We start from the raw sequence: 54,293 nt of genomic DNA, 5'->3' as shown, positions 1-54,293 counted from the left end.
TAGGATGAAATTATTTTAATTTTATCCTAAACTCTTTTTTTTGTTATCTCTATAATTTTTTAAATTATTACATTATAAAGCGATTTGCCATAATGAATATATAATAATCAGGCAAAAAATAATTATAAAAATATATGGGATTATTATTTGATGTTTGGTAACTCGCTTTGGTGCTTTATTATATTTTAAATCTTCAAGAATTGTGGTAACAAAAGGTCTGCTATACTTCTTTTCTAAATCAATTATTATTTTATCGAGGCTTTGTAAATAAAATAACGTATGTTTTAAATTTAATGCCCAGGTAATTGCTAGCATTAAACCGATTAAAGCTAAAATAGCTAATGATAATTTTGTTATATAATTATTGTGACAATTAGTTATGCTGCTTGTTATTTTTTCAATAAAAGGCATGGAAGCAATTAAAGCAGCGAATAAAGAAATATAATAATTATTTATTTCATCTCGCCTATCTTCGCAATGATGTTTATTATTCATAGCGATTTCGTACAATTTTATATCGGATATAAATGGCTCTTTCATAAATAATGCGGGGTCTTTTATAAATCGTAACATAGGCTTGCAGGAAGTTTTTGCGTGGATTAGAAGGTCTAAATGGGAGGCCACGCCTGCGAATGCGAAAATCTAAAATCCTTTAAATAAATCAATAAGAGAATTTTATTATATATAATTTTGCTCGTTATAAAATTTTTTCTGGATTTTCATTTTCACGGAAATGAACCGGGTACCATTTAACTTATCCACGTAATAGTATCAATATGTCTTTGTATGAGTGTAAATTACTTATTACCAAAGGAAGATAATAACTTATTTATTAACGATTCAACATTAATTGCTGATTGAGTATATTTTATTTGATCATTTGCAGCAAGATTTTCATCCTCGCTTCCTGGAATAATAGCAATATATTTTCCTCCGAGTAATCCGTTAGTAACCACTGCGGCCCTTGAATCTTTAGGTAATTTTACCTCATCATTTATATTTAAATGTACTGTAGCAAAAAAACTATTAGGGTCTAAAGTAATTTCTTTTACAACACCTATTTTTATACCGGCCACCATTACATCGCTTCCAATAAGTATTCCTTCAGCGCTTTGAAAATTAGCCGTTAGTTGATATCCTTTTTCATACCCTCTAGAGCTGCCGGTTTTATATGCGAACATTAAAAATAGAGTTGCAATAATGAGCACTGCAAAACCGATAATCGTTTCTATAATATTTGGTTTCATTGTTTTAATTTATTATTTTATAAAATTTGTTAAGGTTTCCATCTAGTATATCCAGGCTCTACTGTTTTACTTTCAGGTTTAGTACTAACAATATGAGTTTGCTGCCATGGAAAGTTATTAATATCAAGCGGTACTTCATCGATCATATAATGTAACCATGCGTGCCACATGGGAGGAATTTTTGTAGGCTCGCTTGCCTCTTTATAGATAATAAATCTTTTATAGCGCCCTAGATAATTAAGTTTTTTACTTTCATAATAATTATTAAAAAGTGCATCTTCGCCGACTTTTTTATAAAAAAAAGAGATAAAAAAGCTATTTATATCTGAGAGATTTATTTTGAACATTTAAGCATCTTTATAGCGAGTTCTTTTCCTTTCACGGCTAGTTTATCGGCGATAATATTACCTTGATTATCGGCATGTCCTTTTACCCATTTCCAGATAATAGTATGCTTATCGAGTTCCGCGTATAAATTTTGCCATAAATCAGCATTTTTAACTAGTTCATTGTTGTTTTTGTACCAGTTATTTTTTATCCATTTATAAATCCAGTCAGTAATTCCCTGCTGCAAATATTTACTATCGGTATGGATCTCAACAAAACAGGATTTTTTTAGCGTTTTTAATGCTTCAATAGCAGCTTTCATTTCCATACGGTTATTGGTCGTATGTAATTCATAACCAGTTATTTCTTTATCAAACTCATTAAATTGTAGTAAAGCCCCCCAGCCTCCAGGCCCTGGATTTCCTGAACAGGCGCCGTCGGTATATATAATTACTTGTGGTTTATCTTCTTTCAAAGTGTTAATTAATTTGGTTTAGAAGGCTTGAGCTTTGAAGAGTTCCGAAATTTATCTAAAACTATCACCTTAGGTAATGAATTAGTTTCTTCAGGTTCTTCTTTATTTATATCTTCTACAAGCTGTTTCTTTATCTTTAATATTTCGCTTTGAGAATTATTATAAAAATTTTGTTGCTGATTAAATGTTAAACTATAATTATTGCTAGAATCAACAAAGCTAATAAGCGAATTAAACGGTATATAAATTGTCTCCTTTATTCCGTCAAAACTAACCGTTAAAGAAAATCCTTCGTCTTTTACTATTAAATTTTCAAATTGATGCTGCAATACTATAGTTATTTCCCTAGGGTAAGCTTGTCTTACTCCAAGCGGTATCACTGCTAACGGATTATCTGTTCTATATGAAATATATATTAGCTGATCCCAATACAAATTTTCATTTTGGATTTTTGTAAGAATTTTTTTTACGAATTCTAACATAACTTCATTAAGAAATTTTTGATATTGAATATTCATATTTCAAATTAAGAATTTAAATTAGCTAAGTATATTGCTATGAAATAAAAAATGGATATACGAAGATCAACTTCAAAAAGAGCAAGGAGTCTATAAGCCGAGGAGCGCAGCGTATACTTAATACGTGAGCACCGCAGGTTTTATAAAGACGACGTAGCCAATTTTTGAAGTTCATCGAGTATAAGGGTTTTTCTGTTGCCCGGTAAACCCCCAAACCGCGCAGATTTAAGCTACAGCTAAAGCTGGGCTACCTGCGAAACGTTGATTATCATTTGCGTTTCTTTTATGTGATCCATAGACTTTAAAGTCCGGCGGAATCATCCCGAGTAAAAGCAATTTTTTTATTAAGCACGTCGATCCTATTTCGCCCCCTCAACACACTACTTGTAAATGGTGAGTTGTCATTCCGTGGCTTGACCACGGAATCCAGTACTTATTTTTCTGGACCCCGTGATCGAGTCACGGGGTGACGCTTTCCAATTTTTAAAATACAAGCAGTATTTGCCTCACATATTATTTCTGGTGGAAGCGCCGGGTACCGCCCCCGGGTCCGCAACTTCTATTCTAAATTACGTTTATTACTATAGCTATTACTAGCTCTTCCATTATGCCTTAATTTGTATAACATGTAAAGTTTAATAAAATCTATTTTGTACTAATTAACTAAGCCGGTTTACTTTGTATTTTTAATATTATATTATATGTTAATATTATAGGGGAGTTTTTATTATGAAAAATAATGGTAATGCTAGCGATTTTCTTGAGGCAGCAAAAAAATTAAAGAGTCAAGTTATGGGGGATGATGTCGCTTTTACTGCGAGTGATTTTCGTGATGCAGCAGAAGAATTAAAAACTAAAACATTTGCTGAAAATATTTCCACAGACATAGATAATTTTGTAGAACAACATTTCAATAAACCCATTGAAAAAAATGAGCTTGAAAATTTTTTTAATACCCTGTTAGATAAATGTGTAGAAAATAATTTGGTTACTGCAAAAGCTCGTGAAGAATATAAAAAGCCCAAAGATAATATAGGAAATAAAGTAAAAGGGTTTTTTGGAATGGAAAAGGAGGTGTCAAAATTTGAAGAAATAGTACAAATTGCTTCAGGCTTACTTAAAGATACCGCGCCAAATTTATCTCTCAAGGATAAGTTATTTTATAATGTAGCTCAATTCTGCGAAGATTTAGGTCTAAAATCATTGGGCAAAATTTGTAAGAATCAAATTAGTAGCGATAATTAGGTAAAATTAGATAAAATATATGCCGTTCTTGCCGGCGGTGTTGAAAAGACAACTAGCGAAGCCGGTCAGCAGGCAGTTGGTAAACATACGGCAGCTATAATTGAAAAACGTAAACATTCTTCTAAATCTGAAAAAGTCAGATAATCGATCCAAGTAAAATTGCAGGATTTAATTAAAAATAATATTTATGCTACCAAGAATCGGAATTATAGCCGGCAAAGGGTTATTGCCTTTTTCAATAGCTGATGGCTACATAAAACGAGGCGGGGATTGTTATATAGCGTTGCTACAGGATGAAGCTGATTTAAAACTAAATGAAAACTTCAAATGTAAAGTTTTTAAAATTGGTATGGTGGGCGCAGTAATTGAATATTTCAAAGAAAATGATGTGCAACATTTAGTTTTTGCCGGCGGTATTAATAGGCCTAACATACGATCTATAGGAGTAGATAAAGTGGGAGGGGTATTACTTGGTAAAATATTAAAACAAAAATTTTTAGGAGATGATACAATTTTGCGAGTAATCGCAAATTTTTTTGAAGAACAGGGATTTAAGGTAATTGCTAGTAGTGAAATATTAAAGAATAACTATTTTAAAAATGAAGTTATAACAGCTTTACATCCTTCCGCTGCCGATATGATTGATATCGAACTTGGTATAAAAGTGTTAAAAAGTTTGAGTGATGTGGATGTTGGACAATCAGTTATTACGCAAAATAAATACGTATTAGGTATTGAAGCTGCAGAAGGAACAGATAATTTAATAATTAGATGCTCTTCTTTACGTCAAACAGCTTCTGGTGGAGTGTTAATCAAAATCATGAAATTAAATCAGGATAGTAGAATGGATATTCCGACTATTGGTCCTGATACTATATTAAACCTTGCTAAATATAATTATAACGGTATAGCAATCGGAGATACGGTCATTATTATTGATCAGGAGCTTACTGTGGAACTCGCTAATAAATATAAAATTTTTATAGTTAAGGCAAAATGTTAGCGATAGGTATCACGGGTAGTTACGCCTCAGGAAAAACATTTGTTTTGGATTATTTAGCAAGTAAAGGATATAAAACTTTTTCCGCTGATGAATTTGTAAAAAATTTGTATAAAAATATAGAAATACAAAACCAGATTTTACAACTATTACCTAGTTTAAAAATATTTGATCGAACAGAAATTAGTGAATTAATTTATAATGACGATAACGCACGCCAAAAATTACAGGATTTTATTTATCCCCTTCTAATAAAAGAACTAATCTTTTTTAAACAACAAAATAAAACTGCCAAATTCATATTTGCTGAAATCCCTTTGCTTTTTGAAGCTAATTTTGAAATATATTTTGATTTCAACGTCACGATATTTTGTTCCGAAAAAACTAGAATAAAGCGTGCCGCAAGCCGTTCTTCCTTCAATCTACAGATTTATACGAAAATAGAAAAAATCCAATTATCCCAGAGAGAAAAAATAGCAAGAGCAGATTTTGCTATAAATAGTGACCGTGATATGTTAGACTTGGAAAAACAAATAATTCAATTGATAAAGAAGTTAGAGTGTCATCACAACTAAGAGAAATAATTTTAGATACCGAAACTACAGGGTTAGAACCGCGCGACGGTCATCGCATCGTAGAAATCGGTGCTATTGAAATGATCAATAAAGTATTAACTGGTAAGCATTTCCATTTTTATATTAATCCTGAACGTAATATGCCGACAGAAGCTTATAGAATACACGGCATATCGGGGGAATTTCTTAAAGATAAACCAATCTTTCAAGATATTGCTGATGATTTTTTAGGATTTATAGCAGATAGCAAACTTGTTATTCATAATGCGCCTTTTGATATCAAATTTATTAACCATGAATTATCTTTCCTTAAAAATCCGCCTATTAAATCTTTAGAACTTTCGAATACCATCGATACTGTCGTTATGGCTAGGAATATGTTCCCGGGTTCAAGAGTTAATCTTGACGCTTTATGTAAAAGATATAAAGTTGATAATTCTTCCCGTCAATTCCATGGCGCTCTTAAAGATGCCGCTTTACTTGCTGAAGTATATGTTGAATTAACAGGCGGTCGGCAAGCTGCATTTAGTCTTACTAAACCAATCTCTACAATCAGTACCTCAATAGTTAATCCTCTTAATGCTTCAACACAACGTACCAAAATAGTTATGCCTACTCAAGAAGAATTAAAAATACATAAAGATTTTTTGGCTAAGATTCTCTCGCCTGCCTTGTAATTATTATGAATATTTGAAATTTTTAGAAAGTTAAAAACTCATATTTTATAAAATTTTATATATTATTTAAATCTGGAGAATATAAGAATTGGTCATTATAAATATTTTTATCTCAGGCCTCACCTATAACATCAAATATTGCTTTATTAACCCTTTGCATAAAATCTTTATTGAATTTTGTAAAAGGTCCTTGTCTTAAACGTTTGTTATCAATAGCACGTATTTGATCTATTAGGAGATCGGAATCTTTTTCTAATTGATCAACGGCTTTAATTCGTATCCTTAGCGGTTCAGTATTGTCTATTAGGTTGGTTGTTTTAGGGGGATGATTAGAGTAGAGGGGTGGAATATATCTAAAAGAACTTGATTTTGAATTATTAAAACTGGTCTTACCTTACCCGGTTCAGTACCAATCTTAGGACTTAAATCAGCTAGCCAAATTTCTCCAAAATTAATTTTCTGAGTCATATTCTACTTTAGAAAATTCAGAATTTATACGCATACTTTCTTTTCTAACTCGCATACTTGCAGCGATGAGCTTAGCTTTTCTTTCTTTCTAATATATTCACTACGTGAAATATGAAGTTTTTGTGCCATAATATTTACCTCCTCAATTATTTTCTCCGGTAATCTAATTGTAAGTGCAGACATATGTAACTCTTTTTGTCATAATACTAGTACTACATAATATAATAATATGGAGATGACATTTTTGTGTCAAGGTAATTAATACTATGTCGTTTTCACTTTAAAACTTCTTCGGTGGTATGGTGATTGACCATGTAAATTTATTGCATTTATATGTTCTTTAGTGCCGTAGCCAAAATTTTTATACCAATTATATTCAGGAAATTCTTTACTATATTCAAGCATTAAGCGGTCTCTGGTTACTTTTGCGATAATGGAAGCGGCAGAAATTGACAAAGATAGATTATCGCCGTCAATAATACTAATAAATCGCTCATCATAAAATTTCATGTTGCCGTCTATTAATACTATATCCGGTTTTGTTACAAGTTTTGCGACTGCCTCAATGCAAGCTTTTTTAGTAGCTTCAAGTATATTAATCTTGTCTATTTCCAGATGAGAAATTATAGCAACTGCCCAAATATAATTTTTGGTGATTTGTTTATATAAAAACGCTCTTTTATTAAAGCTAAGTTTTTTGGAATCTTTGATATCAGCAATGATATTAGTTTGATCAATTATTACTGCTGCGGCTACTACAGGGCCTGCTAGGGGCCCCCTGCCTGCTTCGTCTACTCCTGCTATAATGAGCGGATTATATTTTTTTTCTAATTGAAGCGTATCTTTTTCCATAATTGTTTTTTTTAAGTTTCTAATATATACTATACAAACAAAAATAAAGTGATAAAAAATGCAAAATTATTTTGAATTGCTAGACATTGAGAAAGCTTATGATATTGATTTAAAAATATTAGAAAAGCAGTATTTTGCCATGCAAGCGAAATACCATCCGGATAGAGCGAGGGAAGCGCAAGAGAAACAACAAAATCTTGTTATTTCTACGGAATTAAATAAGGCTTACTTAACACTTAAAGATGAATTGAAGCGTGCGGAATATATGCTTACCTTAAACGGTATAGATTTAAATGACGAAGCAGTGCGTAGAAGTTTAGGTGCTAAAGAGCTAAGCATTTTTTGGGATGAGATGGAGCTGATAGAAAATACAAGAAATTTTACTGATTTAGAAAAAATATATGATAAATATAAATTAATGTACCATACTGAAGTTAATAAGCTAATTAATGCTTTTCAAAAACAAAATTTAACGGAAGCAAGCAATATAACTATTAAGCTTAAATATTGTAAAACGCTACTTACCAATCTTCAGGAAAAAATGAAATTATGCAAATAATAGAGATCCAGGAGCCAGGTTTACCGATTGACGGGAATGATCAACAAATCGCTATTGGTATTGATTTTGGCACGACTAATTCATTAATTGCTATTTCGACTAAAGGAATAACTAAAATTATCAAATCCTCTAATAATCAGGAATTAATACCTTCCACTATAGAATTTAAAGATAAAAATTTTGCTATAGGAAATAATAAAGGAATTCGCTCAATTAAAAGATTATTCGGCAAATCATTTAGAGAAATATTAAATAATGCGGTGCTTTATTCACTGATTAAAGATTATATTGATAGCACAGAGCTTAAATTAGACTTTGCAGGCAAGTTAATAAGTGTTACGGAACTTGCTGCCAAAATTTTCATGTATTTAAAACAGCAAGCAGAAAAAGAGTTAAAGACTGAAATAACTAAGGCCGTAGTAACCGTACCAGCGCATTTTAATGATGCCGCCAGAGGGGAGGTTATGCTTGCGGCTAAAATAGCAGGTTTAGAGGTTCTCCGATTAATTGCTGAGCCAACTGCTGCAGCTTATGCTTACGGGCTCAATAAAAAACAAACAGGCTGCTATCTTATATATGATTTGGGCGGGGGGACTTTTGACGTATCAATCCTTAATATGCAGGAGGGTATTTTTCAGGTTGTTGCTACCGGCGGTGATAATATGCTTGGGGGTGATGATATTGATCAGATAATTGCGGAATATTTTTGTGATAAATTTAAAGTACCGTACTCGGAGCAAATCCTGCAAACGGCAAAAAAAGCCAAGGAAGTATTATCGTCTCAGAATGATTTTAAAGAGGGATATTTATCATTAAATAGAAAAATTTTTGAGCAGCTAATTTTTTCGTTAATAGACAAAACAATTACTATAGTAAAAGATACTTTATTAGAAGCGGACAACCCCAAAATTGACGGGATTATTTTAGTAGGCGGGGCAACTCGTATTCCATTGATTACTACTATGTTAAAAAAGTCGTTTTCAGTAGAGATTTTATCTGATATCGACCCTGATAAAGCAGTGGTATTCGGCGCTGCTTTGCAAGCTGAAAATTTAACTTCATCTAATATTAATTCTTTATTAATTGATGTCGTGCCTTTATCTCTTGGTATGGAGTTATATGGCGGTCTGGTTGAAAAAATTATCTTACGAAACAGCCCATTACCTATCTCGGTAACTAAAGAATTCACAACCTATGCCGATAATCAAACCGGCATTCAATTCCATATTCTTCAAGGAGAGCGGGAAATGGCAAAAGATTGCCGATCGCTTGCCAGATTCGAGTTAGCTAATTTACCGCTAATAAAAGCCGGAGGTGCTCGTGTGGAGGTAACATTTGCTATCGATGCCGACGGAATATTGTCAGTTTCGGCTCTTGAAAAAATTACTGGTAAATCGCATGCGATAGATATAAAGCCGGCTCATGGATTAAATAAAGAAGAGATTACTAAGTCGTTAGAGAATGCTTATAAAAATGCTGCAAGCGATTATGCTGCTAAATTATTACAGGAAACGATAATTAATACGGAGTCTTTGATTTTTAGCGTAGAAAATGCTATGAAGGACTTACCTAATTTACTTTCAGAAGGCGAAAGGCAAAAAATATACGAAGCAATAAAGGATTTAAAGGAAGCGATAACATTAGAAAATCGTGAGTTAATTATAAAATTAACTAAAAATTTTGAAGTTATGGCAAAAGATTTTATTGCACAGAAAGTTAGGTTTCGTTAAAAAATCATCATTAAAAGGAATAATAAATAATGCCAAAAGTAATTTTTATTACAGATACTACCGGAACAGAGAAAATAGTAGAAGCGCCTCTTGGGCTTTCAATTTTAGAGATTGCCCATAGTAATAATATTGACCTTGAAGGAGCTTGTGAAGGGTCTTTAGCCTGCGCTACCTGTCATGTTATTCTTGATGAGGAATTTTATCACAAATTAAAAAAACCTTCTGAAGCAGAAGAGGATATGCTTGACTTAGCATTTGGTCTTACAGATACTTCTAGGCTGGGTTGTCAGATTATTATAACTGAGGAATTAGACGGGATAAAAATTCGTCTTCCTTCTGCTACCCGTAATATAAAATTATAATGGATTAAACTCGTGATACGTAAAATTTTTCTATTTGTGTTTCTAACTTTTACTATAATATGGTTTGCGATTGCTTATACCGTAAAGGATAACGTAGTAAATTTAATTAAAAATTCTGAGTCGGATAATATTAAAATTTCTTATGAGAACATCAAAATTTCCGGCTACCCTATTAACTGGAAAATTATTATAACGCAGCCGAAAGTAAAATTTATTGATCATGTGAATTCAAAAGAATTTTTAAGTGAAAATATTACTTTATCTCTGGATTTTAGTCTTAAAAAAGTTAATCTAGATACCGGTAATTATATAAAGGAAATTGAAAATTTTGGCGATAAATCTTTAGAATATTTTGTGCGTTCAGATGAAGCTATAAAGGGGATAGTCAAATTAAATAAACCTTTATATAAAATAGCCAAGGATGATAATCTAAAGTCTATTACCAAGTCTATTCAGTTAAATAATAAATCATTATCAGTACTTAATGAAGATAAAGAAATTTTTAATCTTAAAAATTTGAATTTTTCGTTAGGTAAGAAAAATAGTCAGGAAAGCGAAAATATTTCTATATTACTTGGGTTAGATTATGCCTCTCTCGAAAATTATCTTAATTTTAAAAACGCTACTTTAGATTTAGTTACTTCCTTAAATTTTGTTCAGGGTAATAATGAATCTAATACTTTAAAAGATTTTACTATAGAGCGCTTTATTTTTATTTGTGATAATGATGCAAAAGTTGATTTAAAAGGAGGAATGGAATTTTTTACTAGTAAATTACCACAAGGTAAATTATCTTTTGAGCTTGAAAATTATCACGCTATTATTGATAAGTTAGTGCCAAATAATATCATTCTTTCCAAAAAAATTATTAAGGCGATTATAGCAAAAGCAGTTAGTGCAAACCAACCAGAATTATTACCTCTAGCTTTACCTGCTATAAATACTGATGCAGTAACTACCATTGAAAAAGTAAATTTTGATATAGAATTTTCTGATAAAGGAATAAATATCGGTTCAATTAACTTACTTGAACTACAATTTGGAGAAAATAAAGGAGAGAACCCAGAAGCTAATTAGAGGATGTTATCAGGCTCACCATTACGAGCACGAGTCTAATATACTTCAAACGTCATTGCGAGCAAAGCGAAGCCAATCACCTGTTGTTTTTTTAGATTGCTGCGCCTTCTTTCAGTCGCTCGCAATGACGGTATTTTTGCTGGCGTTTCCGCTCCCATGGGGGGTATTGTTGTGTGGATCAGCCAAACGGATGTCATCCCGTGATTTATTCACGGGACCCAGGAAAAATAGACAAATATGCGCATTATTAAGTTGTATTTCTGGATGCCGTGGTCAAGCCACGGCATGACAAATTTGGAATTTTCTGATCCTCGCAGAAATGACACATTTATTTTCCAGCTCTTTTGCGATCATTTGGGTCGAGGAAAGCTTTTCTAAGGCGAATAGATTTCGGTGTTACTTCAACTCTTTCATCATTTTCAATATAACTAATTGCCTGCTCAAGAGTTAAAATTACTGGTGGTGTTAGTCTCATTGCTTCATCCTTACCAGAAGCTCTGACGTTACTTAACTGTTTGGCTTTTAAAGGATTCACTTCAAGGTCGTTATCACGATTATGCTCGCCGATAATCATCCCCCTATATAATGGCTCACCAGGATTTATAAACATCTTTCCTCGATCTTCAAGATTCCATAAAGCGTATGCTACTGCTGCACCATCGCCATTAGAAATTAATACACCGTTACGTCTTCCTTCTATGGGACCTTTATAAGGGGCGTAACCATGAAAAATACGGTTCATAATTCCCGTCCCGCGGGTTTCAGTTAAAAACTGACTATGATAGCCGATTAATCCTCTGGAAGGCGCAAGGAATGTGACCCTGCTTTTACCGCCACCGGAAGGACGCATATCAATCATTTCTCCTTTCCTGACGGCCAAAGATTTAACTACTTCTCCAACAAAATCATCATCAACGTCAACCTGAATTTCTTCTATAGGTTCCTCTTTTTTACCGTCCTTATCAGTTTGAAACAATACTTCCGGTCTACTAATTGACAACTCAAACCCTTCTCGGCGCATAGTTTCAATTAATATACCAAGTTGTAGCTCTCCTCGTCCGGCAACCTGAAAAGCATTTTTTTCCGCAGCTTCGGTGACACGAATCGAAACATTACTTTCCAGTTCACGCATTAACCGGTCACTTATTAACCTTGAAGTAAGTTTTGAGCCTTCACGGCCAGCAAGCGGTGAATCGTTAATACTGAAAGTCATCGACAAAGTTGGGGGGTCGATTGGTAGTGATGGCAAAGCTATCGATACTTCAGGTGCGCAAATAGTGTCGGCAACTGTCGCATTTTCTATACCAGCGATAGCTATGATATCGCCAGCTTCTGCAGAGTCTATGGAAATTCTTTCCAATCCACGAAATGCCAGTATTTTACTTATACGACCATTTTCCAGAATATTATTTTCACGATTTAATACTTTAACGCTTTGGTTTACTTTTACGACCCCACTCTGCACTCTGCCGGTTAAAATTCTGCCAAAATAAGTATTATATTCACGAGTAGTTACCAGCATGGAAAACGGTGCTTCCTTGTCTGCAACTGGTGCAGGTACATATTCAGTAATAAGATCAAAAAGAGCTGAAAGATTATCAGGCTGCTCATCTAAAGTAAGAGATGCCCACCCTGCGCGACCAGATGCGTATACAATTGGAAAATCAGTTTGCTCGTCATTTGCTTCCAATGCTACAAATAAATCAAATATTTCCTCGATGACTTCATCAACCCGTCTATCAGGACGATCAACCTTATTAATAACCACTATAGGCTTTAAACCTAATTTCAAGGCTTTCGATAATACAAATTTTGTTTGCGGCATTGGTCCTTCTGATGCGTCGACCAATACAACAACTCCATCCACCATACTTAATATTCGCTCTACTTCGCCGCCAAAATCAGCGTGTCCAGGTGTGTCAACGATATTAATACAAACATCCTTCCACATAACTGAGGTGCATTTGGCAAGAATGGTAATACCGCGCTCACGCTCAAGATCGTTGGAATCCATGGCACGTTCGGCTACTGCCTGATTAGCTCTAAACGTACCGCTTTGTTTAAGCATGTTATCAACAAGCGTAGTTTTTCCGTGATCAACGTGAGCAATAATGGCAATATTACGAATAGAGGACATCTTTAAAATTCTCATAAATTAGTTATAATTACACGCATGATAACATAAAATGCTTTCAATTGGAACAAAGTTCTTGAAAAACTAATCAATTCAATTAAAAAATAAAACTATAACAAGTTTTACAATCCAAGCACAGAGAGATTTATGAATAACGAAAATACATTATTATTTTTATTTGATTTTGATGGGACTTTAGTTAAAAAAAGTTTACATAGTTATATTGGGGAGCGATTATGGCACCAAGTATATTCCCCTATACAGCAACGTATGTTTTCTTCAGTAAGTGAACGTGATAAAGAGATATTAAGGCTCACTGAACATCATTCTATAAAGTGCACCAAACAATTTTTAGCAGATGATAATTTCAATTGGAAAAATGAAGAGCAACTAGTACGTTTAATGAAAAATATTATATCATCCGGGCATAAAATAGGTATAGTGTCGTTTAATGATTATCCTGAAGCCATAAAATATTCAATTGAGCAGTTATTGGGAGAGAAAGAGGCAGAAAATATTTATATAAAATCAGGTTTACCTTCCTTAAATTATGAAGAGATACAACGTTGTAATAAGGTGCCATATATATTTGATGGAATGAGAAAAAACGAAATAGCTAATAAAGCACACGTATTTTTCATGGATGATGATATAAAGAATATAATAGCGGCAGAAAAGGAAGGAATTAAAGCTGTCTTGGTTGAAGAATTTGGAACAGAATATATTCATAAAGCGTTTAATTTTTTGCAGGAATTTAATGAAAGTCATGGAATTAATGTCGACTTGGTTGAGCCGCGTACTGAGCCGCTTATGGACAATGAGAGTTCAGAAGAAAATAATATGGAAGTTGAGTTTAATTTATTAAAGATAGGGTATACGCCTTTGGAGAAAGAGGATATGCTATTAGGAGATAGTCACACTCTCTAATCTTTTCGCGGTGGACAAATCATTATATGTTAGTTATTCTTATTTGATAAATTATGGAATTATATTGTGAAATACTGTAAACGGATGTTATTTATTTGCTTCTTAATAGCAAGTTTGCCTGTTTTTGCCAAGCGGGGAAATATTCAAAATAAGGAAGATAATTTTAGCGTTAGAGTAGCAGTGGTAGATATCCAATCTATTTTAGAAGGTTCTGTTGCGATACAAAATTTACGCGAAACCGTAAGCCGCTTAAATCAAAAGATTCAACAGGATATTTCAAAAAAAGAAATAGAATTTAAACCGTTAGAGGAAAATTTAATAAAAGAACGTCAATCGCTAAGTGAAGTTGATTTTGAAAAACGAGTAAACGAATTTAATGTAAAAGTTAGTGAAGTCAAAAAAGAAATTCAGGCGAGAAAAACAAAGCTTGAACAGGCACATGCGGAAGCTATGGGGATGATTCATGAAATGACTATTACTATCATTACTGAGTTAGCAGAAAAATATGATCTTAACTTAGTGATACCAAATACTCAAATTTTATATGCCAGGAACAATTTAAATATAACTGCTGAGGTAACTTTTATTTTGAATGAAAGGCTAAAGAATGTTACGGTTAATTATTAGAAATAAGTAATGATATTGTTATACCGTGTTCCTCTATGTCATTCTCGCGCAGGCGGGGCGTTGTTGCCTGGCTCTTAAAAGCGCTCGATGTCATTCCTGCGAAAGCGGGAATCCAGAAAAAGGTAAAATAATTTAAGCTTTTAGTTATAAAATTTATAGTGTTTACGCCTTTTAGTTTCTAGATTCCCGCTTTCGCGGGAATGACATCGGAGAAGTTGGTATAATTTCCGATCCATGCAACAACGCCCCGCCTGCGCGGGAATGACATAAAGTAATGAAAAACTATAAGAGTATATATATGAAAGAATTTACGCCGATTACGGTTGCTTACGGGGACGGGATAGGTCCTGAAATAATGGGTGCGGTGCTATATATCTTACAAAAAGCGGAAGCTCGTATTCGTTTAGAGACTATAGAAGTTGGTGAAAAATTATATATAAAGCATTATACTTCTGGTATAAGTGAGGAAAGTTGGGAATCTTTGCAGCGTACTCGTATATTACTAAAAGCGCCGATTACTACTCCGCAGGGTGGAGGGTATAAAAGTTTAAACGTAACAATTAGAAAAGCTTTATCTCTCTACGCTAATATTCGTCCTTCCGTTTCTTATCATCCATTTACTACCACCCTTCATCCTGACTTGAATTTAACAATAATTCGTGAAAATGAAGAAGATTTATACGCAGGTATTGAATATCGCCAAACACATAATATGTATGAGTCGCTAAAGCTAATTAGCCGCATCGGTTGTGAGAAAATTATTAGATTTGCCTTTGAATATGCCGTAAAAAATAATCGTAAAAAAGTAACCGCTTTAAGCAAAGATAACATTATGAAATTTTCTGATGGAATTTTTCATAAAGTTTTTGATGAAATAGCAGCCGAGTATTCACAAATTAATCATGAACATTATATTATAGATATAGGCACGGCGAGGCTAGCAACCAAGCCAGAAATATTTGACGTAATAGTAACTTCAAATTTATATGGTGATATTATTTCCGATGTGGCAGCTGAAATTTCTGGTTCAGTGGGTTTAGCAGGGTCGGCAAATATCGGCGAAGATTATGCAATGTTTGAAGCAGTGCACGGCAGCGCCCCTGATATTGCTGGTAAAAATATCGCTAACCCATCAGGTCTGCTAAATGCGGCAATAATGATGTTAGTGCATATAGGGCAGGGTGATGTTGCTAATCTAATAGAAAATGCTTGGAAGAAAACTATTGAGGACGGTGTTCATACTGCGGATATTTATAATACGCAAACCTCAAGTAAAAAAGTTGGTACTAAGGAGTTTGGTGAGGAAATAGTGAAAAGACTAGGAGAATATCCAAGCGTGCTTACTAAAGCTACATATCCTTTATCAAAAGTAAAGCAAGCGAGTAATATAACTTATTCGATAAATACTAAAGAGATTAAAAAGCTGGTTGGTGCTGATGTGTTTATTAATATTAATGTTCCATCTGCTCACGATATAGCTGAAAAAATTGCTAAGCTTGAATTAGGTAATTTGGAGCTAAAAACTATATCCTCTAAAGGTTTGAAATTATGGCCGAGAGATGTTAGGTTTGAGACTATCTCCGATCATTGGTGTTGTCGTTTTATGGCAAAAAATAATGCAGATTTAGATCATCTAGCGATAGTAAAATTACTGGAAGCTTTGAGTAAAGCAAATATTGATTTTATTAAGGTTGAAAATTTATTTGAATTTGATGGCAAACCTGGATTCTCTCTTGCACAAGGGGAGTAGGGATAAAGCGTTCAGTGTCATACCGCGGCCCCTCCCACGGTATCCAGAAAAAACCTTAAAACGGTATGACACCCTACTTGCCATAATATTGAAACGCAACCATATAAGGGATACTAATGATATTATATTACATGGGCGCATCATTAATTATTTTCGGATTATTTGCCATATTATCTGGTATTATTGGACTTTTTCGTTTGCCTGATTTTTATACAAAACTGCATGCGGCAAGCGTTATTGAATGTGCAGGTGTACCGCTTTGTTTAATCGGTCTTGCATGCACACAGGCAAGTTTAGCTAGTAGTCTTAAATTAATTTTAGCAGCTTTTTTGATTTTTCTATTAAATCCGGTTTCAACTCATGCCTTAGGTAAAGCATCCCTGTTGATGAAAGTAAGAGCATACTATACTGATAAGAAAAATGATTAATAATTTTTTTAACATCCCGATAATTATAGGTTTTGAGTCAGGTAACTATTTACTTAATCTAACTGGTTTTTTGTTGGTTATTATTTCCATAAAACTTGTAATTGCTAAAAGTCTATTAGAGGCAGTAGTTACTATGTCGGTATTTAGTTTACTAATCGGTCTATCTTATTTACTCATGGACGGGCCAGATGTCGCCATGACCGAAACGGCATTAGGTGCCTGTTTGTCAACATGCGTATATTTAAGTTTATTAAAAAAGCTACCGATAACAGCAACAACTAATATAAAAAAAGTAAACATTATTCCTGCAGCTATTATATGCTTAGCCTTTATAATAACAATGATTTATGTAGGGATGGAGTTACCGCATTACGGCAATGTTAATGCACCACTGCACACACATTTAAGTAAATATTATATTGACAATACTAGTAAGGATATTGGTATAGACTCGTTTGTTGCGGCTCTGCTTGGCAGCTATAGAGGCTTTGACACTTTAGGCGAAACCAGCGTAATTTTAATTGCCGGAATTTCGGTATTATTATTATTATCGAGAAAAAATAACGATGCTTAAAGATTATCCAATTATCAAAAACATTACTATTTTCTCTTCGCCTTATATATTGTTGTATAGTTTATATATTCAAATTAACGGTGAAGTTTCTCCTGGGGGCGGATTTCAGGCAGGTGTTATATTTGCTTCCGCTCTTATTGGGCTTGATTTAATTTATGGCGATAGTAAAAAACGATATTTCTCTACTGATTCCCTGCTTTTTATTGCTGTGTTAGGGATAATAATATATGCTTTGGTTGGGGTAATATCCTTGATATTTAACGATAACTATTTAAATTATTATTCTCTGGCAAATTTTACAAAAGATAAATTATCGGCTCAGCATAATGGCATATTTATAATAGAAATAGGCATCGGCCTTAGTGTTGCTTCAGTTATGTATTTGATTTATATGTTGATAACATATGAGAGCTAAAGCGTATTGTATGTCATTCCTGCATGATATTGGCGTTGTTGTATAGCTCGTTTTACGTCCATTCCCGCGGAAGCAGGAATCCATGCCTTTCTTTGTCATGCTGAACTTGTTTCAGCATCTATAAAAGAGATCCTGAAAAAATTCAGGATGACTGTTATTTTTCTAGATTCTCGCCTGCGCAGGAATGACATTGAGCAATATATTAAAATTAATCATGAGAAATTTGTTTTTATTAATTAAATGGGAATTACTAGTACAAAACCGGGTTAATAATATTATTAAATATCTTATTATATTTTTTCTATTTTGTACTATCAGTACTAGTTTAATTAATAGCCAAGAGGATATAAAAAAATTTGGTTTAGTTTTTTCGGTGATTTGTTTATTAATTTCATTAATTGGTTTTGCATCGCTGATATTTAAATCGGATTTACAAGACGGTAGTTTAGAGCTATTACTATCAAATTTTAATTCTGAAAAGATTATATTAGCTAAATTTTTTGCTTTATTAATAAGTAGTTTAACAGGCATAATTTTAGTTATGCCTGTTATTTATATTTTTTTTAGTCTTAAATTATTGGAAATTATTTATCTGTTCATTAGCTTGTGTCTTTTATTTATTTTAGCTAGCAGTTTAGTTGTTTTATCAAGCAGTATGCAAAGCTATTTTAGAGCTAATACTAATTTTCTTGGGACATTTATTATGCCTTTGCTAATACCAAGCGTAATAATTACCGGATTAATTTTGCAAAATAATAATATAAATGATAATTTAAAATTAGTTTTTATCATGATAGGAATAAATTTAATATTTTTACCAATTTTATTTTTTCTATCTAGCTATTTAATTAAAAATATTTACAGTATTTAGAGCGTATTAATTTATTTTTTCTTTGTTTTATTGGAGCGATAGTATAAAATAAATAATTTATAAGTTGTTGAGAAAAATTTATGTGGCAAGCTTTAAGAAGGCTAATTGCGGCTAACCCTATGGGATTATTTCTGTGGGGAATTATTAGCAAATGGTATTTAATGATAGCGGTCGCTTCATTAATTGTGTTATTTTATGTAGCAAAGGGCTTAGAGCAAATCGGCTTTATAGATTATTTTACTAAAAGTACGATTGAAGTTCTAGATACTACCAAAGCCGTTGCACAAAATTGTACTACGAAATTGGGGATAAAGGATGGGTTTGTTAGTTTCTGGAATTGTTTAAGTAATCCTGGAAAATATGAAGTAAGAGAAGGTACGGGTGAACAACAATTACAAGAAAATGTAAATAGGCTTATAAATAACCAGCCTGATAATACAATCCCGGAGCCTGTTATGCCGGTTAACCCTTATGATTCAACGGATAATATTAATAAAAATTAAATAATATTAAAAGTCTATTTCTAAATCTATGGCAAACACTAAAAAAACTTTGAATATATGGAGAGTATTTCAAGAATTGAATTTTATTTTAAGGGGTGGGCAAGCGCAGCTTATATTTAATAAATGCTAAAATCTAATAACTTTAATGAGCAAATCCCTAATAAAATGAAAGAACAATTTTTAAAAAACGAACCAAATAAGCAGACGCGTCGAGACTTTATGGTACTCTCAGCTACTAGTATAGCAGCAGTTGGAGCAGTTTGTACTGCATGGCCGTTAATTGATTCTTTAAATCCTTCTGCTGATGTGCTGGCTTTATCATCAATTGAAGTGGATCTATCTAACATTGCAGTTGGCCAGACCGTTACGGTAAAATGGCAAGGAAAACCTGTTTTTATTACTAATCGTACTACGGAAAAAATTACCGAAGCAAGGAATGTTAAAATGTCGGAGTTAATTGACCCTGAAGAAGATCAAGCTCGTGTTAAACCTGGGCATGATAATTGGCTTATAACTATCGGTATTTGTACGCATTTGGGCTGCGTGCCTTTAGCCAATCAAGGCGAATATGATGGTTGGTTTTGTCCATGCCACGGTTCGCAATATGATTCTTCGGGTAGGGTTCGTAGAGGTCCTGCTCCTCTAAATTTAGCAGTCCCGCCTTATAGCTTCATCAATGATAAAAAAATTAGAATCGGATAATTATTTATGAGTGAGAATAATATTCCGGAAAAGCCTTCAAATTCGATTATAGAATGGATCGACTATAGATTGCCTATTTTTTCCTCCTTAAAACATTTTAGTCAGTATCAAACTCCTAAAAATTTAAGCTATTTATGGAATTTAGGTTCGATAGCCGGCATTGCACTTGTGATTCAAATAATTACCGGTGTGGTTTTGGCAATGCATTATACGCCTCATGTCGATTATGCTTTTGATAGTGTTGAGAAAATAATGCGTAACGTTAATTACGGCTGGCTAATACGTTATGCGCATGCGGTCGGGGCTTCGATGTTTTTTGCTGCCGTATATTTACATATTTGTCGAGGGTTATATTACGGTTCATACAAAGCACCGCGTGAGTTGCTTTGGCATATCGGAATTATTATTTTTCTAACAATGATGGCAACCGCTTTTATGGGTTATGTCCTGCCTTGGGGGCAAATGAGCTACTGGGGAGCGACAGTAATTACTAATTTATTTTCTGCTATTCCTTTAGTCGGTAAATCAATAGTTACATGGTTGTGGGGCGGCTTCTCGGTTGATAATCCAACGTTAAATAGGTTCTTCGCTTTGCATTATCTATTGCCGTTTATCATCGTTGCGCTTGTCTTATTGCATATCGTTGCTTTGCATCAGCATGGCTCAAATAATCCCAAAGGAATTGACGTTAAAACCCCTAAAGATACTATTCCTTTTCATCCATATTATACTGTTAAGGATTTTGTTGGATTCGGCGTTTATTTTATAATATTTGCCTATTTTATCTTTTATCAGCCAAATTATCTAGGGCATCCTGATAATTACATACCGGCAAATCCATTAGTAACGCCGGCGCATATCGTTCCGGAATGGTATTTTTTGCCGTTCTATGCGATTCTTAGAGCAGTGCCTTCAAAGCTTGGTGGCGTGTTATTGATGTTTTCAAGCATATTAGTGTTATTTGTTTTGCCCTGGCTTGATAGCTCAAAGGTAAGGAGTAGTAATTATAGGCCGATATACCGCATTGCTTTCTGGATATTTATTGCAGATTGTTTATTGCTTGGTTATTTAGGTGGGCAACCGGCAGAAGAGCCGTATATTACTTTAAGCCGCTTTGCTGCAAGTTATTATTTTTTCCATTTTTTAGTAGCGCTACCGTTAATTAGTAAATATGAAAAACCTTTACCGTTACCGGAAGAGATATAATTTATAAAATTAAAAGGATAAATAAATGCAAACAAATATCATAAAGATTATTATCGGTATAGGTTTAGCAATAGGAGTAATTTCTTTATATTTGTTATTATCAATAGAAATGCCTAAAAAACCTCTTGCAGGGCAGGGAGATATGTATAATGACGATGTGCAAATCGGTGGAGATTTTAAGTTAACAGATCAGGATGGGAAAATATTTAACAGCGATAGCTTAAAAGGTAACTTAAGATTAATTTACTTCGGTTTTACTTATTGTCCAGATATTTGCCCCGCTTCTCTGCAAAAAATAGCAGAGGTTGTAAATACTTTAAGTAAATATGGGATAGAAATTACACCGGTATTTATTACTATTGATCCAGAGCGTGACACTTCTACGGTGCTTAAAGAGTATTTAAAACAGTTTCATTCTAAATTTATCGGTCTTACTGGCAGCAAAGAAAAAATTAGAGAAGTAGCTGATGAATTTAAAGTGTATTATGCCATAGCAAATCCTGGGAGTGACAAGGCAGGTTATATGATTGATCATTCATCTTTTGTTTATTTAATGAGTGAAAACGGTAAATATCTTAAGCATTTTTACCTAGATTCTTCTTCGAGTGAGATAATAGAGTTTCTAAGAGTGATGAATTCCCAAAATAGAAAAAATTAGATGGATAATTATTTACTATTAGCATATTTATTTACTTTTTTAGTGCTAACTGCCCTATTAATAAAGGCTTGCCTTAATTATAAACTACGAAACCACAAAAGAGATGAACATAATGATTAAATTGTATGTGAAGTCTTTCAAGAATTGGATTTCATTTTGAAGGGTGAACGCACGCAGCCTATACTTAATAGGTGAGTACGTGAATCCTAGGATCAAAATGAAAAAACAATTTTTTGAAAGACAAGCGGTATATGCAAAAAGGAGTAAAAAATAGATTAGTAACAATAATAATTTGTTTGCTCTTAATAGTGTCAGGTATATGTATTATATTATATAATTTAGAGCAGAATATAACATTTTTTTTGCCACCGTCTAAAATTAACGAAATTGATAACAGTAAAGAATTTAGAGTAGGAGGGCTTGTTAAAATATCCTCGATAAACAAAATTGCTGCGGATAAAATCAGTTTTATTATTACCGATAATATTAAAGATTTAGAAATACTATATCAAGGAGTACTGCCCGGATTATTTCGTGAAGGGCAGGGTGTAATTGCCACAGGAATATTGTCAAATAATAAGTTTATAGCTCGACAGTTATTAACCAAACATGACGAGAATTACTATCCACCAAAATCAAAAAAATAATTACAAAAATGCAACGCTGCGGATGGGCTAAAAGTGAATTAGATATTTTATATCATGATTTAGAATGGGGAAATCCTGTTTATGATGATCAAAAATTATTTGAATTTGTTACCCTAGAAAGTGCCCAAGCCGGTCTTAGCTGGACAACTATCTTAAAAAAGCGAGAAAATTATCGTAAAGCTTACGATAATTTTGACTTTATTAAAATCGCTCAATATGACGATCAAAAAAAACACTTATTGCTAGAAGATGTCGGTATTGTAAGAAATAAGCTAAAGATTGAAGCTTCAATTACTAATGCACAGGTTTTTTTGCAAATTAGAAACGAATTTAAAAGCTTTAGTAATTATATTTGGCATTTTACAAAAGGTGAAATTATTTATAATAATTTTAGTATGCTATCAGAAATTCTACCTCAAACAGAATTATCTTTAATAATTAGTAAAGACTTGAAAGCTAGAGGCTTTAAGTTTTTTGGTCCTGTTACCTGTTATGCATTTTTGCAGGCCATTGGCGTAGTTAATGATCATGTTACTGCTTGTTTTCGTTTTTACAAATTAACAGGAGAAAAGAATGACAAATAAATCACCGTTTAAGGAATGGAAGTTTTTAAAAGCTAAAGAAGGAGGAGCTAATGAAGCCGGAGAGTATGGTGGTGTATATCAAAGTTTAGACGGTCAAACTACAGCTATGATAAAAAAAGAAGCGTCTCCTGCAAAAAATATATCAGAATTTTTAGGATCACAAATTTTTGAAGTAATGAGCCCAGGGAATGGTGCTAAAGTTTCTTTGATTGCGCCGAATAATTTACAGACGGGGAAATCTCCAAATACTGATTCTGAAATATATGTAAAATCTGAATTTTTTAAAAATTATAGTAGTGACATGTATGTTGATATGGATGCGCACATGTCAGCAGCCACTAAACCAAATTCTAAATTTAAAAAAGATGGAGGTAGACCTCTTTTCATGGGAACAAGAAATTTAATATCTAAAACCTTTGAAAAAGCTTTTAAAGAAGTTAAATATCAAAATTTTGAAAATATTATGCCAGCAAGTCTATTGATCGGCGACTTTGATATTCACATCGGTAATATAGGAGTTATTAGAGATCCTAAAGCTACAAATCTTTTACCTAAAATGGTACGTATAGATTTTGCCGGTAGCCTTGATAAATTAACAAATAATATTCACCCTAATTCTAGGCTTAGACATTTACCCGGTTTTGGTCCTACCAATCATTTTAGAGAATTTCCTTCGTTTCTTCGCAGAAAAAGTCCCGAATTTGCCGATAGCTTATTAGTTTCATCTAAAATTGATTTAGATAGTATTATTGACAAAAGCTTTGAAGAAATGGCTAAATATTATAGCAATACAGCTCTGGCTGCTTGGGCAAAGCAAGCAATGCCAAAAATATTTGATAAAAGAAAAGCTCAAGAGATTACACCTGAGGAGATTAAAAATTCTTTTAAGGATACTATGAAAAAAAGGCAAAAATCATTAAAAGAATATGGCCTAGAAGTAAAGTTAGGTACTTTAATAACTAAAAAACTTACTTCTCCTCATCAGGTAGATGAAAAACAATTAAAAATATTAATGCAGGAATATCCCGAGCACTTTGAGAAAATTATTAATTACGAAAAAGGTAAAAAGGGAGGTGAGAAACTTAAATTAAGCGATAAATCCTTGCGTGGTATTTTCTTTAAAAAAATCGGTGTAGAAAAACAATTAATAAAAAGTATAGCAAAGTTAGTTGAAGAAATTAAAATTCCAGAGCAGCAAAACGAGAAAAGATCACTAGCATTTAAAGGTACTTTAAAAGGTGCAGCTGTAGGTATTAAAGATTTATCAGAAAAAACAGAATTAAAGCCAATCAGTAAGGAGTATCCAGCCAGGGTTAAAGATTATACTACACAATCTTTGTTAGATAGAGATAACTTTCAAGAGCAGAAAGAAAGAAAGCTCCTTAATAAGGTTGCTCCTCCTATTACTCCAACGAGGATTGCAGACAATACTACAATAAAAGCAGATAACGAAGAATTGAGAAAAAAGATTTCTTCTAAAGATTTTAAAATTTTAAAAGAGTTAAGAAATGTTATCGCAAATGTCCTGACAACAACCTCTAAATCTATATCACCGTCAGTAGGGAAAAAAACATCAAAGCCTATGAAAAGAGAAAGGGGGTAAATTTTTTATATCTTCTCCCATCATTGCTTTGAAAATTCTACGTCTCAGTCCAAAAAAACTGTAAGTCTTGATCAAGCAAGCTAGGCTCTGGGCACAAAATTTAAATTAAACTAGTTTAGCTCTTTTTATATTTCCAATTATAAGGTTATTTTAAAATAATTTAAATCTCGTTTTGTGCAGAACCTAGCCAAAAATATAATGTATAGCATTTTTATCATTTTTTATGATTGCCCCACGATCTCGATTGCTTGCAATGACGATATTTATATTTAGTAAGCAATGCCCATAATGTGCTTATCATCCGAAAAGCCACCAATTCTTCAAGCCAGCAGTATATATATAAATAAGTATGAATTGAATGATTGCTAAATGAATACAATAAATACTAATAGTATGGCGGCTTAACCATTTTAGGTTTATTGTAGTTTTTTGAGTAAAATCTCTTGTTATCATCAATATATAGATAGTGATTGATAAAATAATCGTCAAGATAGTATAGCTATCTGAAAGGTTAAAGCCGGTGATCGTATGTAGTAACGAGATCACTAGCGAGATAAAAATACAAAGTCGTAAATTCAGTGGATCATGCCTGGCAATATGTCCCAACACCATAATAGCAATTACGACAGTACCGTAATCAATAAGAAACCAGCTAACGCACCATAACATTGCTAGCACTACAACATGACAATAGCCACTATAAAAAAAGTTATTTAAATTATTACGAAAATAGTAAAGATACCACTGACCTAAATAGATAGGAATTAAAATATTAGTGGTAAGAAATTGCTTAAATAATATATCGGTATATATTTGGAGTAAAACACCGAGTATTATTATTTTATGTTTTGGCTTATTATGAAAATTATAACCGGCAAAAAAGCAGAAAATCGGCATACTTATTCGCCCGATAACTCTCATAACAGGCATTTCAGGATATAAATACAAACCTATATGGTCGATAATCATAGCTATAATAGCCAAAACTTTTAGCAAATCCTGATAATTAGATTTATTTTTACTAGTTATAATCATTCAATTATTTCATTAATTAGTATTTGAAAAGTAATAAAAGTTGCGGTATGTCATACCAAGGCCCCGCCCCGGTGTTCAGGAAAATTTGAATAAAGTGGCTAAATCTAGTTCACCAGTCACGAAGTGACCACGTTTTTGTTATTTCTGCCGATTTATTTTAATTAGCTTTAAAATTAAGTTTGTTAATGGTCCACAATTTTAATAAAAAAGCTAAGCCAAAAAAAACGGCTATACCGACTAAAATAGTTCCTCCTAAAGCAAAAATTTTAACCAATAAATATTCGGAATAAAAATATTCTTGATAATGGTGTTTTATTAACCAAATTACTAAGGTCATTATAAAACAATTTGCTAAAGCTTTACAGCAAAAAATTTTTACTTCAGAGTTTATATAAAGTTTATTCTGTTTTTTACTATAGCTATATAATAACCATAAATTATACCAAGCTGCAATGGAAGAGCCAACAGCAATCCCGATATGCTTTAAAGGAATCATTAAAATAATATTGAGCAAAGTGTTAACGATAAGAGAATATAAAGTTATCTTAAGCGGGGTTTTAGTATCACCATTAGCATAAAAGATTGGCATTAGAATTTTTGCTAAAATAAAAGCCGGCAAACCGAAAGCAAAAGCTGAAATCGCCTCTGCCGTATGAGTAGTATTTTGAGCGGTAAAAAGCCCTCTCTCATAAATTATATGAATTATAGGATGCGATAAAATAATAATGCCAAAAGTAGCGGGCAAAGATAATAATAACCCCACTTTAATCGCATTATTTTGTATTTCGCCCGCACGTTTTAAATCATTCGATTTATAAATTTTGGATAATTCCGGTAATAATATAGTAGCAAAGCTAGTACCTATTATAGATAAAGGAAATTGATATATCCTATCGGCATATGATAATATAGAAATTGCCCCATCGATAAAACTAGCAAGTGATTGCGAAATAAAAAGGTTTAACTGTTGAACACCAGAGCTGATGGCTGCCGGTCCCATATTAATTAAAAATTTCTTTACATCCTTATCTTTAGGTTTAAAAACTATTGGGAAAGTTAGACCGGCTCTTTTTACACAGATAAACATAAAGGCAACTTGTGATATACCGGCAATTACTAAAGCAATGCTTATTGATATTACGGATTCCAGATAGTTATCTAACCATAAAGTAAAAATTATTACGCAGATACTTAGAATGCTAGGGACAAAAGCAAAAGCAGCAAATTTCTTTACCGAGTTTAAAATTCCACCGAATAAAGCAGTTATAGAGATAAATATTAGATACGGCATGGTAATACGGCATAGCAGAACCGTCAGAGCAAATTTATCGCTGTTACCGTGAAAACCTGGTGCTATAATAAACATTAAAGAAGGCATAAAAACCTGCATTAATACTATCAAAATTATTAAAGTTAATAATAAAATAGTAAAAATCTCGCCGGTAAAATAGCGAGCAGTCTTTTTTGATATTAGCATTTTCTCGTTAAAGATAGGAACAAATACGTTTGAGAGCGCCCCTTCAGCAAAAATTCGTCTAAATAAGCTGGGCAGTTTAAAGGCAACATTAACACCGTCGGCAATATTTGTTGCACCGAATAACGAAGCGATAAATAGTTCTCTTACCAAACCGAATATGCGAGAAATTAGCGTAAAAAAAGCTACTGTAATTCCTGAACGAAATAAGCTCACTATTTGTGTTTAGCTCTTATTATCCCTTCTTCAATCAATTCTTTTGCTTTTGCAGAATTTTCAAAGCCGGTAACTTTCACCCATTTGCCTTTTTCCAGGTCTTTATAATGTTCAAAAAAATGCACTATACGTTTTTTTAGCATGTCAGAGATATCGTCTAATTCTTTAATATTATCAAAGGTAATATCAAGTTTGGAAGTCGGCACGGCAATAATTTTCTCATCTAAACCGGACTCATCTTCCATCATTAACACCCCGATAGGACGACATTTAATAACACAAGCCGGTATTACTGGATAATGAGCAATAACAAGTACGTCTACCGGATCGCCGTCATTAGAAAGAGTATGCGGAATAAAGCCATAATTACAGGGGTAGCTCATTGAGCTTTGCATGAATCTATCAACAAAAATTGCTCCCGATTCTTTATCAAATTCATATTTAATAGGCTTGTCATTCATCGGAATTTCGATAATTACGTTTATTTCATTATCGGTCGGTTTTGCTTTAATTTTATCGATTAGCATAGTTTTCCTTTTATTGTTTTGTAGTGTTTACTTCCGCTTCTGCTCTCTATGTCATTCCCGCGAAGGCGGGAATCCAAGGGGAAAATAGTCATCCTGAATTTATTTCAGGATCTACTAAAAATGCTGAAACAAGTTCGGCATGACAAAGAAAAGTCTGGATTCCCGCCTTCGCGGGAATGACATAAAATGTGCTTTAATTATCCAAACAACAATGCCTTCACGGGAATGACATAATGCTTTTGTTGACTATGAAACAACACCCGAAAGGTCCTTATCACAACCCTAGTTTTTTAGGCTTATAATATTTAACCCAAATGTCTACTAATAATTTAGTGATAACAATCGCCGAGAACATTGAAGAAATAATACCTATTGTTAGGGTAACTGCAAAGCCTTTTATTGCACCGACTCCGAATATATAAAGTAAAAAGGCAACAATTAAGGTTGTCAGATTAGAGTCAAGAATAGTAGCAAAAGCTGCTTCAAAACCGACCTTGATTGAATACAGATTTGAAGCACCTTTACGTAATTCTTCTTTAATTCTTTCATAAATTAATACGTTAGCATCGACTGCCATACCCATCGTTAATATTATGCCGGCAATCCCCGGTAATGTTAAGGTTGCTTGAAAAAGAGACAATAGTGCTAAAATATAAAGCAAAGCAATACTTAAAGCAATATTTGCGAAAAGCCCTAACACACCATATGACCAAATCATAAATATCACTATGGCCATAAAACCGATAATACCGGCTTTTTTACCGGCTTCAATAGAATCGGCGCCGAGATTTGGTCCTATACTTCTCTCTTCAATTATTTTTAATGGAGCAGGAAGTGAGCCCGCTCTAAGTAACAAAGATAATTCATTTGCCGATTCAACAGTAAAATTACCGGAAATTATACCGTTACCGCCTAAAATCGGTTCGTTTATTACAGGTGCGCTAAGCAATTTATTATCAAGGACGATGGCTAAACGTTTACCTGAATTATTTTTAGTTATTTCACCGAATAATTTACTGCCTAAATTATTAAAAGAAAATGCTACTACCGGCTGAGAGTTTTGATTAAAAGAAGCAGAGGCACTAGTTAATTGATCACCTCCCAAAATAACTTTCTTCTTGATAACTATGTAGTATTCTCGGCCGTTTTCGCTTTCTCCTTTCACTAAAATCGAACCGCTCGGTAAATGCCCTTTAATTGCTTCTTCTATATTTGCCGTTTCATCAACTAAATGAAAAGTTAGTTTTGCCATTTTGCCTAGAATATTTTTTAAGTGCGTCGGGTCTTCCTCGCCTGGGACTTGCAATAATATGTGTCTATTGCCTTGCCTATGCAAAGTAGGCTCTTTAGTACCGGTACTATCAACTCGCATCCGTACAATCTCAATGGATTGGTCGACTACTTTATTAAGCAGCTCGCTTAATTTTGAATCGCTATAACTAAGTTTAAGCTTGTTATCTTCATAATCAATAGTAATTTCAGAATCAATTTTATTAATTATTTTTTTAACCGGCTTTAACTCTTCAGGGCTACGTAACTCTAATTGTAAAGTATTTTGTCTAACGACAAGATTTTTATAACCTATTTTCTCTTCACGAAAAGATTTTCGTAAAGTATCGGCTAAATTTTCCATCGAATCATTTAAATAACTATCAAAATCTACGTCTAATAATAAATGCGCTCCACCTCGCAGATCAAGACCTAAATTCACTGTATTATGAGGTAAAAACCTGGAGTTGACCGTTGTAAAATTAGGCAAAGCGCATATAACTGCAAAGATCGTACAGATAAGGGAAAGAAAAATTTTTCCTTTGGGAAGCCCTTTAAGAAGATTTTGCACTGATTACCTTCTTGTCGTTTTTAGCCCCTTTACTATTATCTTTTTTGTTAGTAGGAAGTTCCTTTGTACGGCTAGTAATATCAACAACAGCGCTTTTTAAGATTTTAATATGGACGTCTTTAGCTATTTCCACTTCAATTTTATTATCCGTATCATTAACTTTAGTGACTGTTCCGAAAATACCGCTATTTGTTAAAATCTCTTCGCCTTTTTTCACGTCACTAACTAATTTCTCTCTTTGACGGCGACGTTTTTCTTGCGGGCGGAGTAATAAAAAGTAAAATACTGCAAAAATTAATACCATCGGAATTAAACTGGTCAAACCCGAAAAAGGTTGCGCGGGTTCTACTGGAGAGATTTCCGTTTCTTGGATTTCTATAGTATCGTTATTATTTGGTGCAGTAGCTTCATTAGACGCCATATTATCCTCTACATATCTTTAATTAGTGTGTTAAAAATAGCTTCTGAATAGTTTTAATGCAAGGGAAAATAAACGGAAATTATATTTTTTGGAAGCTAATCGGTAAGTTTATGAAAAGTATTATTGCATTAGACTAGAAATTGTTTAAAATCATTCTAGTTTATCAATAAAGTTCTATATATTTTATGCAAAGATTATGGCTATTACTGAGTTTCATTACATTTATAATACGCGCCTCAGATGCTTTAGGTAGCAATGATCCTATTGGTACAGGAATATGTGAGGTATTAGCAGTCTTTAGATCTGATCTCATCCAGATTATTCAGTTAATAAGTGTCATAGCCTTAGGAATCCAAGTCATGAGAGGTAAATTAAGATGGGAAACAGCTGTAACTGTTATAGTGGCTATTATTATAATGTCTTATTCATATTATATAGTAGCGATAATATCTGGAGTTAGTATGGATAGTATGAAGAGTTGCACAACTTTATATAGTAAGGTACAAGACGATTCTTTTGCTAGAGAGCTATGTAAACTAATGATAATATTTAGTGGGAATGCTATGCGGGTAATCGCTATTATGGGTATATCTGCTTTAGGTATCCAATCTTTAAGAGGCAAATTAAAATGGGAAGTAGCTTTAATGGTTGTAGTAGGGATTATATTAATGTTTAAAGCTCCTCAGATAATCTTTGCAATACGCGGACATCACTACACAAATAGTAGTTGCGAATCATTACTTCAAGTTAAGTAATTTGATTTAACTCAGCGCTTAGTGTGTATTGCTGCACTTCTTTCAGTCGTCGCAATGACGGTTTAAGATATGTCATGGGTAAAATGCTTTGAGCGTTGTTGCATGGCTCTTAAAAAGCAGTTAATGTCATTCCAGCAACGGCGGGACTCCAGTAAAACATATAGTCATCCTGAATTTATTTCAGGATATCTTTAAATTAAATGCTGAAACAAGTTCAGCATGACAAAGGAAAGGCTGAATTCTTGCCGTTGCTGGAAAATGACATAGGAGCGTGCAACAAAGCCAACAAATGCTTGCAATGATGGTTAAAGTATCTATGCGGGCAACACCTTGCAGAAATTACATAGAAAAATAAATATTTGGAGCGGGTGAAGGGATTCGAACCCTCGACTTCGACCTTGGCAAGGTAGCGCTCTACCCCTGAGCTACACCCGCTTAACTTAACATAAGCGAAACTTGAATATAAAAAACAACTAACTAAAATGCAAGCAAAAATATAAAAAATAACAAATATATTTAGTTTATTAATTTCTTTACATTTTTTGTTATTAAATATATAATTTCTTTTTAAAAAATTAACACATAAGCAACAGTTATGAAAAATTTTATTGGATTGGTACTATTAACCTTTTTGCTTGTGGGTTGTACGACAAAACCCATTCCAACTAAAACCTTTATTATGTCTCAAAAAGACGAATATAATAGGCTTAACCATAATGAAAAGCCTCGTTTTTTCGTAGTTGATTCTAAAACCTTTATGAAAATTTCGGATGAATTAATAATTGAATATTTTAAAACGACATGGGTATTACATAGTTCAAGATATTCCGAAATGGAAAAGAAAAAAGCAGCAGTAGTGCTTGATATGTTATTTAAGGAAATAGTAAAGGAAGCGCTTGATAAAGATAGATTTATTGATCAGTTTAAAACATGCAATCATAAATTAATATCGAAAGATTGGGAATATTTAAAAGATAGAGAAGGACGCAATGCAATACACAAGTTGCCTAAACATAGAGCAGCTTGTGTGATAAGAGATTTATTTGATAAGTATAAAGTTAAAATAGAAATTGATATGGTAGCAAACAAATATACTCATTATTAATAAAAATTCAAATTAATAAAATTCAGGCTAAAAATTATGAAAAAAATATTTTTTTTTACAATATTGGTTTGTGGTTTATTAACTGCTTGTACCAATAAAAATACCTCTATAAACAATGATGTTACAGCGGCTGAGGCGCGTGAAATATATGAGGTTGCATCATCAGAAGAAAAGAAAATGCTTTTTGTGGTTGGAGCTAAGGAATTTCTAAAAGCTTCGGATGAAGCATTAATAGAATATTATAAAGCTTATAATCATCTGGAAATAGTAACAAAATCACCTACTGCTAGTGCTGCTCAAAAGAAACGAGCTGAAGATAAATTTGATTATATTCTTAATAAAATAATGACAGTTCAAACGCCTTCTACTAATCCTTATGAAAAATTGGATAAATGTAGTAAACTTCAAATAATGGAAGATATTTTTTTAATATCCCGTAAACCTGAGCATGATCAATTAAAAAAATTATTAAGTCTTCCTGATCATAGAGCGGCTTGTGTGATTAGATATTCATTAGAAATGACAAGGAGAAGATATGAAATCCAACTTAAGAAATAATTTTATAGCTTGTTAAGGTTATTTCCATATGTTATAAAATCTGGCTAAGAAGCCGTAGCTCAGTTGGATAGAGCGAGCGATTCCTAATCGCTAGGTCGGAGGTTCGAATCCTCTCGGTTTCGCCAATGGTTTTAAAATTTGCAGCTAAGCATATCTAGGTCAATATTCAAAGCTAAGCTTAACTTTTTTAATGTGCTCATTGTGCCTTGCCTTGAGCCATTTTCAATAGCAGAAATATATTGCTTAGTTTTACTGATTTTCTCCGCTAATATCTCTTGAGAATAACCCCTATACTCTCTATAAGCTTTAACAGGGTTCTCGCCGTTTAAAATTTTATTTACTAAATCTTCTGAAAAATATTCTTCATCTTTAGTAATTCCTTCAGCATATAATTCTTCGTCGGTAATGTGTATTTTTTTAAAATTAATAAGCTGCTGATATTCATTAAAAGGTATAATAACAAAAGCTGGTTTACCTTGATATTCTATAATATGTTTATTACTCATTTATATATTCCCCCTCTAACATCAATATTTATTACTAGCACTTCAAGCTTTTCATTAACAATTCTATATATAACTCGATACTCTCCAACTCTTAATCGATATCCCTCATAGCCTACTAGCTTTTTTATATTATTATTTTCTTTATAAGGGGCTAATTTTAATAGTTCTAACTTTTCTAATATAATTTTTCTTTTATTTGTAGAAATCTTAAGTAAATTTTTTAAAGCAGTTTTAGAAAAGCTTAATTTGTAAGTCATTGGTAAAAAATAATAAGAGCTATTTATAGTATATAATATTTAATTGACTTGTGTCAACATATTGTTGACTTATTTTTTATAAATGTATCTAAAACACTATTTCAGTATTTTTATTTTATTGATGTTTTATTTTCTAATTTTAGAGTTGATGTTTTTATATTTGCAATGACGGCTGGGCTTTATAGATTTACCACGGTGCTATGTTTCTTGCAATGACGTTTACAGTATCCACGCGGGCAACGCCTATGCGAGGCCAACATTCGAATACTAAAATAAAAACTACTCCACAATAATACTGCCTATTACTCCTCTATAGTAAATTTGAGGATTATACATAGATTCGCTATAAATAGCAGGGGTTGCAAAGATTCCTTTATTTATGGCTTTTATTTTATACTGATATTTTATTTCGTAATTCGGAATAGTACCGAATAATATTACCCTATCGTCACGACGATCGACATTAACAGGTTGCCATATAAGTGTTTTATCGTCATTTCTTAATATATTTATATTATTATTGGTTAGTAATAACTCAAAGCCAGCTGGCAATAAATCTAATACTACAATATCATTCAGCGTGTCTTTATTACCTGAGCGCAACGTAAGCGAAACAATAATATTCTCACCTAATTTTACCTTACTAACTTCTTTGTTATTCTCATCTAAATATTTCTTACTGATCTCAATACCCTTAATTATTTCCTTATTATCGTTTAACGACTTATCAAAACCTGAGGTTAAGAGCTGATAAAAGAATCCTTTTGTTGAGGAAGTTAATTTTAAGTTTTGAGTATCGTTTGCCAAAATATCCGCAGTCATTATTTTATTACCAGTAAGAGTAAGCTCCTGCTGCTCTTTATCATTACTATAGGTTTTGACTGTAATATTACTCTCCTCGACATTATCTATATTATCAGCATAAGCGACGCTTGCCATGATTGCGTAACTTGCTGCTAACGTATTATAACTATCGTTTGAAAGCTTTGCGATATCTTGCACGATTGACTTATCGATGGTTTTCAATCTTTCTGGAAAATGCTGCGATATTATATATAGATACTGACTATATTTTATCAAAGCATTATAATATTGATAGTCTGAAATTGTAGTAGGGGTAATAGCTTTATTTAAAGTAAAGCTATCCAGTAAATTATTAGCCTCCTCATTCATTTGTAGCATCTTATAGCTAGCGGCTAAATAGACAGCAGTTAGATCGTCTCGCCAATTATCTTTTTGAGAGGTCTCTAAATAATTTAAAATATTAGCTATATAATTAGTAGTAATCTCATTATTTTTGGTAAGTATATAAACCGCGTAAGCCTTTTCTCTTGCAGAGTTTAAAGAATTAATAGACCTATTTGCCGTATTTTTAAGATAATCAAGACCTGAAGCAAAAGTATCGCTAGGCACGGGTAAGTATTTTGTAGTGCTTTCCGTTAAGAAATGTATCGCATAGATAGAAATAAAATCATCTGAAGCGCTGCCCTGATTACTCCACATGTTAAACCCGCCATCATAATTTTGTCGCTCGCTTAGAGTTTGAAATGCTTTATGTAATGATTCATCAATTTTTTTACGTTCAATATCTGAAGTTTTTACTAATTCTTGCTCATTATATAACATAACATTCGCAAAATTTCGGCTTACTAATTGTTCGGTACAAGCAAACGGGTAATTATCGAGATAACTTTTAAATCCGGTAATAATCGCTAACGGTGAGTTAGAAGCAGAAATTTGCAGCTTGGCAAATTCTTTATATAAATCTCTTGAAGTCTTGAGGGTAATCTTATCAAGTGGCTCATATCCCGTATCGATAGTAGTAACGTTTGGCAACGGAGGGCGAACGCTAGCGGTAGAAGTCATTACCGATTTTGTGTTATTAAGGGAAGCAGTTACTTTAAAGCTTGCTGAGCCAAGCCGCTCTGTAGCTTTTAATTTAACGTTAATACTTGCTTCCGTGCCTTCGCTTATCTTTATTTCACGAGGGTAATCTAGTATTTTCAGCCCTTCGCTTGTTTCAATATTTATTGAAACTTTCGCATTTCCTGAATTTTTTACGTTATTTGCGATTGTTACGGGAGCTATAAATTCGTCATTTGGTGTGATGAATAAAGGTAAGTTTGAGCTAATTATAAAATCCGATTGGACATAAAGCTTAACATCAGTGCTACCCACGGAATCAAGATTTGCAGCAATTGCCATAACTCTTAAAGTACCGTTAAAATAATCAGGAATATCGAACGTAACTTGTTTTTTATCTAAAGTTGAGTCAATAATTCCTGACCAAAAGGCAACAGGCGGCTGATCTTGTCTTTTAAACGGATTTAAGTTTTTGTTTAAACTCATATACTCACCGCCGCCGGGAGCTGCCATAAAGCTTTTCATCATAATAGAATTTTCCGGTAATATTAAATCCATAATATGTGAAGTTGATACCTCTAATGCTTTATCTTTAATAAAATAATTAAGCGGGTCAGGTGTTTTATAATTACTAAAAGATAATATACCTTCATCAATGGCAAATATTATAATTTTGCCTGGGTTAGATGTCCGATAATTTACGGTTAGTTTTTCACCTGATTTTATTTGTTCAGGTACGGTTAATTCAATTTTTTGCTCATGCTTATAGATATCGGCAGTAAACGGCAAGCTCGCGTAACTGAAAGGGGAAACAAAAATTTCTTTGGAATCTAGCTCTCGCATAAACTGTACGTTAATAAATCCTTTGCCAGCAAAATCTGCTGGGATTTTGATTTCTTGAATGCTGCTAGTTTGATCTGCTTTAAACCAAGTGAAATTATGTACTTTATCCGTTTCGATAGTGATTAAACCGTAGCCAGTATAGGGAGCGATAACATTTACAAGAATTTTCTCACCGGATTTATAGTCGCTTTTATTTAGTTTTAAAATAAGATTAGTCTTCTCGATTAAATTTGCTGCAATATTCCCTTCTCCCAGTACCGAAAATTCTGTTTGTGCAAAAATAGTATTATTTTTATCTGTTAAATAAATAACATAATCTCCTAGTTCTTTAGTAGGTAAATTATAAATATAGCCGGATTTTTTTGTTATATTAATCTCGGTGAATGATAAAGGTGATTCTATCGGTATTGATTGATATGAATAACTACCGTCCCCGTTTGCAACTAAGCTATTTATATAATTAGTTTTTTTCAAGATAAGCTGTAATTTCTCAGCATTTATTTTGTTACCGTCGCTATCTACGGCTATAAATTCAACTTTAGCGTTTGATTGTTGTTTTAGATGTTTTAAATCATTTGCGGTTTTAAAGCCGATAATATAAGGTAATGGGGAGACGATAATTGATTTACTAGCGTTAACGCTTCTGCCTGAATCAGGTTCAAATCCTTCTACTGAAAAAGTCAGCTTGTAAGTAGCTCCATCATATTTTGCTAAATTTAAATCAAATTGACCTATGCCCTTTTCATCGGTACTAACATCTCCAAGTCGGTCGTAAAAACTTTCCTTATTATCTTTACCGCTATAAAATACGTAACCCTTAAAAGCAGCTACTGAAAATTTAGCAGGATTAACCTCGATGTAAGAAGTAATTTTTCTGTTTGTCGCAGGTAGGCCGTAAAGATTATTTAAACTAACTGTAGCTTTTAACTTTTCTGGGGCAATCCATAATTTATCCTTAATATCAAAATCTATATTTATTTTCATTCTGTCAGGCAGAAAATCCTCCACACTTACAGATAAATTGTTAAGGTAGCTAGTTGTATCTTTATCTTTAGTTAGATATAAACTTATATTATATGAACCGGTAAAGGAATTTTCGCTAGTTTGAAATAAATATTCTGTAAAACCTTCTTCATTTAAAAATACTTTCTTTTTGTCTATTATTTTCCCATGCGGATTAGTAACCTGCAACTCTAACGGCAAGCCAGCAAATTTACTTTGCCAGTCACTTTGTTTTACTAATATTCCAATATGACCCTGCTCGCCTGGTTTATAAATTCCACGATCAGAAAATAAATACGCTTTTAACCCTTCAGGTGAGCTTTGTGTACCAGAAACGTCAAAACGTGAATAATTAACTTCTCTATCAATTCGACCATAAGGCATAAAAGAAAAATCATCGTCGCCTGTTAGCACATAAGCAACAGGCTTCTTTTCCTTAGTAAAATTACGAACACTGGGTAAAGGCGTATAGCCCTCAGAATCAGTTACGCCGCTAGTTAAAACTTCACCATTAAGCCCTATAATATTCGCCGTAACTCCTCTTGCAGGTTTGCCATTACTAACAGAGGAGACAAATATATGATGTAACCCATCTTTATCGGTTTTAACTATAAACCCAAGGTCGGTTACTAAAATTAATCTTTTATCTTCAGCAATATTATTGCCGTTTTTATCTTTATAAGAAACTTTTGTCAGGAATAAACCTTTGCTATAAGAATCCGAAGAATTAGGTTTTAAATATTTTTTAAAATCTAAAGTTGAATAGTGAGGTAGACTTATATCCTTAGAGTCTATGGCGATATCTTCTTCAAATACTTCAGAAATATTATATTCATCAAAAGAATATTTGTTGATAAAAGTTGGATTCTGGAAAGTGTTATATCGGTTAGTCTGGCTAATTAAATGATTAATATCGTTTTGATTAATTTTGTCGATTTCTACATGTAATTTATCTATACCGATTGAGTAAACTGAAAGTTTTTTCTCACCGGAAAGCGATAATATTGAGCCGTTAGACATTAACTTAACTTCTTTAAGCTCGCTTGGTACTTGCAATACTTTACTATAATCACTTCCTAAAACTAAATTTTCTTTAGTTTCCATGCCTTGTTTGATTGTAAGTAATAAATATCTTGAAGAAATGGTATCGATTTTAAAGCTGTGTAATGTGCTATTTTCTGAAGCGGAAGGTAAAAGTTCAAAATTTACTTTTTCAGCTGCTTGCAATACATCTTCAGTAATTTCCTTCGGGCTTTGCCAAGCATAATCTTTTTTCCCTAGATTTCCTCGTAAAGAAGCGGGTTTATCTTTTGGCAATAACAATAATTCTAAATGGTTTTTAACCTCTTCGCCTGATATAGGAGCATTAGTCGTAACTATTATTATTTGCTGTGGAATATTTTTATTGTCTTTAACTATTGTAGCTACTGCTTTGGTAATTTTTAAATAGGAGGATAGGCTCGGTACTAATACTTGCTGTTTATATGAATATTTTTGAAAATCTATATTTTTATGATTAAAATCCTCGCCGCCATATAACGGTTTAACACCGTCATCGATAGTAAGGGTAACGGTATATTCACTATCTTCTAAAGATTTTATATTAGTAATTATAGTAGCTTCAGTATTATTATCATTAAATTGTACTGTAAAAGGTAGTTTTTCTTTTGTAGTGGATTTAACAAAGCTAAGCCTTTCTTCTAAAGTTTTTGGGTTAATTGGATAGTTAAATTTTATCTTTGTTTGAATAAGTTTTTTATCATTATCCTGCAGATAATTCATTTCTTTAATATTGGGCAATAAAGGCAGAGTGGCAAAATTGATATTATTCTGATCAATATTTACAAATTGTGGAAAAATAGCCTTATCGTTAATAATGATTTTATAATTTTGATTAGCTATAAAATACTCATGTGGGGTGAAAAATATATCATAATTCCAACCAAATCGCCATTCGCCGGCAATACCCGGTTCAATAGTTACATATTCATTTATTTTTTGTCCTGCAAGCCCTAAATCTCGATTAGGCCTAACGCACCAGTTTTTAATTCGAGTATCGCATAAATTAATACTTAAAGAATTCTGACCAGCCAATAGATTTTCATTAACTAATTTAAAGTATAAAGGTATTTTTTCGTTAAGACTTGCGGCAATTGTAGGTAGAGTTATGAAAGATAAGAAAATAACTAATATAAATCTATAAAAAATATTTTTCACGTTTATAATTTTATTTATAATAGTTTACAATTATATATTTAAAAAATTTAGTAAAGCAATGGATAAAGATGTTTTTTTAAAGTATTTAGTAAAATTTTTTTTACTCTTTGGGCAAGAATATTGTTACGTACCTATCATAATTTTAGGATTTATAGCGTTAAATTGATAATTTTTTCTTAATTGATATTCCATACTCACTAACTAATTTGAGTAATTTTTGATCAAAAGTACAAATAGGAATATTTTCAAGGGTAGCTTCGGCAAGTAAAATACAATCAACTATATGAATATTATATTTAGTATAATATTCTAAAGCAGTTAAAAAACATTCTTTTTTGCATTTTATGCCTTTATAATTAAACATTTCGGATAATGTTAATGATATTTCTTTACGAGGGATTTTATAAAATGAGGATAATAAATATATTACTTCCATAAATACGGTTTGTTCTATTATTAAAGTAATATGACCTGTTTTTACTTTATCAAATATTATTTTTGTCTTATCAAACATTTCTTGATTATCTTTCAGAAGATATTGCGCGATAAAATTTGTATCACAGATATATTTCATAAATATTTCTAATGCTTTTTAAGATTTTGAGAAATATTTTCATGCCACACTTTTTCTCTTATTTCATCGAATGAAAGTGTAGAATTTTTTTTATAAGCGGCAAGCGCACCCCCAACATCGGAAATAGGGGATAGTATCACTTGATTATTTTCATTAATTTCGATAGAGATAATATTGCTGTTTAAAACTTCTCTTACTTTCTTTGGTAAAGATATTTGCCCTTGAGAGGTAATAGTAAGTGTATTAATATACATAAATCCCATTTAAATTATTATTACATTAAATACTAGTATTGTATTATAATTTATAATACAATTAAATAATTATAATATATATATAAAAATATTTAAACATTATCTAAAAAATATATGACTTTTATCAAAGAATTTGCAAATAGGGGATATTTGCACCAATCTACAGATATTGAGAAGCTGAATAAAGCAACTGAACAAGGTAAGATAGCTGCTTATATCGGCTTTGACTGTACGGCTACGTCGCTACATATCGGTAGTTTGATGCAAATAATGATTTTGCGGTTACTTCAGCAACATGGACACAAGCCGATCGTGATAATTGGCGGGGGCACTAGTAAAATTGGCGATCCTTCTGGTAAAAATCAAGAACGAAAAGCTCTAACTAAAGAAGATATTGCTAAGAACGCCGAAGGTATTAAAAAATCTCTGTCGAAATTTATTAAGTTCGGTAGCGGCGAAAGCGACGCTATTATGCTTGATAACGCTGAGTGGTTAGATTCTCTTAATTATTTGGATTTCTTAAGGGATTTCGGCGCATTTTTCTCCGTTAATCGTATGCTTACTATGGATTCGGTAAAGCTACGTTTAGAACGAGAGCAGCATTTAAGTTTTTTGGAATTTAACTATATGTTGTTGCAAGCTTATGATTTTTACTATTTAAGCAAAAATTATGATTGTGTATTGCAGTTAGGTGGTAGTGACCAATGGGGTAATATAGTGATGGGGGCTGAGCTCATTAGAAAATTAACCGGCAAGGAAGTTTTTGGCATGACGACGCCGCTGCTTACGACCTCTTCGGGTGAGAAAATGGGTAAATCTGTTGGTGGAGCTATATGGCTGAACGAAGATCTTTTAAGCCCGTACGAATATTACCAATATTGGCGTAATTGTGAGGATGCGGATGTTGTGCGATTTGCTCGCTTATATAGTGAGTTATCAGAAAATACTTTAGCGGAATTTGAAAATTTAGCGGTTTCAGATATTAATGGCGCTAAAAAACAGTTAGCTTATAATTTGACTAAATTATGTCATGGGGAAGAAGCGGCAAAATCAACATTAGAGACCTCAGTTAAATTATTTGAACAGGGGAAAATCGACGAGAATTTACCGACTATTATAATTGAGCAGGAAATTTTGCAACAGGGCATTCCGGCATTTGAATTGTTTTATAAAGCAGGGCTTAGCTCTTCAAAATCTGAAAGCCGCAAATTAATTAGAGGTAAGGGCGTTAAAGTTAACGATCAAACCGTGCTTGATGAAAATATGTTAATTAACAATAATTTTCTACTTGATAATCAGGTGATTAAACTCTCTGTAGGTAAGAAGAGACATATATTAGTTAGAGCTGAATAAACATCGTTAATTATGCATAAAATATTAATTACAAAATGGCTTGTTGTCAGCTGTACTATGATCATGCTAATGATTCTTATCGGCGGGGTAACTAGACTTACAGGATCAGGATTATCAATTGTTGAATGGCGGCCGTTGACTGGTATTGTCCCTCCTCTTAATATCGAAGGCTGGCAAATAGAATTTATTAAATATCAAGCATTTCCTGAATATCAAATTCATAATTATGCTATGACCTTATCGGAGTTTAAGTTTATTTATTGGTTGGAATTTATCCATCGTTTAGCCGGAAGAGTTACGGGCTTAATATATCTATTACCTTTAATATATTTTTACTTTAAAGGGGAAATTAAAAAATACTCACTTCTACCTTATATATCCGTATTAATATTGTTTTGTGTACAAGGTTTTATGGGATGGTATATGGTTAAAAGTGGCTTAATTAATAATCCAAGCGTTAGTCATTTTAGGTTAGCATTTCATTTAATTATTGCCGTTATTATTTATCATTTACTTTTTTACTGCTTAATGAAAAATAGCTTTGATATCCTATTAATTTCTCCGCAAATAAATTTAAAAACTCCGTTATTTTTTTGTTTAACTGGTATTGCTATAATTTATGGACAAATTTTCCTAGGCGGCTTAGTTGCGGGTTTACACGGGGGGCTGATATATAATAGTTTTCCGTTGATGGGTGAAAGCTTTATCCCTATAGAGATAAAAGATAATCTTTTTCGTACGAGTAACTGGTATGATTCGGTTTTTGTTCAATTCATTCATAGAATAGGAGCCTATAGCGTATTTGTTATTACCTTATTTTTAGCAGGAAGTTTATTAAAAATTCAGCATCCGAAATTAAATAAAATAGCTTACTATTTAATTATTGCCGTGTTAATACAAATGCTAACTGGTATAATCACTATTTTATACTCCGTTCCGCTTATCGCTGCTCTTATTCATCAAATTTTTGCTATAATTCTTTTATCGATTATAATATGGTGTTATTTTTTAATTAAGAATCGTTAAAAATGATTATCAAAGTAGAGGCTACAATTCCCTGTAGGTTAGACAAATATCTAAGACGTTTATATCCTAAACTTACGCAAGGGGTTATTGAGCGAGCTTTAAGGCAAAAGCAAATAATGGTTAACGGTAATAAAATAGAGGCAAATTTAAGAATAAAAGAAGATGACGAAATTTTTATAAACGACAAATTAAATTTGCCCCAAGAAGAAACTTTAGAAGTTATATTTTCCGATTCGATAATTACATTGGCAAATAAACTTATTAAAAATTATTTAATCTATGAAAACGAACATTTTATAGCGATTAACAAACCTGCAGGACTTGCGACGCAAGGTGGAACTAAAATTAATCTTTCCATTGACGATGCCCTAAAATATTTAAACTATAAAAATAGTAATGGAGTCAAATCAGCCCCGTTTGAATACAAGGCGCAAGGAGCGACGCCTATAGATAATAGGCGAGCGACGAGCAACGATGTAGGCGAATGGGGATCATTTGACTATAAATTAGTGCATAGGTTGGACAAGGAAACTAGCGGCTTATTAATAATTGCTAAAAATTATGAAAGTAGTGTAAAGCTTGCTGATGCTTTTAAAGAAAAGCTAATTGCAAAAACTTATATTGCTGTAGTTTTCGGTAGACCTCCAAAAAATATCGGTGAAATTCAAGGGTTAATAGGGAAGAGAAAAGAAGGGGCGTATGAAATTGTTGATATAGATAATGAGAATGGGAAGCTCGCTATTACTCATTATAAATTATTAAAATCGCTTAATAATAATTTATCGTTAATAGAATTTACGCCGATTACCGGCAGAATGCATCAACTAAGATTTCATGCAAAATTGTTAAACTGTCCTATAGTCGGCGATGCTAAATATGGTATGGCACAACCTCCTTTACACCCTAAACATATGTTACTTCATGCAAGTAATATAGTTTTTCATGAAAAAATATTCGGTGAAGAAATTACTTTAAAGGCAAAATTGCCAAATTATTTTTTAAATATATTAGGTTCTGTGAACCAAATTTAAGTTATTTATATTTTAAGATATTTTTTAGCGAGAATTAATAAGATTTTTGTAGGAATAGTTATTCATATTTCAAAAAAATCTTATAATTTGCAGCAAAAAAGAACTAAAATAGATTAATTTAAATTTTGTTCACAGAACCTAGATTAAGAAGATAAGTATCCATACAAACCTAAAGTTTAATCTAAATAAACAAAATAAAAACCATGGGCATTCATACAAGCGTTAAATAATACTTTGTTTGTTACCATCCCACTTTTATAAGTACTATAAGCATTAGCTGAATTACTGTAATAGTAATTGTTAGTTGCTCCATTATATGTGCTTCCTGCCCTGGTTTGATATTGTTGAGAGTCTTTAAGACAAATATAATTAACTTCACTTAATTCTTGTTGAGTTGCCCCTTGTTTATACCATTGAGGGGTCGAAAATGTTGTACAGCCAACAAGCTGAATGACCATAATTATTAATAAAATGTTTTTGATCATAATATTAATGTGGGTTGAAATTAAAAAATAAAAATCTATCAAAAATTTTGATAGATTTCAACTTTTTCTACGATTTTATTAAAATTTCCTAGAAGATTTTACTTTATATCTATATATTATATACCTGGATTAGTATTATTGTGCGGATATACCTCACCGTCATTAGGACACGTTGCAAATGTTGTTGCGTGGATATCACAACCGTCATTGCAAGGAGTTGCGATAGCAACGACGCGGCAATTTAAATAAAAATCATAACTTCGTCATTGCGAGCGAAGCGCAGCAATCTAGTTAACTTCATAAGATTGCTGCGCTCCGAGCAAATGCTCGCAATGACAAATGGGTATTCTAGATTTGTTGCGTCGATTCTTCGAATTTCCTCGCCATGACGAGAAAAATTAAAAGAAAACATATTTTTATAAGGGGTGACTTGTGATACGTAAATATTTTTTATTATTTACTTTTTTGTTAATCAGTGATGTAAATAGCTTTGCAAATATGCAAGAAAGAATTACTAATGTTGAGAAAAATTATTTAGAAAATAGATTTTTAAATGCAGTTTTTAAGTTTGAGGATGAAGAAAAGCCTTTAATAATAGGAGCTAGAGGAGTTTTTTCTTTAAGCGGCGATCAATTAAAAGCTAATGAAGTAATGCCTGTTTCTTCAGGTATAAAACCGATCACGGCTGCAGGGATTTTAAGACTACAAGATAAAGGACTATTAAATGTTAACGACAGAATTTCTAAGTATCTTGATGCCGATCTTTGGCAGGGCACTGTACCTGATTGGGTGGATAAAATATCAATTCATAATTTACTAACTCATACAAGCGGCCTGGCTGAGTATTTTGGACTTGTTAAATTAGATTTTAATATGTCGCAAAAAGAGGTTAATGAAAAAATAATACAATATATTACTGCAAAACCTTTAGAAGTATCGATCGGTAAAAAATATAAATACAGTAATACTAATTTTATTTTACTCGGTATGATTATTGAAAAAATAAGTGGCCAAAATTTAGCTGATTTCTTTCGAGATGAATTTTTTAATCCGCTGCATATGAAATCTACAAAACTTGCTTCATTTTATGAAGCTATCGGAATTCAAAAAAATAATGTTAGTGCAAATTATCCTCTTAGATATTTTATTAAACCTACTAGCGGTAAACCTATCTTTTCTTTAGCAAATGTTGATTTTGTTGCTCGTCCTTATGGAGATGTGGGGATTGTTTCTTGTACTTCTGACCTTATAAAATGGTATAAAGCTTTAAATCAAGGAAAAATACTTTCTAAAAAATCTTATAAGCTTATGACCACTAAATATTTTCTAGCAGAAGATGATAACAGGCATACGACATATACTGGTTATGGAATTTTTATTACTGAACTCGATAAAAAACATGTAATGATTCATCATTCCGGAAGTGCGTTAGCGATAAGAAGCGAAGCAGGGTATATTATACCCGATAACTTTTACTTTGCTATATTAAGTAATGTAATGGTAAAAATCCCTGAAGAAGAAAAAGGTAAAATTAATATGGATAATCCGGCGAATCAATTGGATATAGTGTATTTTAGGGATGCAATAATAAATGCCGCTATTGCTGAAGAAGATAAGTAGAGTACTTATTATGTCATTCCTGTAAAAGCGGGGCGTTGTTGCATGGCTCTTAAAAGCTCTCGATGTCATTCCCGCGAAGGCGGGAATCCAGTCTTACTTACGTCATGCTGAACTGTTTCAGCATCTCTTATAGTAGATATAGATCCTGAAATAAATTCAGGATGACTTAAAAGTATTTTTTCTAGATTCCTGTTTTCACGAGAATGACATAGAATATGCTTTAATTTATCCATGCAATAATACCAAGCACAGTATATAATGAAAATAGTTACCTGGAACATTAATTCTATTAGATTTAGGATTAATTTATTAAAAAAACTGATAGATGAACATCAACCTGATATCATAGCATTACAGGAAACAAAAGTTGAAGATGCTTTATTCCCCATACAAATTATTAAAGATAAGGGATATGAATATACAACTTATTCTGGGCAAAAGTCTTATAACGGCGTAGCTATTTTATCAAAGTTACCTTTTACCGATATATTATCGCTTGAGTTATATAATAATGACAAAAGACATATTGCGGTTAAAATTGGCGATATAGAGCTACATAATTTTTATGTTCCCGCCGGCGGTGATATCCCCGATATAAGCATAAATTTAAAATTTAAGCATAAGCTCGAATATATAAAATTAATGCAGGCCTGGTTAACTGGTAACCGTAGTAGAAACGATAAAATTATTATTGTCGGTGATTTAAATATAGCGCCTCATGAACATGATGTATGGTCGAGCGTACAATTACGTAACGTTGTTAGCCACACCGATATTGAACGCTCATTATTAATAGAATTACAAAATTCTCTGGATTTTATTGATAGTGCCAGGTATTTTACTAATTTCAGTGAAAAATTTTATACCTGGTGGAGTTATAGAAACGTGGACTGGAAAAAGTCCAATAGAGGGCGAAGGCTAGACCATATTTGGGTTAGTAAAAATCTGGAAAATAATTTATCTTCTATTGATCTATTATCTAATGCTCGTGATTGGTTGCAGCCCTCTGATCATGTACCGTATTGTGTAACAATTAAGTAAGGAATAATGAATGATTAAAACAGGTGTTTATAAACCGGCTCCAGAGCAATATTTAGAAGCTTATGAAAAAATGTTATTGCTAAGGCGTTTCGAAGAGAAATGTGGTCAGTTATACGGTATGGGAGAAATAGGCGGCTTTTGTCATCTATATATCGGACAAGAAGCAGTAATTACTGCAATTGATATGATTAAGCAAAAAGGTGATAGCACTATTACTAGCTATCGTGATCATGCTCATATTATTTTAGTAGGGACTGAGCCAAAATATGTCCTTGCCGAGCTTATGGGAAGAGCTACGGGCTGCTCAAAAGGTAAGGGCGGCTCAATGCATTTATTCGATGTACCGAATAAATTTTACGGCGGTCACGGAATTGTTGGCGCACAAGTTCCGATAGGTACGGGGCTTGCTTTTGCTGAAAAATATCAAGGTACCGATAATATTTGTTTCACCTTCCTGGGAGATGGGGCCGTTAATCAAGGGCAGGTGTATGAAGCTTTTAATATGGCTGCGTTATGGGGGTTACCTGTAGTATATATTATTGAAAATAATGAATATTCTATGGGGACTTCTGTTGAACGCTCTACTTTTATGCGTGATCTTTATAAAAAAGGTGAATCATTTGGGATAAAAGGATTTCAGCTTGACGGCATGAATTTTGAAGAAGTATATAATGGTGCTAAACAGGCTGCCGAGTATGTTAGAGAAAATAATATGCCGTTAATATTAGAGGTAAAAACCTATCGTTATCGTGGGCATTCAATGTCCGATCCAGCAAAATATCGTAGTAAAGAGGAAGTAGAGCAATATAAGGAGAGAGACCCTTTATCATTAATAAAGAAGATAATATTAAATAACAGTTATGCCGATGAAGAGGCTTTAAAAAAGATTGAGCAAAATGTTAAAGAAGTTATCAAGGAAGCGGTAGAGTTTGCAGAAAATTCACTTTTGCCAGAGGAGCAGGAACTTTATACTAATATATATTGCTCGTGAGTTGTTATGCCCACTCTCCCTTATGTCATTCCCGTGAAAACGGGAATCCAGAAAACAATAGTCATCCTGAATTTATTTCAGGATCTATTACAAAAAGATGCTGAACCAAGTTCAGCATGACAAAAAAAGCCTGGATTCCTGCCTTTAGCTAGGAATGACATATGAAATAAACTAAAAATAAATAGGAATAAAAATAAAATGCAAATAACGGTACGTGAAGCGCTACGTGATGCGATGAAGGAAGAAATGTTGCGTGATGAGAAAGTTTTTGTTATGGGTGAGGAAGTCGCCGAATATCAAGGAGCGTATAAGGTAACTCAAGGGTTGCTTGAGCAGTTTGGTGCTAAAAGGGTTATTGATACGCCGATAACGGAGCATGGTTTTGCAGGTATTGCGGTAGGTGCTGCATTTGCTGGGCTTCGTCCGATTGTCGAATTTATGACCTTTAATTTTGCCATGCAAGCGATGGATCATATAGTTAACTCAGCGGCAAAAACGCATTATATGTCCGGTGGGCAAGTAAAATGTCCGATAGTATTTAGAGGTCCAAACGGAGCAGCAAGTAGGGTAGCAGCACAGCATAGCCAAAATTACACGGCTTGTTATGCGCACATTCCTGGTTTAAAAGTCGTAGCTCCTTATAGTGCTGAAGATCATAAGGGTCTTTTAATGACAGCAATTAGAGATGATAGCCCCGTTATTTTTTTAGAAAATGAAATTTTATACGGGCATCATTTTGAAATTTCTGAAATAGTTGAGCCGATTCCATTCGGTAAAGCAAAAATTTTACGAGAAGGCAATGACGCAACTATCGTAACTTTTTCGTTGCAAGTTAAGCTAGCGTTAGAAGCAGCAAATGCTTTGCAAACAGAGGGGGTTAATTGCGAAGTTATCGATCTTCGTACTATCAAACCGCTAGATACGCAGGCAATAATAGAATCAGTTAAAAAAACTAATCGTTTAGTTGTCGTAGAAGAAGGTTGGTTTTTTGGCGGAGTTGGTGCTAGTATAGCCGCTATTGTCATGAAAGAAGCATTTGATTATTTAGATGCACCTATAGAAATTGTTAGTGGCAAAGACGTTCCACTCCCTTATGCCGTTAATTTAGAAAAACTGGCATTACCTACTGAAAGAGATATAATAACTGCCGTAAAAAGAGTTTGTTATAGGTAAAATATCTATGGTTATTGATAATCAAAAAATGTTAAATGAGCTTTGTACCAAGCTATCTAACATGGATATAATAAGCATTGATACGGAGTTTTCACGTCGTAATACTTATTATGCCAAGTTAAGCATCATTCAGGTTAAAGCTGGGAAGCATAGTGCTATAATCGATGCTCTAACCAACCTTGACCTGACTGCTTTTAATCAAATACTTATAAACGATAAAATTCTTAAATTATTTCATGCTCCTCGTGAAGATTTAGAAATATTTTATCATTTATTTGGAGGTTTGCCGCATAATATTTTTGATATCCAGATTGCTGCCGATATTTGCGGTTTCGGTAAGCAACTAAGCTATGATGATCTTTGCTATAAGGTTTATAATGTGAGCATTGATAAAACTTATCAAAAAGCCAATTGGTTAAAGCGTCCTATAAAAGAAGAGATGTTAAATTATGCAATGCAAGATGTAGAATATTTAGAAGTGATTTATAAAAAATTATATAAGATAATTACCGAGAACAACTTAACAAAAAAATATAATACTCAATTGCAATCCCTATTAGATGTTAAAAACTATTTTGTCAAACCTGAGGATGCTTGGCGGAAAGTTAGATTTTATAGAGAATCAGAAGAATTTATTACTAAAATGCAAATTTTAGCTAGCTATCGTGAAGAGCAAGTAAAGCACCTAGATATCCCTCGCAAACATTTTATTTTAGACGAAGATTTAATAATGCTTTGTCAAGCATTGCCAGTTACGGAGGAGAATTTTAAAAAGCTAAAGCTAAAAAGTAGATATTTACATAAACAACAATATAGCGATCAGATAATAAATTTATGCAAGAAATTAGTTTAATACGAGTTGCTGGTTAGGTTTCCTCTATAATTCTAGTTTTAGATGTCATATTATTACTTTAATTTCTCAATTTGCTCTTCAGTCAAACCGGTAAAATCTATAATCTTTTCTATAGGTTCTTTTATAGATAGCATTTTTCTAGCTATATTTATAGCTTTACTATATTCCCCTCTGGCTTCCCCTCTGGCTTCTCCCCTAGCTTCAGCATCTTCGATTTTTTGCTGTTGCACGGCTAGGTTATCAAGATCAGTTTTTATTATTTTCTCATAGGTATTCAACTGTGCTTCTGACCAACTAGCTTGATCTATTGCTTGAAACGCTCTTTTTATAATTATATCATTGCCGATCAAGTGTTCCATCTCTGCTAAAGTAGTATGATGGGCATGTTTAAAGAAATATACCCATTTTTCTTCAAGAGTTTCTAGTTCCTCAATTGTTTTATTGAATTTTTTGAGCTCCATAAAAATAAAGTAAAAGTCTTTTAGATCATTCTCATAAGTTTTAGTATCAAGTAATCTATGTGTTGATTTCCATTCTTCCTTATCAGGAAACATAATAAAATCAGCAATAGCTAAAAATACTACGCCTTTTAACTTGGCGTATACTGCCATATTCTTATGATTTTCATCTTCTTTGATTATTTGTTTAGAATATGCTTTTGCTGCGTAAAGTTGAGCTCTTTTTTCAAAGCCTGGGTGTTTGCTGATCTGCATTTCCACGATGAATTGTACGCCATGTTTGTCTTTACATAACACATCGATAATAGATTGCTTATAAATAGCAATATCCGGGTTTTGAATAGTTTGTAAAAACTCTATTTCAGTAATTTCTTCTTTATCTTTATAACCTAAAACATCATTTAGGAAATGAATAAGTATATCTTTATTTTTTTCAGTACCGAATATTTGCAGAAAAGCAAAATTATTCTTGGGGTCTAAAAAGCGTGAAATTGGCATAATAACTAATCCAAATTATATTTAGCGTATTATAACACAAAAACTACAAAGTGCCAAATAATACAAGCATATGTTGAATGTAATAGTGTTGAGAGAAGTTAGTTTGTAGCGGTTAAAGGTTTTTTGGCTAAATTACCGAATTTGGAATATTGGCTATCATAATAAAGCTGAACATTACCGACTGGACCGTTACGATGCTTTGCTACTAAAATCTCAGCAATATTATAAACTTTATTGAGTTTATCTTGCCACTCTGCATGTTTTACATCACCAGTTGACGGTTCTTTTCTAGTTAAATAATATTCTTCGCGGTAAATAAACATTACTATGTCCGAATCCTGTTCAATTGTTCCTGATTCTCTTAGATCTGATAACATAGGTCTTTTATCTTCTCTAAGTTCTACGGCTCTCGATAATTGCGATAAAGCAATAACCGGTATATTTAGTTCCTTGGCTATCGCTTTCAAACCTTGAGTGATTTCGGAGATTTCGTTTACTCTATTTTCAGATTTGCCAACTCCCCTGATTAATTGTAAATAATCTATAAATAATATTCCAAGATTGTGCTTGCGTTTCATTTTTCTTGCACGTGTACGAATAGCAGAGATTGACAAAGCGGCGCTATCGTCAATAAAAAACGGTAATTCAGATAAAGCAGCTGCTTCTTTGCGAAGATTATTATAATTCTCCTCACTAAGATGTCCTGTTCGAAGAGCGGAAGAATTAATTTCCGTATACATTGAGAGTAAACGAGTTGTAAGTTGTTCTGAAGACATTTCCAATGAGAAAAAGCCTACAGACTGCATTTCTTCCTGCTGCCTAGTATTTTTTATTTTCATGGCTTTACAGGCATTAACGGCAAGATTTATGGCAAATGCTGTTTTACCCATTGAGGGACGACCGGCAAGAATTATAAGATCTGAATTGTGAAAACCTGATAATTTATGATCTAAGTCAATTAAGCCGGTAGATATTCCGATTACATGATCACTATTTTTCATAGCTCTGTTAATACTAGATAACGACTCAGAAATAGGCATACCTATTTTTATAAAGCTTTTTTCATTTATTCCTTCACTGGCTAAATTATAAAGCTTTGCTTCCGCTTGCTCAATTTGCTGCGGTGCATCTAAATCTAAAGAAGCATTATAGGCATTATTTACTACTTCTTCGCCGATTTGGATTAAGTTACGCCTTAATGCCAAATCATATATTATTTTACCGTAATCTAGCGGATTTATGACCATCATGGCAAGAGTTACAAGCCTAGTAAGGTACTCAGCGCCTTCCATCTCCTGAAATAAAACATCATTATTTAGCATACTACGGAGAGTTACAGGAGTGGCTATTAAACCTTTTTCAGTAATTACCTCAATTGCATTATAAATTTTTTGGTGAATAGGCTCAAAAAAATGTTCTAAACGTAAAAATTCCGATACGGAATTTAAGGAGTCATGATTAGTTAGAATTGCTCCTAGTAGCATTTGTTCAGCTTGAACGTTAGAAGGTGAAATACGAGGTATTGGTATAGAATTATCTTTATTATTATAAAGACCCAATATTTTTGATTCATCGTTGATTTTATTACGTGCCATTTTCTCTATTCAATGATGTTTTATTATTATATTTCGCTCTTTTAAAGGATACTAGTAAATTCTATATCGTCATTGCGAGGAGATTCGAAGAATCGACGCGGCAATCTAAAAAAATCACAGCTTCGTCATTACGAGCGGAGCGAAGCAATCTAATCATAAGATTGTCACGTCGCCTAGCGGCTCCTTGCAATGATGGGTAAAGTTTTAGATTGCCGTGCCGCTTACAGCGTCTCGCAATGACGCGTGAAGTATATCCACGCAACAATGCCAAAAGCCTTGCCCGCATGGATATCCTAAGCGCTTTCGTTGTCATTCCCTCGAAAAAAAGAAGGAATCTACTTAACAAAAGCTAGATAACAGCTTTCGCTGGTATGACACTAAAAAAACGATCTACGCAACAACGCCGATCAAACAACTAGATGACCCTATACGTTAATACCCACATACTCTTGCGCCATTTTAATCACTTCCGGGTAATTAACTTTACCGGTAGGGAAAATCGGTATTTCTTTAACGTTAATGATAAATTTAGGTAAATGTATCGACGAAACCATAGCTTTATTTATTATACTTATAAAACTTTCGTTAGTAATAACAGAGCTAGTAGTGAAAAGTAAAATTTGTTCCCCCTTCTTTTTATCGCTTAAATAAATAGCAGCGTTTACACTATTAGTATCTGAATCTATCTGTGCCGCTAATTCCTCTATAGCTACTAGTGAAATCATTTCGCCAGCTATTTTGGCAAAGCGTTTAACTCGTCCGATTATAGTTATATAACCTTCCGAATCGATTTTTACGATATCACCGGTATCATACCAATGATCTTCTATTTTTTCGAGGTGATCAGGTTTTATATAGCCGAGCATAATATTTGGTCCTTTAACAAGTAAGCGACCGCCTTCTTTTATTCCTTCAACCGGTTTAATAATATATTCGATTTTAGATAATAACCTTCCGACTGTTCCTTGCCTGTCGTGCATGGGGGTATTACAAGCAATAATTGGTGAGGCTTCAGTAAGGCCGTAGCCTTCAAAAATTCTAATACCGTATTTATCAAGCCATAATTGTCTTGTTTTTTCTCGAAGTTTTTCACTACCGGCAAATACATAACGTATCGAATAAAAGTCATATGGATGAGCATATTTAGCATAGCCATTTAAAAACGTATCGGTACCTATTAAGATAGTTGCGCCCACGTCGTATACTATTTCGGGTATGGCGCGATAATGTAGAGGCGAAGGATAGAAAAATGATTTTATGCCGTTAAGGGTCATGATTATAGTACCGGTGAGACCGAAGCAATGAAACATGGGAAGAGCAATAAAAGCTAAATCTTCGGGGCTAAAATGTATTTTAGCAGCTATTTGATATCTGTTAGCCTGTAAATTTTGATGAGATAATAATACTGCTTTAGGTGTTCCTTCAGTACCTGAAGTAAAAAGTATAACGGCCTTGTCTTTATAATTCGAATTCTTACAAAAGTGATTATAATAGCTTTGCGGGAAAAAAGTACCGACACACGACTTTATTTTGAGCCATAAACCTATATCGTCTTTCACGTCCTCAAGATAAATTATTTTGATGTTAGCCTCAAGAAGCTTAGTTATTATTTCCTGTAAAGCAGCTTTTTCAATAAATTTTCGAGAGCTATAAATTGTTGTAACTGAAGCCGTGTTACATGCGGAGATTATAGTACTTGCTGCACTTGTCCAGTTAATCATGGTAGGAATGCGGGAACAAAATTGTGTAGCATAAAAAGTAATTAAGGTTGTCGACATATTAGGTAGCATTATCCCGACATGCTCATTTAAATCAGTATTTTTTTTGATTAAATCGGCTAAAACAAAAGATTTAAATATTAACTGGCGATAAGTAACCGAATTATTTTCGATATCATCAGTTATTTTTTTATTAAAACCATGAAGTTTAGCCGAGTCAATGAGAGATTGAAAAAGAGTGTTTTTATAGTCAGAGCTTTCAA

The 54,293-nt window shown here is 32.9% G+C and carries 56 protein-coding genes, 2 tRNA genes, 1 other RNA gene and 1 pseudogene (1 of these 60 cut by a window edge); 33 read left to right on the top strand and 27 right to left on the bottom strand.

Annotation, left to right across the window (positions count from 1 at the left end):
* Positions 1-72: 72 nt before the first annotated feature.
* From OTR29_RS04690 to ssrA, 6 genes are all read right to left on the bottom strand, one after another.
* The gene (locus OTR29_RS04690) at positions 73-540 is read right to left on the bottom strand and encodes a RipA family octameric membrane protein (protein WP_422229502.1); all 468 of its coding nucleotides are present in this window, start codon (positions 538-540) and stop codon (positions 73-75) included.
* Between the two features lie 257 nt (positions 541-797).
* Entirely contained in the window at positions 798-1,247 is a 450-nt protein-coding gene (gene mlaD, locus OTR29_RS04685) for an outer membrane lipid asymmetry maintenance protein MlaD (protein ID WP_422229500.1), read from the bottom strand.
* 29 nt (positions 1,248-1,276) lie between these two features.
* Complete coding sequence (locus tag OTR29_RS04680; protein ID WP_422229499.1) at positions 1,277-1,594, bottom strand: NADH-ubiquinone oxidoreductase subunit NDUFA12 family protein; 318 nt, start codon at positions 1,592-1,594, stop codon at positions 1,277-1,279.
* Entirely contained in the window at positions 1,582-2,049 is a 468-nt protein-coding gene (gene rnhA, locus OTR29_RS04675) for a ribonuclease HI (protein ID WP_422229497.1), read from the bottom strand. The genes OTR29_RS04680 and rnhA overlap by 13 nt, the downstream gene beginning before the upstream one ends.
* Positions 2,050-2,057: 8 nt before the next feature.
* Positions 2,058-2,567, bottom strand: a complete 510-nt coding sequence (locus tag OTR29_RS04670; RefSeq protein WP_422229496.1) for a ClpXP protease specificity-enhancing factor SspB — start codon at positions 2,565-2,567, stop codon at positions 2,058-2,060.
* A 180-nt stretch (positions 2,568-2,747) separates the two neighbouring features.
* Positions 2,748-3,204: a transfer-messenger RNA gene (gene ssrA / locus OTR29_RS04665) on the bottom strand.
* Positions 3,205-3,296: 92 nt separating this feature from the next.
* On the opposite strand from ssrA, the gene OTR29_RS04660 reads away from it, so the two are divergent.
* From OTR29_RS04660 to dnaQ, 4 genes are all read left to right on the top strand, one after another.
* The gene (locus tag OTR29_RS04660; RefSeq protein WP_422229494.1) at positions 3,297-3,812 is read left to right on the top strand and encodes a hypothetical protein; all 516 of its coding nucleotides are present in this window, start codon (positions 3,297-3,299) and stop codon (positions 3,810-3,812) included.
* 187 nt (positions 3,813-3,999) lie between these two features.
* Complete coding sequence (locus OTR29_RS04655; protein ID WP_422229492.1) at positions 4,000-4,815, top strand: LpxI family protein; 816 nt, start codon at positions 4,000-4,002, stop codon at positions 4,813-4,815.
* The gene (coaE, locus tag OTR29_RS04650) at positions 4,809-5,387 is read left to right on the top strand and encodes a dephospho-CoA kinase (protein WP_422229491.1); all 579 of its coding nucleotides are present in this window, start codon (positions 4,809-4,811) and stop codon (positions 5,385-5,387) included. The genes OTR29_RS04655 and coaE overlap by 7 nt, the downstream gene beginning before the upstream one ends.
* Positions 5,372-6,064: a DNA polymerase III subunit epsilon gene (dnaQ, locus tag OTR29_RS04645; RefSeq protein WP_422229489.1), complete on the top strand. Its 693-nt coding sequence runs from the start codon at positions 5,372-5,374 to the stop codon at positions 6,062-6,064. Before coaE ends, dnaQ begins: the two co-directional genes overlap by 16 nt.
* A gap of 112 nt (positions 6,065-6,176) precedes the next feature.
* Here the strand turns inward: dnaQ and OTR29_RS04640 are convergent, their stop codons facing one another.
* From OTR29_RS04640 to OTR29_RS04625, 4 genes are all read right to left on the bottom strand, one after another.
* The gene (locus tag OTR29_RS04640; RefSeq protein WP_422229538.1) at positions 6,177-6,338 is read right to left on the bottom strand and encodes a type II toxin-antitoxin system PemK/MazF family toxin; all 162 of its coding nucleotides are present in this window, start codon (positions 6,336-6,338) and stop codon (positions 6,177-6,179) included.
* A 29-nt stretch (positions 6,339-6,367) separates the two neighbouring features.
* The gene (locus tag OTR29_RS04635) at positions 6,368-6,532 is read right to left on the bottom strand and encodes a type II toxin-antitoxin system PemK/MazF family toxin (protein ID WP_422229487.1); all 165 of its coding nucleotides are present in this window, start codon (positions 6,530-6,532) and stop codon (positions 6,368-6,370) included.
* Positions 6,533-6,556: 24 nt separating this feature from the next.
* Positions 6,557-6,715, bottom strand: coding sequence for a ribbon-helix-helix protein, CopG family (locus tag OTR29_RS04630; RefSeq protein WP_422229485.1), 159 nt, complete (start codon positions 6,713-6,715; stop codon positions 6,557-6,559).
* A gap of 81 nt (positions 6,716-6,796) precedes the next feature.
* The gene (locus OTR29_RS04625; RefSeq protein WP_422229483.1) at positions 6,797-7,384 is read right to left on the bottom strand and encodes a ribonuclease HII; all 588 of its coding nucleotides are present in this window, start codon (positions 7,382-7,384) and stop codon (positions 6,797-6,799) included.
* A 58-nt stretch (positions 7,385-7,442) separates the two neighbouring features.
* Between OTR29_RS04625 and hscB the strand changes: the two genes are divergently transcribed.
* From hscB to OTR29_RS04605, 4 genes are read left to right on the top strand one after another with little or no spacing between them, the layout of a single operon-like run.
* On the top strand, positions 7,443-7,943 hold the full coding sequence (gene hscB / locus OTR29_RS04620; RefSeq protein ID WP_422229481.1) for a Fe-S protein assembly co-chaperone HscB: 501 nt from the start codon (positions 7,443-7,445) through the stop codon (positions 7,941-7,943).
* A complete protein-coding gene (gene hscA, locus OTR29_RS04615; RefSeq protein ID WP_422229480.1) occupies positions 7,934-9,673 on the top strand; it encodes a Fe-S protein assembly chaperone HscA in 1,740 nt (579 codons plus the stop codon). Before hscB ends, hscA begins: the two co-directional genes overlap by 10 nt.
* Positions 9,674-9,702: 29 nt before the next feature.
* Positions 9,703-10,035 carry a ferredoxin family 2Fe-2S iron-sulfur cluster binding protein gene (locus tag OTR29_RS04610; protein WP_422229479.1) on the top strand — a complete coding sequence of 111 codons (333 nt, stop codon included), beginning with the start codon at positions 9,703-9,705 and terminating at the stop codon, positions 10,033-10,035.
* 12 nt (positions 10,036-10,047) lie between these two features.
* Positions 10,048-11,112 carry a hypothetical protein gene (locus OTR29_RS04605; RefSeq protein ID WP_422229478.1) on the top strand — a complete coding sequence of 355 codons (1,065 nt, stop codon included), beginning with the start codon at positions 10,048-10,050 and terminating at the stop codon, positions 11,110-11,112.
* A gap of 328 nt (positions 11,113-11,440) precedes the next feature.
* Here the strand turns inward: OTR29_RS04605 and typA are convergent, their stop codons facing one another.
* Entirely contained in the window at positions 11,441-13,249 is a 1,809-nt protein-coding gene (gene typA, locus OTR29_RS04600) for a translational GTPase TypA (RefSeq protein WP_422229536.1), read from the bottom strand.
* A gap of 144 nt (positions 13,250-13,393) precedes the next feature.
* On the opposite strand from typA, the gene OTR29_RS04595 reads away from it, so the two are divergent.
* From OTR29_RS04595 to OTR29_RS04535, 13 genes and pseudogenes are all read left to right on the top strand, one after another.
* Positions 13,394-14,173, top strand: coding sequence for a hypothetical protein (locus tag OTR29_RS04595; RefSeq protein WP_422229477.1), 780 nt, complete (start codon positions 13,394-13,396; stop codon positions 14,171-14,173).
* A gap of 84 nt (positions 14,174-14,257) precedes the next feature.
* Positions 14,258-14,800, top strand: coding sequence for an OmpH family outer membrane protein (locus OTR29_RS04590; protein WP_422229534.1), 543 nt, complete (start codon positions 14,258-14,260; stop codon positions 14,798-14,800).
* A 298-nt stretch (positions 14,801-15,098) separates the two neighbouring features.
* The gene (locus OTR29_RS04585; RefSeq protein ID WP_422229476.1) at positions 15,099-16,550 is read left to right on the top strand and encodes an NADP-dependent isocitrate dehydrogenase; all 1,452 of its coding nucleotides are present in this window, start codon (positions 15,099-15,101) and stop codon (positions 16,548-16,550) included.
* Positions 16,551-16,666: 116 nt separating this feature from the next.
* Positions 16,667-16,978: a Na+/H+ antiporter subunit G gene (locus OTR29_RS04580; RefSeq protein ID WP_422229475.1), complete on the top strand. Its 312-nt coding sequence runs from the start codon at positions 16,667-16,669 to the stop codon at positions 16,976-16,978.
* Positions 16,971-17,967 (top strand): annotated as a pseudogene (locus OTR29_RS04575) (DUF4040 domain-containing protein). Before OTR29_RS04580 ends, OTR29_RS04575 begins: the two are co-directional and overlap by 8 nt.
* A gap of 214 nt (positions 17,968-18,181) precedes the next feature.
* Positions 18,182-18,838: a heme exporter protein CcmB gene (locus tag OTR29_RS04570; protein ID WP_422229532.1), complete on the top strand. Its 657-nt coding sequence runs from the start codon at positions 18,182-18,184 to the stop codon at positions 18,836-18,838.
* 80 nt (positions 18,839-18,918) lie between these two features.
* The gene (locus OTR29_RS04565) at positions 18,919-19,341 is read left to right on the top strand and encodes a DUF2670 domain-containing protein (protein ID WP_422229474.1); all 423 of its coding nucleotides are present in this window, start codon (positions 18,919-18,921) and stop codon (positions 19,339-19,341) included.
* A gap of 165 nt (positions 19,342-19,506) precedes the next feature.
* Entirely contained in the window at positions 19,507-20,043 is a 537-nt protein-coding gene (petA, locus tag OTR29_RS04560) for a ubiquinol-cytochrome c reductase iron-sulfur subunit (protein WP_422229530.1), read from the top strand.
* A gap of 6 nt (positions 20,044-20,049) precedes the next feature.
* The gene (locus OTR29_RS04555; protein WP_422229473.1) at positions 20,050-21,249 is read left to right on the top strand and encodes a cytochrome b; all 1,200 of its coding nucleotides are present in this window, start codon (positions 20,050-20,052) and stop codon (positions 21,247-21,249) included.
* A gap of 25 nt (positions 21,250-21,274) precedes the next feature.
* Positions 21,275-21,907: an SCO family protein gene (locus OTR29_RS04550; protein ID WP_422229472.1), complete on the top strand. Its 633-nt coding sequence runs from the start codon at positions 21,275-21,277 to the stop codon at positions 21,905-21,907.
* Between the two features lie 251 nt (positions 21,908-22,158).
* Positions 22,159-22,554 (top strand): cytochrome c maturation protein CcmE, encoded by a 396-nt coding sequence (gene ccmE / locus OTR29_RS04545; RefSeq protein ID WP_422229471.1) that lies wholly within the window; start codon positions 22,159-22,161, stop codon positions 22,552-22,554.
* A gap of 8 nt (positions 22,555-22,562) precedes the next feature.
* On the top strand, positions 22,563-23,138 hold the full coding sequence (locus OTR29_RS04540; protein WP_422229470.1) for a DNA-3-methyladenine glycosylase I: 576 nt from the start codon (positions 22,563-22,565) through the stop codon (positions 23,136-23,138).
* Positions 23,128-24,741, top strand: a complete 1,614-nt coding sequence (locus OTR29_RS04535; RefSeq protein WP_422229469.1) for a hypothetical protein — start codon at positions 23,128-23,130, stop codon at positions 24,739-24,741. Before OTR29_RS04540 ends, OTR29_RS04535 begins: the two co-directional genes overlap by 11 nt.
* A gap of 297 nt (positions 24,742-25,038) precedes the next feature.
* Here the strand turns inward: OTR29_RS04535 and OTR29_RS04530 are convergent, their stop codons facing one another.
* The 5 genes from OTR29_RS04530 to yajC all read right to left on the bottom strand — a co-directional run bounded on the left by OTR29_RS04530 (position 25,039) and on the right by yajC (position 30,254).
* Complete coding sequence (locus OTR29_RS04530) at positions 25,039-25,776, bottom strand: TraX family protein (protein WP_422229468.1); 738 nt, start codon at positions 25,774-25,776, stop codon at positions 25,039-25,041.
* A 157-nt stretch (positions 25,777-25,933) separates the two neighbouring features.
* Positions 25,934-27,466 carry a murein biosynthesis integral membrane protein MurJ gene (gene murJ / locus OTR29_RS04525; RefSeq protein ID WP_422229467.1) on the bottom strand — a complete coding sequence of 511 codons (1,533 nt, stop codon included), beginning with the start codon at positions 27,464-27,466 and terminating at the stop codon, positions 25,934-25,936.
* Positions 27,466-27,993 (bottom strand): inorganic diphosphatase, encoded by a 528-nt coding sequence (gene ppa, locus OTR29_RS04520; protein ID WP_422229466.1) that lies wholly within the window; start codon positions 27,991-27,993, stop codon positions 27,466-27,468. The genes murJ and ppa overlap by 1 nt, the downstream gene beginning before the upstream one ends.
* 274 nt (positions 27,994-28,267) lie before the next feature.
* Positions 28,268-29,833, bottom strand: coding sequence for a protein translocase subunit SecD (gene secD, locus OTR29_RS04515; protein ID WP_422229465.1), 1,566 nt, complete (start codon positions 29,831-29,833; stop codon positions 28,268-28,270).
* The gene (gene yajC, locus OTR29_RS04510) at positions 29,817-30,254 is read right to left on the bottom strand and encodes a preprotein translocase subunit YajC (RefSeq protein ID WP_422229464.1); all 438 of its coding nucleotides are present in this window, start codon (positions 30,252-30,254) and stop codon (positions 29,817-29,819) included. The genes secD and yajC overlap by 17 nt, the downstream gene beginning before the upstream one ends.
* A gap of 185 nt (positions 30,255-30,439) precedes the next feature.
* Between yajC and OTR29_RS04505 the strand changes: the two genes are divergently transcribed.
* Positions 30,440-31,009, top strand: a complete 570-nt coding sequence (locus OTR29_RS04505) for a TrbC/VirB2 family protein (protein WP_422229463.1) — start codon at positions 30,440-30,442, stop codon at positions 31,007-31,009.
* Between the two features lie 360 nt (positions 31,010-31,369).
* Here the strand turns inward: OTR29_RS04505 and OTR29_RS04500 are convergent.
* Positions 31,370-31,444, bottom strand: a tRNA-Gly gene (locus OTR29_RS04500).
* A gap of 244 nt (positions 31,445-31,688) precedes the next feature.
* On the opposite strand from OTR29_RS04500, the gene OTR29_RS04495 reads away from it, so the two are divergent.
* The 3 genes from OTR29_RS04495 to OTR29_RS04485 all read left to right on the top strand — a co-directional run bounded on the left by OTR29_RS04495 (position 31,689) and on the right by OTR29_RS04485 (position 32,797).
* Positions 31,689-32,114 (top strand): hypothetical protein, encoded by a 426-nt coding sequence (locus OTR29_RS04495; protein WP_422229462.1) that lies wholly within the window; start codon positions 31,689-31,691, stop codon positions 32,112-32,114.
* 36 nt (positions 32,115-32,150) lie between these two features.
* A complete protein-coding gene (locus OTR29_RS04490) occupies positions 32,151-32,672 on the top strand; it encodes a hypothetical protein (protein WP_422229461.1) in 522 nt (173 codons plus the stop codon).
* A gap of 48 nt (positions 32,673-32,720) precedes the next feature.
* Positions 32,721-32,797: transfer RNA gene (locus OTR29_RS04485), tRNA-Arg, on the top strand.
* 6 nt (positions 32,798-32,803) lie between these two features.
* Here OTR29_RS04485 and OTR29_RS04480 read toward each other — a convergent pair.
* The 5 genes from OTR29_RS04480 to OTR29_RS04460 all read right to left on the bottom strand — a co-directional run bounded on the left by OTR29_RS04480 (position 32,804) and on the right by OTR29_RS04460 (position 40,188).
* Positions 32,804-33,178, bottom strand: coding sequence for a helix-turn-helix domain-containing protein (locus tag OTR29_RS04480; RefSeq protein ID WP_422229460.1), 375 nt, complete (start codon positions 33,176-33,178; stop codon positions 32,804-32,806).
* The gene (locus tag OTR29_RS04475; RefSeq protein WP_422229459.1) at positions 33,175-33,435 is read right to left on the bottom strand and encodes a type II toxin-antitoxin system RelE family toxin; all 261 of its coding nucleotides are present in this window, start codon (positions 33,433-33,435) and stop codon (positions 33,175-33,177) included. The genes OTR29_RS04480 and OTR29_RS04475 overlap by 4 nt, the downstream gene beginning before the upstream one ends.
* 279 nt (positions 33,436-33,714) lie before the next feature.
* Positions 33,715-39,360, bottom strand: coding sequence for an alpha-2-macroglobulin family protein (locus tag OTR29_RS04470; protein WP_422229458.1), 5,646 nt, complete (start codon positions 39,358-39,360; stop codon positions 33,715-33,717).
* 157 nt (positions 39,361-39,517) lie between these two features.
* On the bottom strand, positions 39,518-39,934 hold the full coding sequence (locus OTR29_RS04465; RefSeq protein WP_422229457.1) for a PIN domain-containing protein: 417 nt from the start codon (positions 39,932-39,934) through the stop codon (positions 39,518-39,520).
* An 8-nt stretch (positions 39,935-39,942) separates the two neighbouring features.
* A complete protein-coding gene (locus OTR29_RS04460; protein WP_422229456.1) occupies positions 39,943-40,188 on the bottom strand; it encodes an AbrB/MazE/SpoVT family DNA-binding domain-containing protein in 246 nt (81 codons plus the stop codon).
* Between the two features lie 114 nt (positions 40,189-40,302).
* Here OTR29_RS04460 and tyrS point away from each other — a divergent pair, with 114 nt between their 5' ends.
* The 3 genes from tyrS to OTR29_RS04445 are packed head-to-tail and all read left to right on the top strand — an operon-like array spanning position 40,303 to position 43,598.
* The gene (gene tyrS / locus OTR29_RS04455; protein ID WP_422229455.1) at positions 40,303-41,541 is read left to right on the top strand and encodes a tyrosine--tRNA ligase; all 1,239 of its coding nucleotides are present in this window, start codon (positions 40,303-40,305) and stop codon (positions 41,539-41,541) included.
* A 12-nt stretch (positions 41,542-41,553) separates the two neighbouring features.
* Positions 41,554-42,567, top strand: coding sequence for a COX15/CtaA family protein (locus OTR29_RS04450; protein ID WP_422229454.1), 1,014 nt, complete (start codon positions 41,554-41,556; stop codon positions 42,565-42,567).
* Positions 42,568-42,569: 2 nt separating this feature from the next.
* On the top strand, positions 42,570-43,598 hold the full coding sequence (locus OTR29_RS04445; protein WP_422229453.1) for an RluA family pseudouridine synthase: 1,029 nt from the start codon (positions 42,570-42,572) through the stop codon (positions 43,596-43,598).
* Between the two features lie 176 nt (positions 43,599-43,774).
* Here OTR29_RS04445 and OTR29_RS04440 read toward each other — a convergent pair whose 3' ends face one another.
* The gene (locus OTR29_RS04440) at positions 43,775-44,083 is read right to left on the bottom strand and encodes a hypothetical protein (RefSeq protein ID WP_422229452.1); all 309 of its coding nucleotides are present in this window, start codon (positions 44,081-44,083) and stop codon (positions 43,775-43,777) included.
* A 432-nt stretch (positions 44,084-44,515) separates the two neighbouring features.
* Between OTR29_RS04440 and OTR29_RS04435 the strand changes: the two genes are divergently transcribed.
* A complete protein-coding gene (locus tag OTR29_RS04435) occupies positions 44,516-45,703 on the top strand; it encodes a serine hydrolase domain-containing protein (protein ID WP_422229451.1) in 1,188 nt (395 codons plus the stop codon).
* Positions 45,704-45,768: 65 nt separating this feature from the next.
* Here the strand turns inward: OTR29_RS04435 and OTR29_RS04430 are convergent, their stop codons facing one another.
* On the bottom strand, positions 45,769-45,936 hold the full coding sequence (locus tag OTR29_RS04430; RefSeq protein WP_422229450.1) for a hypothetical protein: 168 nt from the start codon (positions 45,934-45,936) through the stop codon (positions 45,769-45,771).
* Between the two features lie 25 nt (positions 45,937-45,961).
* Here OTR29_RS04430 and xth point away from each other — a divergent pair, with 25 nt between their 5' ends.
* The 4 genes from xth (at position 45,962) to OTR29_RS04410 (ending at position 49,761) form a co-directional block, all read left to right on the top strand.
* Positions 45,962-46,744, top strand: a complete 783-nt coding sequence (xth, locus tag OTR29_RS04425) for an exodeoxyribonuclease III (RefSeq protein ID WP_422229449.1) — start codon at positions 45,962-45,964, stop codon at positions 46,742-46,744.
* 10 nt (positions 46,745-46,754) lie between these two features.
* On the top strand, positions 46,755-47,735 hold the full coding sequence (gene pdhA / locus OTR29_RS04420) for a pyruvate dehydrogenase (acetyl-transferring) E1 component subunit alpha (protein WP_422229448.1): 981 nt from the start codon (positions 46,755-46,757) through the stop codon (positions 47,733-47,735).
* Between the two features lie 177 nt (positions 47,736-47,912).
* Positions 47,913-48,908, top strand: a complete 996-nt coding sequence (locus OTR29_RS04415; RefSeq protein ID WP_422229528.1) for a pyruvate dehydrogenase complex E1 component subunit beta — start codon at positions 47,913-47,915, stop codon at positions 48,906-48,908.
* A gap of 7 nt (positions 48,909-48,915) precedes the next feature.
* The gene (locus tag OTR29_RS04410) at positions 48,916-49,761 is read left to right on the top strand and encodes a ribonuclease D (RefSeq protein ID WP_422229447.1); all 846 of its coding nucleotides are present in this window, start codon (positions 48,916-48,918) and stop codon (positions 49,759-49,761) included.
* Positions 49,762-49,814: 53 nt separating this feature from the next.
* Here OTR29_RS04410 and OTR29_RS04405 read toward each other — a convergent pair whose 3' ends face one another.
* The 3 genes from OTR29_RS04405 to OTR29_RS04395 all read right to left on the bottom strand — a co-directional run.
* Positions 49,815-50,717 carry an Rpn family recombination-promoting nuclease/putative transposase gene (locus tag OTR29_RS04405; protein ID WP_422229446.1) on the bottom strand — a complete coding sequence of 301 codons (903 nt, stop codon included), beginning with the start codon at positions 50,715-50,717 and terminating at the stop codon, positions 49,815-49,817.
* Between the two features lie 98 nt (positions 50,718-50,815).
* Entirely contained in the window at positions 50,816-52,312 is a 1,497-nt protein-coding gene (locus OTR29_RS04400) for a replicative DNA helicase (RefSeq protein WP_422229445.1), read from the bottom strand.
* A gap of 425 nt (positions 52,313-52,737) precedes the next feature.
* On the bottom strand, positions 52,738-54,293 hold the 3' portion of the coding sequence (locus OTR29_RS04395; RefSeq protein ID WP_422229444.1) for an acyl-[ACP]--phospholipid O-acyltransferase. It continues 1,891 nt past the right edge of the window; the window shows 1,556 of its 3,447 coding nt (coding positions 1,892-3,447); its start codon lies off the right edge, out of view; its stop codon occupies positions 52,738-52,740.

It is taken from the genome of Rickettsia endosymbiont of Halotydeus destructor (assembly GCF_049278075.1).
Classification (GTDB): Bacteria; Pseudomonadota; Alphaproteobacteria; order Rickettsiales; family Rickettsiaceae; genus Rickettsia.
The sequence above is the reverse complement of the archived record's forward strand: the minus strand, read 5'-3'. Positions and strand labels throughout refer to the sequence as shown.

Coding starts and splice junctions, on each gene's coding strand:
- pdhA (WP_422229448.1), top strand. CDS start 46,755: ATGATTAAAACAGGTGTTTATAAACCGGCTCCAGAGCAATATTTAGAA.
- mlaD (WP_422229500.1), bottom strand. CDS start 1,247: ATGAAACCAAATATTATAGAAACGATTATCGGTTTTGCAGTGCTCATT.
- OTR29_RS04655 (WP_422229492.1), top strand. CDS start 4,000: ATGCTACCAAGAATCGGAATTATAGCCGGCAAAGGGTTATTGCCTTTT.
- OTR29_RS04550 (WP_422229472.1), top strand. CDS start 21,275: ATGCAAACAAATATCATAAAGATTATTATCGGTATAGGTTTAGCAATA.
- hscA (WP_422229480.1), top strand. CDS start 7,934: ATGCAAATAATAGAGATCCAGGAGCCAGGTTTACCGATTGACGGGAAT.
- OTR29_RS04570 (WP_422229532.1), top strand. CDS start 18,182: ATGAGAAATTTGTTTTTATTAATTAAATGGGAATTACTAGTACAAAAC.
- OTR29_RS04430 (WP_422229450.1), bottom strand. CDS start 45,936: ATGGATAAATTAAAGCATATTCTATGTCATTCTCGTGAAAACAGGAAT.
- OTR29_RS04595 (WP_422229477.1), top strand. CDS start 13,394: ATGAATAACGAAAATACATTATTATTTTTATTTGATTTTGATGGGACT.
- xth (WP_422229449.1), top strand. CDS start 45,962: ATGAAAATAGTTACCTGGAACATTAATTCTATTAGATTTAGGATTAAT.
- OTR29_RS04535 (WP_422229469.1), top strand. CDS start 23,128: ATGACAAATAAATCACCGTTTAAGGAATGGAAGTTTTTAAAAGCTAAA.
- OTR29_RS04440 (WP_422229452.1), bottom strand. CDS start 44,083: ATGATCAAAAACATTTTATTAATAATTATGGTCATTCAGCTTGTTGGC.
- OTR29_RS04495 (WP_422229462.1), top strand. CDS start 31,689: ATGTCTCAAAAAGACGAATATAATAGGCTTAACCATAATGAAAAGCCT.
- OTR29_RS04590 (WP_422229534.1), top strand. CDS start 14,258: ATGTTATTTATTTGCTTCTTAATAGCAAGTTTGCCTGTTTTTGCCAAG.
- OTR29_RS04680 (WP_422229499.1), bottom strand. CDS start 1,594: ATGTTCAAAATAAATCTCTCAGATATAAATAGCTTTTTTATCTCTTTT.
- OTR29_RS04610 (WP_422229479.1), top strand. CDS start 9,703: ATGCCAAAAGTAATTTTTATTACAGATACTACCGGAACAGAGAAAATA.
- OTR29_RS04490 (WP_422229461.1), top strand. CDS start 32,151: ATGAAAAAAATATTTTTTTTTACAATATTGGTTTGTGGTTTATTAACT.
- hscB (WP_422229481.1), top strand. CDS start 7,443: ATGCAAAATTATTTTGAATTGCTAGACATTGAGAAAGCTTATGATATT.
- OTR29_RS04530 (WP_422229468.1), bottom strand. CDS start 25,776: ATGATTATAACTAGTAAAAATAAATCTAATTATCAGGATTTGCTAAAA.
- OTR29_RS04540 (WP_422229470.1), top strand. CDS start 22,563: ATGCAACGCTGCGGATGGGCTAAAAGTGAATTAGATATTTTATATCAT.
- OTR29_RS04585 (WP_422229476.1), top strand. CDS start 15,099: ATGAAAGAATTTACGCCGATTACGGTTGCTTACGGGGACGGGATAGGT.
- OTR29_RS04475 (WP_422229459.1), bottom strand. CDS start 33,435: ATGACTTACAAATTAAGCTTTTCTAAAACTGCTTTAAAAAATTTACTT.
- OTR29_RS04445 (WP_422229453.1), top strand. CDS start 42,570: ATGATTATCAAAGTAGAGGCTACAATTCCCTGTAGGTTAGACAAATAT.
- OTR29_RS04480 (WP_422229460.1), bottom strand. CDS start 33,178: ATGAGTAATAAACATATTATAGAATATCAAGGTAAACCAGCTTTTGTT.
- OTR29_RS04465 (WP_422229457.1), bottom strand. CDS start 39,934: ATGAAATATATCTGTGATACAAATTTTATCGCGCAATATCTTCTGAAA.
- OTR29_RS04460 (WP_422229456.1), bottom strand. CDS start 40,188: ATGTATATTAATACACTTACTATTACCTCTCAAGGGCAAATATCTTTA.
- OTR29_RS04410 (WP_422229447.1), top strand. CDS start 48,916: ATGGTTATTGATAATCAAAAAATGTTAAATGAGCTTTGTACCAAGCTA.
- OTR29_RS04555 (WP_422229473.1), top strand. CDS start 20,050: ATGAGTGAGAATAATATTCCGGAAAAGCCTTCAAATTCGATTATAGAA.
- OTR29_RS04690 (WP_422229502.1), bottom strand. CDS start 540: ATGAAAGAGCCATTTATATCCGATATAAAATTGTACGAAATCGCTATG.
- OTR29_RS04405 (WP_422229446.1), bottom strand. CDS start 50,717: ATGCCAATTTCACGCTTTTTAGACCCCAAGAATAATTTTGCTTTTCTG.
- OTR29_RS04670 (WP_422229496.1), bottom strand. CDS start 2,567: ATGAATATTCAATATCAAAAATTTCTTAATGAAGTTATGTTAGAATTC.
- OTR29_RS04580 (WP_422229475.1), top strand. CDS start 16,667: ATGATATTATATTACATGGGCGCATCATTAATTATTTTCGGATTATTT.
- petA (WP_422229530.1), top strand. CDS start 19,507: ATGAAAGAACAATTTTTAAAAAACGAACCAAATAAGCAGACGCGTCGA.
- ppa (WP_422229466.1), bottom strand. CDS start 27,993: ATGCTAATCGATAAAATTAAAGCAAAACCGACCGATAATGAAATAAAC.
- OTR29_RS04660 (WP_422229494.1), top strand. CDS start 3,297: ATGAAAAATAATGGTAATGCTAGCGATTTTCTTGAGGCAGCAAAAAAA.
- OTR29_RS04625 (WP_422229483.1), bottom strand. CDS start 7,384: ATGGAAAAAGATACGCTTCAATTAGAAAAAAAATATAATCCGCTCATT.
- typA (WP_422229536.1), bottom strand. CDS start 13,249: ATGTCCTCTATTCGTAATATTGCCATTATTGCTCACGTTGATCACGGA.
- tyrS (WP_422229455.1), top strand. CDS start 40,303: ATGACTTTTATCAAAGAATTTGCAAATAGGGGATATTTGCACCAATCT.
- yajC (WP_422229464.1), bottom strand. CDS start 30,254: ATGGCGTCTAATGAAGCTACTGCACCAAATAATAACGATACTATAGAA.
- OTR29_RS04630 (WP_422229485.1), bottom strand. CDS start 6,715: ATGTCTGCACTTACAATTAGATTACCGGAGAAAATAATTGAGGAGGTA.
- OTR29_RS04400 (WP_422229445.1), bottom strand. CDS start 52,312: ATGGCACGTAATAAAATCAACGATGAATCAAAAATATTGGGTCTTTAT.
- OTR29_RS04450 (WP_422229454.1), top strand. CDS start 41,554: ATGCATAAAATATTAATTACAAAATGGCTTGTTGTCAGCTGTACTATG.
- OTR29_RS04635 (WP_422229487.1), bottom strand. CDS start 6,532: ATGACTCAGAAAATTAATTTTGGAGAAATTTGGCTAGCTGATTTAAGT.
- ccmE (WP_422229471.1), top strand. CDS start 22,159: ATGCAAAAAGGAGTAAAAAATAGATTAGTAACAATAATAATTTGTTTG.
- OTR29_RS04505 (WP_422229463.1), top strand. CDS start 30,440: ATGCAAAGATTATGGCTATTACTGAGTTTCATTACATTTATAATACGC.
- OTR29_RS04565 (WP_422229474.1), top strand. CDS start 18,919: ATGTGGCAAGCTTTAAGAAGGCTAATTGCGGCTAACCCTATGGGATTA.
- coaE (WP_422229491.1), top strand. CDS start 4,809: ATGTTAGCGATAGGTATCACGGGTAGTTACGCCTCAGGAAAAACATTT.